50 protein-coding genes and 1 tRNA gene (2 of these 51 running past the window's edge) are annotated in these 57,671 nt (G+C 66.0%); 8 read left to right on the forward strand and 43 right to left on the reverse strand.

Annotation, left to right across the window (positions count from 1 at the left end; all coding sequences use genetic code 11):
* Positions 1–258: the end of a LysE family translocator gene (locus AC6LJW_RS08765; RefSeq protein ID WP_082578768.1), read on the forward strand. Its footprint begins 387 nt before the window's first position; the window shows 258 of its 645 coding nt (coding positions 388–645); its start codon lies off the left edge, out of view; it ends in the stop codon at positions 256–258.
* A 61-nt stretch (positions 259–319) separates the two neighbouring features.
* Positions 320–1,225, forward strand: coding sequence for an EamA family transporter (locus tag AC6LJW_RS08770; RefSeq protein ID WP_056559845.1), 906 nt, complete (start codon positions 320–322; stop codon positions 1,223–1,225).
* Positions 1,226–1,339: 114 nt separating this feature from the next.
* On the opposite strand, the gene AC6LJW_RS08775 is transcribed toward AC6LJW_RS08770, so the two are convergent.
* The 13 genes from AC6LJW_RS08775 to AC6LJW_RS08835 all read right to left on the reverse strand — a co-directional run bounded on the left by AC6LJW_RS08775 (position 1,340) and on the right by AC6LJW_RS08835 (position 16,669).
* Positions 1,340–1,915, reverse strand: a complete 576-nt coding sequence (locus AC6LJW_RS08775; protein ID WP_427986082.1) for a hypothetical protein — start codon at positions 1,913–1,915, stop codon at positions 1,340–1,342.
* A gap of 125 nt (positions 1,916–2,040) precedes the next feature.
* Positions 2,041–3,012 (reverse strand): Bug family tripartite tricarboxylate transporter substrate binding protein, encoded by a 972-nt coding sequence (locus AC6LJW_RS08780; RefSeq protein ID WP_056559849.1) that lies wholly within the window; start codon positions 3,010–3,012, stop codon positions 2,041–2,043.
* A gap of 44 nt (positions 3,013–3,056) precedes the next feature.
* Positions 3,057–3,842, reverse strand: a complete 786-nt coding sequence (gene otnI / locus AC6LJW_RS08785; RefSeq protein ID WP_056559851.1) for a 2-oxo-tetronate isomerase — start codon at positions 3,840–3,842, stop codon at positions 3,057–3,059.
* A gap of 81 nt (positions 3,843–3,923) precedes the next feature.
* A complete protein-coding gene (locus tag AC6LJW_RS08790; RefSeq protein WP_156395167.1) occupies positions 3,924–5,936 on the reverse strand; it encodes a TonB-dependent receptor domain-containing protein in 2,013 nt (670 codons plus the stop codon).
* Positions 5,937–6,155: 219 nt separating this feature from the next.
* Positions 6,156–7,205 carry an ABC transporter substrate-binding protein gene (locus tag AC6LJW_RS08795; RefSeq protein ID WP_498086991.1) on the reverse strand — a complete coding sequence of 350 codons (1,050 nt, stop codon included), beginning with the start codon at positions 7,203–7,205 and terminating at the stop codon, positions 6,156–6,158.
* A gap of 90 nt (positions 7,206–7,295) precedes the next feature.
* Positions 7,296–8,279, reverse strand: coding sequence for a CobW family GTP-binding protein (locus AC6LJW_RS08800; protein ID WP_498086992.1), 984 nt, complete (start codon positions 8,277–8,279; stop codon positions 7,296–7,298).
* Positions 8,279–9,937, reverse strand: a complete 1,659-nt coding sequence (locus AC6LJW_RS08805; RefSeq protein WP_498086993.1) for an amidohydrolase family protein — start codon at positions 9,935–9,937, stop codon at positions 8,279–8,281. The genes AC6LJW_RS08800 and AC6LJW_RS08805 overlap by 1 nt, the downstream gene beginning before the upstream one ends.
* A gap of 5 nt (positions 9,938–9,942) precedes the next feature.
* Positions 9,943–11,190, reverse strand: coding sequence for a metal-dependent hydrolase family protein (locus AC6LJW_RS08810; protein ID WP_056559860.1), 1,248 nt, complete (start codon positions 11,188–11,190; stop codon positions 9,943–9,945).
* 27 nt (positions 11,191–11,217) lie between these two features.
* Entirely contained in the window at positions 11,218–12,099 is an 882-nt protein-coding gene (locus tag AC6LJW_RS08815) for an ABC transporter permease (RefSeq protein ID WP_056559862.1), read from the reverse strand.
* An 8-nt stretch (positions 12,100–12,107) separates the two neighbouring features.
* The gene (locus tag AC6LJW_RS08820) at positions 12,108–13,154 is read right to left on the reverse strand and encodes an ABC transporter ATP-binding protein (protein WP_056559864.1); all 1,047 of its coding nucleotides are present in this window, start codon (positions 13,152–13,154) and stop codon (positions 12,108–12,110) included.
* A gap of 3 nt (positions 13,155–13,157) precedes the next feature.
* Positions 13,158–13,967: an ABC transporter permease gene (locus AC6LJW_RS08825; RefSeq protein ID WP_156395064.1), complete on the reverse strand. Its 810-nt coding sequence runs from the start codon at positions 13,965–13,967 to the stop codon at positions 13,158–13,160.
* Between the two features lie 277 nt (positions 13,968–14,244).
* Positions 14,245–15,339, reverse strand: coding sequence for a M14 family metallopeptidase (locus AC6LJW_RS08830; RefSeq protein ID WP_498086994.1), 1,095 nt, complete (start codon positions 15,337–15,339; stop codon positions 14,245–14,247).
* A gap of 1 nt (position 15,340) precedes the next feature.
* Entirely contained in the window at positions 15,341–16,669 is a 1,329-nt protein-coding gene (locus AC6LJW_RS08835) for an MFS transporter (RefSeq protein ID WP_056559870.1), read from the reverse strand.
* A gap of 165 nt (positions 16,670–16,834) precedes the next feature.
* Here AC6LJW_RS08835 and AC6LJW_RS08840 point away from each other — a divergent pair, with 165 nt between their 5' ends.
* Complete coding sequence (locus tag AC6LJW_RS08840; protein WP_498086995.1) at positions 16,835–17,743, forward strand: LysR substrate-binding domain-containing protein; 909 nt, start codon at positions 16,835–16,837, stop codon at positions 17,741–17,743.
* Between the two features lie 92 nt (positions 17,744–17,835).
* Positions 17,836–18,549: a FadR/GntR family transcriptional regulator gene (locus tag AC6LJW_RS08845; RefSeq protein WP_498086996.1), complete on the forward strand. Its 714-nt coding sequence runs from the start codon at positions 17,836–17,838 to the stop codon at positions 18,547–18,549.
* Between the two features lie 45 nt (positions 18,550–18,594).
* Here AC6LJW_RS08845 and otnK read toward each other — a convergent pair whose 3' ends face one another.
* The 13 genes from otnK to AC6LJW_RS08910 form a co-directional block, all read right to left on the reverse strand.
* Positions 18,595–19,848, reverse strand: coding sequence for a 3-oxo-tetronate kinase (otnK, locus tag AC6LJW_RS08850; RefSeq protein WP_498086997.1), 1,254 nt, complete (start codon positions 19,846–19,848; stop codon positions 18,595–18,597).
* On the reverse strand, positions 19,845–20,753 hold the full coding sequence (ltnD, locus tag AC6LJW_RS08855; protein ID WP_056559877.1) for an L-threonate dehydrogenase: 909 nt from the start codon (positions 20,751–20,753) through the stop codon (positions 19,845–19,847). The genes otnK and ltnD overlap by 4 nt, the downstream gene beginning before the upstream one ends.
* 46 nt (positions 20,754–20,799) lie before the next feature.
* The gene (denD, locus tag AC6LJW_RS08860) at positions 20,800–21,774 is read right to left on the reverse strand and encodes a D-erythronate dehydrogenase (RefSeq protein WP_056559880.1); all 975 of its coding nucleotides are present in this window, start codon (positions 21,772–21,774) and stop codon (positions 20,800–20,802) included.
* Between the two features lie 9 nt (positions 21,775–21,783).
* Positions 21,784–22,569: a 2-oxo-tetronate isomerase gene (otnI, locus tag AC6LJW_RS08865; protein ID WP_498086998.1), complete on the reverse strand. Its 786-nt coding sequence runs from the start codon at positions 22,567–22,569 to the stop codon at positions 21,784–21,786.
* A gap of 39 nt (positions 22,570–22,608) precedes the next feature.
* On the reverse strand, positions 22,609–23,940 hold the full coding sequence (locus AC6LJW_RS08870; protein ID WP_234015762.1) for an MFS transporter: 1,332 nt from the start codon (positions 23,938–23,940) through the stop codon (positions 22,609–22,611).
* Positions 23,941–24,014: 74 nt separating this feature from the next.
* Positions 24,015–24,653 (reverse strand): 3-oxo-tetronate 4-phosphate decarboxylase, encoded by a 639-nt coding sequence (otnC, locus tag AC6LJW_RS08875; protein ID WP_498086999.1) that lies wholly within the window; start codon positions 24,651–24,653, stop codon positions 24,015–24,017.
* Positions 24,654–24,800: 147 nt separating this feature from the next.
* Positions 24,801–25,955 (reverse strand): hypothetical protein, encoded by a 1,155-nt coding sequence (locus AC6LJW_RS08880; protein ID WP_498087000.1) that lies wholly within the window; start codon positions 25,953–25,955, stop codon positions 24,801–24,803.
* Positions 25,952–27,091 (reverse strand): hypothetical protein, encoded by a 1,140-nt coding sequence (locus AC6LJW_RS08885; RefSeq protein WP_427986057.1) that lies wholly within the window; start codon positions 27,089–27,091, stop codon positions 25,952–25,954. Before AC6LJW_RS08885 ends, AC6LJW_RS08880 begins: the two co-directional genes overlap by 4 nt.
* 12 nt (positions 27,092–27,103) lie before the next feature.
* Positions 27,104–27,442 carry a DMT family transporter gene (locus AC6LJW_RS08890; RefSeq protein ID WP_056559891.1) on the reverse strand — a complete coding sequence of 113 codons (339 nt, stop codon included), beginning with the start codon at positions 27,440–27,442 and terminating at the stop codon, positions 27,104–27,106.
* A 2-nt stretch (positions 27,443–27,444) separates the two neighbouring features.
* Positions 27,445–28,326, reverse strand: a complete 882-nt coding sequence (locus AC6LJW_RS08895; protein WP_498087001.1) for a decaprenyl-phosphate phosphoribosyltransferase — start codon at positions 28,324–28,326, stop codon at positions 27,445–27,447.
* Positions 28,323–28,946: an HAD-IB family hydrolase gene (locus AC6LJW_RS08900; protein ID WP_056559895.1), complete on the reverse strand. Its 624-nt coding sequence runs from the start codon at positions 28,944–28,946 to the stop codon at positions 28,323–28,325. Before AC6LJW_RS08900 ends, AC6LJW_RS08895 begins: the two co-directional genes overlap by 4 nt.
* A gap of 300 nt (positions 28,947–29,246) precedes the next feature.
* The gene (locus AC6LJW_RS08905; RefSeq protein ID WP_056559897.1) at positions 29,247–29,672 is read right to left on the reverse strand and encodes a carboxymuconolactone decarboxylase family protein; all 426 of its coding nucleotides are present in this window, start codon (positions 29,670–29,672) and stop codon (positions 29,247–29,249) included.
* Between the two features lie 147 nt (positions 29,673–29,819).
* A complete protein-coding gene (locus tag AC6LJW_RS08910; RefSeq protein WP_056559899.1) occupies positions 29,820–30,266 on the reverse strand; it encodes a hypothetical protein in 447 nt (148 codons plus the stop codon).
* Positions 30,267–30,393: 127 nt separating this feature from the next.
* On the opposite strand from AC6LJW_RS08910, the gene AC6LJW_RS08915 reads away from it, so the two are divergent.
* The gene (locus AC6LJW_RS08915) at positions 30,394–30,789 is read left to right on the forward strand and encodes a SecDF P1 head subdomain-containing protein (protein WP_056559901.1); all 396 of its coding nucleotides are present in this window, start codon (positions 30,394–30,396) and stop codon (positions 30,787–30,789) included.
* A gap of 177 nt (positions 30,790–30,966) precedes the next feature.
* Positions 30,967–33,060: a PhoX family protein gene (locus tag AC6LJW_RS08920; protein WP_056559903.1), complete on the forward strand. Its 2,094-nt coding sequence runs from the start codon at positions 30,967–30,969 to the stop codon at positions 33,058–33,060.
* Between the two features lie 94 nt (positions 33,061–33,154).
* Here the strand turns inward: AC6LJW_RS08920 and AC6LJW_RS08925 are convergent, their stop codons facing one another.
* Genes AC6LJW_RS08925 through AC6LJW_RS08945 form a run of 5 tightly spaced genes read right to left on the reverse strand, consistent with a single transcriptional unit; the run spans position 33,155 to position 38,111 of the window.
* Complete coding sequence (locus tag AC6LJW_RS08925) at positions 33,155–33,937, reverse strand: enoyl-CoA hydratase/isomerase family protein (protein WP_498087002.1); 783 nt, start codon at positions 33,935–33,937, stop codon at positions 33,155–33,157.
* Between the two features lie 17 nt (positions 33,938–33,954).
* Positions 33,955–35,187 carry a CaiB/BaiF CoA transferase family protein gene (locus AC6LJW_RS08930; RefSeq protein ID WP_056559908.1) on the reverse strand — a complete coding sequence of 411 codons (1,233 nt, stop codon included), beginning with the start codon at positions 35,185–35,187 and terminating at the stop codon, positions 33,955–33,957.
* A gap of 21 nt (positions 35,188–35,208) precedes the next feature.
* Positions 35,209–36,162 (reverse strand): Bug family tripartite tricarboxylate transporter substrate binding protein, encoded by a 954-nt coding sequence (locus AC6LJW_RS08935; protein WP_105241026.1) that lies wholly within the window; start codon positions 36,160–36,162, stop codon positions 35,209–35,211.
* 41 nt (positions 36,163–36,203) lie between these two features.
* Positions 36,204–37,154 (reverse strand): LysR family transcriptional regulator, encoded by a 951-nt coding sequence (locus AC6LJW_RS08940; protein WP_498087003.1) that lies wholly within the window; start codon positions 37,152–37,154, stop codon positions 36,204–36,206.
* Between the two features lie 3 nt (positions 37,155–37,157).
* On the reverse strand, positions 37,158–38,111 hold the full coding sequence (locus AC6LJW_RS08945) for a Bug family tripartite tricarboxylate transporter substrate binding protein (protein WP_498087004.1): 954 nt from the start codon (positions 38,109–38,111) through the stop codon (positions 37,158–37,160).
* Between the two features lie 181 nt (positions 38,112–38,292).
* Here AC6LJW_RS08945 and AC6LJW_RS08950 point away from each other — a divergent pair, with 181 nt between their 5' ends.
* Positions 38,293–40,617 carry an acyl-CoA dehydrogenase family protein gene (locus AC6LJW_RS08950; protein WP_498087005.1) on the forward strand — a complete coding sequence of 775 codons (2,325 nt, stop codon included), beginning with the start codon at positions 38,293–38,295 and terminating at the stop codon, positions 40,615–40,617.
* Between the two features lie 9 nt (positions 40,618–40,626).
* Positions 40,627–41,631, forward strand: a complete 1,005-nt coding sequence (locus AC6LJW_RS08955) for an NADPH:quinone reductase (protein ID WP_498087006.1) — start codon at positions 40,627–40,629, stop codon at positions 41,629–41,631.
* Positions 41,632–41,649: 18 nt separating this feature from the next.
* Here AC6LJW_RS08955 and AC6LJW_RS08960 read toward each other — a convergent pair whose 3' ends face one another.
* From AC6LJW_RS08960 to ispB, 12 genes are all read right to left on the reverse strand, one after another.
* Positions 41,650–42,618 carry a glycosyltransferase family 9 protein gene (locus tag AC6LJW_RS08960; RefSeq protein WP_498087007.1) on the reverse strand — a complete coding sequence of 323 codons (969 nt, stop codon included), beginning with the start codon at positions 42,616–42,618 and terminating at the stop codon, positions 41,650–41,652.
* A gap of 97 nt (positions 42,619–42,715) precedes the next feature.
* Entirely contained in the window at positions 42,716–43,924 is a 1,209-nt protein-coding gene (locus AC6LJW_RS08965; protein WP_498087008.1) for a pectate lyase family protein, read from the reverse strand.
* Positions 43,925–43,944: 20 nt separating this feature from the next.
* Positions 43,945–45,858 carry a tetratricopeptide repeat protein gene (locus AC6LJW_RS08970; RefSeq protein ID WP_498087009.1) on the reverse strand — a complete coding sequence of 638 codons (1,914 nt, stop codon included), beginning with the start codon at positions 45,856–45,858 and terminating at the stop codon, positions 43,945–43,947.
* The gene (locus AC6LJW_RS08975; protein WP_162253562.1) at positions 45,851–46,882 is read right to left on the reverse strand and encodes a KpsE/RkpR family capsule polysaccharide export protein; all 1,032 of its coding nucleotides are present in this window, start codon (positions 46,880–46,882) and stop codon (positions 45,851–45,853) included. The genes AC6LJW_RS08970 and AC6LJW_RS08975 overlap by 8 nt, the downstream gene beginning before the upstream one ends.
* 121 nt (positions 46,883–47,003) lie before the next feature.
* Positions 47,004–47,720, reverse strand: a complete 717-nt coding sequence (locus AC6LJW_RS08980) for a hypothetical protein (protein WP_056559922.1) — start codon at positions 47,718–47,720, stop codon at positions 47,004–47,006.
* A 9-nt stretch (positions 47,721–47,729) separates the two neighbouring features.
* Positions 47,730–49,067, reverse strand: coding sequence for an ABC transporter permease (locus AC6LJW_RS08985; RefSeq protein WP_427986041.1), 1,338 nt, complete (start codon positions 49,065–49,067; stop codon positions 47,730–47,732).
* Positions 49,068–49,074: 7 nt separating this feature from the next.
* On the reverse strand, positions 49,075–50,232 hold the full coding sequence (locus tag AC6LJW_RS08990) for a polysaccharide biosynthesis/export family protein (RefSeq protein WP_056566372.1): 1,158 nt from the start codon (positions 50,230–50,232) through the stop codon (positions 49,075–49,077).
* A 43-nt stretch (positions 50,233–50,275) separates the two neighbouring features.
* The gene (locus AC6LJW_RS08995; RefSeq protein ID WP_498087010.1) at positions 50,276–52,333 is read right to left on the reverse strand and encodes a glycosyltransferase; all 2,058 of its coding nucleotides are present in this window, start codon (positions 52,331–52,333) and stop codon (positions 50,276–50,278) included.
* The gene (locus AC6LJW_RS09000; protein ID WP_498087011.1) at positions 52,330–54,807 is read right to left on the reverse strand and encodes a hypothetical protein; all 2,478 of its coding nucleotides are present in this window, start codon (positions 54,805–54,807) and stop codon (positions 52,330–52,332) included. Before AC6LJW_RS09000 ends, AC6LJW_RS08995 begins: the two co-directional genes overlap by 4 nt.
* A gap of 38 nt (positions 54,808–54,845) precedes the next feature.
* Positions 54,846–56,105 carry a nucleotide sugar dehydrogenase gene (locus tag AC6LJW_RS09005; RefSeq protein WP_082578769.1) on the reverse strand — a complete coding sequence of 420 codons (1,260 nt, stop codon included), beginning with the start codon at positions 56,103–56,105 and terminating at the stop codon, positions 54,846–54,848.
* 735 nt (positions 56,106–56,840) lie between these two features.
* A tRNA-Pro gene (locus tag AC6LJW_RS09010) sits at positions 56,841–56,917 on the reverse strand.
* A 166-nt stretch (positions 56,918–57,083) separates the two neighbouring features.
* On the reverse strand, positions 57,084–57,671 hold the 3' portion of the coding sequence (gene ispB, locus AC6LJW_RS09015; RefSeq protein ID WP_056559932.1) for an octaprenyl diphosphate synthase. It continues 378 nt past the right edge of the window; the window shows 588 of its 966 coding nt (coding positions 379–966); its start codon lies off the right edge, out of view — the gene reads right to left on this strand; its stop codon occupies positions 57,084–57,086.

Raw genomic sequence — 57,671 nt, forward strand, 5'->3', positions numbered from 1 at the left:
TTCATGATCGCCTTCCTGCCGCAGTTCACTTCGCCGGACAATGGCCCGGTCTGGATCCAGATGCTGGTGCTGGGCGTGACGATGAAGGCGCTCAGCCTGCCCTACGGCAGTTGCTTTGCGTACGGCGCGTCACGCATCCGCGGCTGGGTCGCGCGCAATCCGTGGTTCCTGCGCGCGCAGCAAGGCATTCTGGGCGCGATCATGCTGGGGCTGGCGATCTACGTGCTGGTATCCACGGCGATGAATCCGCAACCCTGACCGTCCGCCCCCGCGCCGAATCACCCCAGCACAAGCGTTATTTCACAAGCCCCGTCCTTCCATGACTGCCGCCACCTTGAACAACGGACACAACAGCGCCGCGTCCACCCTGCTTCCCACCTTGTCGCTGATCGGCGCCATGGCCTCGCTGTGCGTGGGCACGTCGTTCGCGAAATCGCTGTTTCCGGAAGTGGGCGCGCAGGGCACCACCGCGTATCGCATCGTCATCGGCGCCATCATCCTGCTGGCCTTCTGGCGGCCGTGGCGCTTTCCGCTGACGCGCCGCAACGCCGCGAAGATCGCCCTGTACGGCGTGACGCTGGCGTGCATGAACCTGCTGTTCTACATGGCGCTCAAGACCCTGCCGCTGGGTATTGCCATCGCCATCGAATTCACGGGACCGCTGACGCTGGCTGTCGTGCTGTCCCGGCGGGCCATCGACTTTGTGTGGATCGCCTGCGCGCTGGCCGGCCTGATTCTGCTCATCCCCACCGGCCAGTCCGTCCACGACCTCGATCCGCAGGGCATCGCGTACGCGCTGGGCGCTGCCGTGTGCTGGGCGCTGTACATCATCTTCGGCAAGATGGCCGGCAACGTGCACGGCGGCCAGGCCACGTCGCTGGGCCTGCTGGCGGCCGCGATGGTCGCCCTGCCCGTCGGCGCAGCCCACGCGGGCATGGCGCTGTTGGATCCCAAGCTGATCCTGGCCGGCGTGGCCGTCGGCATCCTGTCCAGCGCACTGCCGTATTCGCTGGAAATGGTGGCGCTGCGGCGGCTGCCCCAAAAGACCTTCGGGGTGCTGCTCAGCATGGAGCCCGCGATGGGCGCGCTGGCCGGGGTCGTGGTCTTGAACGAACACCTGTCGCAGACGCAATGGCTGGCGATTCTCGGCATCATCGTTGCGTCCGCCGGCTGCGCCGCGACGGCGCAGCGCAGCCGCAAGGCGCCGGTCCCCGCGCCAGATTGATCAGACGGACGGTGTCTCACCAGGTGTCTGACACCCTGGGAAGAGGCTCGTCAGTTCGCAGCAGCATCTCAAAGGGTGTCAGACACCTTCGCAGCAAATCGCGCCAGCTCGCCATTAACCAAAGCCCGCCTCGCGCTGCGGCAGCGATAGCGGGTCGAAGTCTTCCCAATGGTTGTTGCGCCAGCGGCCGTTGGCATGTTCCACGTCGGCGCCGCCGGCATCGCGCAGGATGCGGCATGCCAGCAACTCGCGCTGCGGCCGGACCCGCACGGCGACCATGACGCCGGCCTGGCGGATCTCGGCATGGGAATCGGGATTGAAGTGGCCGTGCTGCGTGGTGCCGTGACCCGTCACCCAGAGCGCGCCAAACAGCGACCCGAGATACGCACCGACACCCGCCGCGGCCAGGATTGCGGCCGTGGAGTCGCTGAGTTCCGCCGCGACGAATCCGCCGAACACCGCAAATACGGCCCCCACGCCGCCGGCGCCCAGATAGGCGCCCATGTCGGCGCGCCCCGCGTCCGGATCGGAACGCCGGTCGCCGCCATACGGAAAGCGGCCGTGCTCGCCGGCGGGATTGACGTAGAAGGTATGGATATCCCAGTCGGGAAAGCCGCTGGTGGCAAGGCGGCTGGCGGCGGCCTTGGCGGCTTCGAAGCCCTCGAAGCGGGCAGCTACGATCAAAGACATGGCAGTCTCCTCGCCCGCGGTCCGGGCCGGATGCGCATTGTTTTATCGTACGCCCGCGCAGCCGCCGTGCACGCCCGCGTTACACCTTGCCGCCGCTGTTACCCGGCCGCTGTTACCCCGGCGCCCTATTCCGCGGAAAGCCCCTTGCCCTGGATGACAGCGCCCCAACGCTGGTGCTCCTGCCGCGCATAGGCACGAAAGGCGTCGGGCGTGCTGCCGGCCGGCTCCATGCCCTGCAGCGTCAGTTGCTTGACGACGTCCGGCGATTCCAGCGCTTGCCGGATCGCCTGGCTGAGCTGTTCAACGATGGGTGCGGGCGTCCCGGCCGGCGCGACCACGCCCTGCCAGGCCGCCGCCTCGAAGATCGGACCGCCCGCCTCGGCAAAGGTCGGCACGCCCGGCAATTGCGCGGACCTGTTGGCGGACGGCACGGCAATCGCGCGCAGCCTGCCCGCCTGGATCAGCGGGCGGGCGGCGGCAAGGTCCGCCATCATCAGCGGCACCACGCCAGCGGCCACATCCTGGAGCGCGGGCGGCGACCCTTTGTACGGCACCGCCGTCGCACGGCCACCAACGGTTTCCATGAACAGTTCCATCGCCAGATGATGCGGACTGCCCACGCCAAGCGATGCATAGCTGCCGCGCGGCTCGCGTTTCAGGTACGTCTTGACGTCGTCCAGCGTGTGCAGACCCGAGTCCGGCGCGGCCACCAGCACGATGGGAAGCGCCACCAGCGTGGACACCGGCGTCAGGTTTTTCTGCGGATCGTAAGGCAGATCGTTGTACAGCCACGGGTTGAGCGCCAGCGTGCTCATACCCGCGGTCAGCACCGTGTAACCGTCCGGCTGGGCGCGCGCGGCCTCTTGCGCGGCGACGATGGTGGCGGCGCCCGGACGGTTCTCGACCACCACCGGCTGCCCCAGCGTCTCGCCGACATGGCGGGCCACGATGCGGGTCGCCAGATCGCTCCCGCCCCCCGCGCTGAACGGCACCAGCCACCGGATGGGCCGATCGGGATAGTCGGCCGCCCACGACGCGGCTGGCATGGCCGCGGCCAGCGCCGCCGAAAACAGCATGCGCAGCATGCCCTGGAACATGACGCTCACTCCTTTTGAACTTCAAATACGCCGATTGTTGCCGATCAGGCGCGCGCCGCGCTCAGCCAGCGCAAGCCGGCTGACGTGGAACCTGCGGGACGGTACTCGCAACCGATCCAGCCGGTGTACTGCAATTCGCGCAGCACGCCGAAGATCCAGCCATAGTCGAGTTCGCCCCGGTCCGGCTCCTGGCGCAGCGGCACACCGGCGATCTGCAGGTGGCCCACGCGCCCGGTGGGCAGGTACTCGCGCAGTTTGGCGGTGACGTCGCCCTCGACAATCTGGCAGTGGTACAGGTCCATCTGCACCTTCAGGTTGGGCGCGTTGACCGCCTGCACGACGGCATGTGCGTCCTCTTGGCGGTTCAGAAAATAGCCAGGGATGTCGCGCGTGTTGATCGGCTCGATCAGCAGCGTGACGCCGGCAGAGCGCGCCTCACGGGCGGCCCAGTCGAGATTGGCGTGATAGTAGTCCAGCATCGCCTCGCGCGATGCATCGGGCGGCGCAACGCCCGCCATCACATGCACATTGGAACAAGATAAAGCGGTGGCATACGAGAGCGCCTGCTCGATGCCGGCCTGGAACTCGGCCTGCCGGCCCGGCAGCGCCGCCAGCCCGCGATCGCCCTGCGCGGTGATGCCGGGCGGCGCGTTGAACAGCACCTGCGCCACCCCGGCGGCATCCATGCGCTCGCGCACGAACGCCGCGGGCGCTTCATACGGAAACATGCACTCCACGCCCGCGTAGCCGTCGGCCGCGGCCGCCGCATAACGGTCCAGGAACGCATGTTCCGTGTACATCATCGACAGATTGGCGGCGAACTTCAGCATGGCGGGCTCCTGGCGCGAGGTGCCGCCGCGGACGGCGGCACCTGCCGAAAATAGCACAGGCCAGCGCCGCCCCCAACCCGGTCAGTACGTCATGCGCACGCCCAGCAGCACGCTGCGGCCGGGCAGCGGCGCAACCGTCGAGATGAACGAGGCGTGGTTGTAAGCCAGCTTGTTCAGCAGGTTGGTGCCGCGCAGGAAGACCTCGTAGCCGGTGGCGCCGTACTGGCCGCGATACGCGACCACCGCGTTGACCATGTTGTAGCCCGGCGTGGTGTCTTCATAGGCCGCGATGTCCTTCTGCGCGAACACGCGTGCGTATTCGACGCCGCCCGACCACTGCTGCCACTTGAAGTTGCCCCGCACGCCCGCGCGCCCGGCCGGAATGCGCGGCAGATTGCCGTCGCCACCCGTCAGCTTGCCGCGCACGTAGTCGCCGAACACCGCCGCCGAGAAGATCGGCGTGAACTGGTGCCGCAGCTCGCCTTCCACACCCGTGAACTCCGCGTCCTGCTGCGTGTATTCGATCAGGCGGAAGTCCTCGTAGCGGTCCAGCGTGTTGGCGTAGATGTAGTTCTTCACGCGGTTGTGGAACACGCTGGCCGAGAACGTCGTGTCGCCCGAATGCTTGCGCAAGGTCAGGTCGATGTTGTGCGACGTTTCACGCGTCAGGTCCGGGTTGCCCAGTTCATACGTATTGGTGGCGATGTGGATACCATCCGCATAAAGCTCCTGCGCGTTGGGCAGGCGCTGCGAGCGCGACAGCGACAGCGCCACGGAATACTGCGGCGCAAAGTCCCAGATCGCGGCGGCCGACAGCGACGTGCCCGACAGGCTGCTGCGCGACGCGCCACCCGACGGCGACACGCGCTGCCAATCCTGGCGCGCGCCCAGTTCGAAGCGCCAATCGTTCAACTGGTATTCCTCCAGCAGGAACACCCCGGTCGAGCGGGTCTTGCTGGGCGGCAGGAACGCTTCTTCGCCTTCGGCGCTGAAATCGCTGTACGCGTTCTGCAGGCCGATCACGCCGCGCCAGCCGGCGATGGGCTTGTGCTGCAGCTCCACCCGCATGTCGTAGCCCTTGTTCTTGAAGCGCGTGCCGACCTCGCCGCCCTCGATCTCGTCGTGCTGGTAATCCGTCAGGCCGCCGCGGAAGCGGATCTTCTCGAAGCCGGCAAACGGATCCTGATACTCGGCGCGCAGATCCATCCGGTTGCTGCGCAACTTCACGTAGGGAACGCCGCCATGCTCGTGATCGTGGTCGTGGCCTTCCTCGCCTTCGTCCCCATGATCATGGTCATGGCCGCCGCAGTGCAGATGCGTGCCGTGCGGGTGGCAGCCTTCGTATTCGTGGTTGTGGCCGGGCAGACCGTATTCGCTTTGCAGATGCGTGAACGCCACGCCCACATAGCCGCGCGGCGTGATCCACGACATGCCCACCGAGCCCTGCGTCGACTCGCTGTACGAGCCTTCCAGCTTGCCGCCGGGCCAATCGGGAACGTCGTAGTCGCTGGTGCGCCGCTTCATGCCTTCGACCCGCACCGCGAACTGGCCTTCGCCCGCCGTGATGCCCACCGCGCCGGCGCGCTCCTTGGTGCCGGTGGCGCCGCGCAGTTCCGCTTCGGCCGCGATGCCCTTTTCCGGCACTTCGGTCGGGATCTTTTTGTCCACCACGTTCACCACGCCGCCGATCGCGCCGCCGCCGTACAGCAGCGTGGCCGGGCCGCGCAGCACTTCGATGCGGTCGGCCAGCAGGGGCTCGACGGTGACAGCATGGTCGGGGGAGATGGCCGAGGCGTCCATCACTTCGGACCCATCGGACAGCACCTTCACGCGCGGCGCGGTCTGTCCGCGGATTACCGGCCGGCTGGCACCGCCGCCGAACGTGTCGCTATTGACGCCCGGCAGGTTCTTCAGCGTTTCGCCCAGCGTGCCGTTGCGCTGCTCGATCAACGCATCGCCTTCCAGCACCGAGGCCGGCAGCGTGGTGCTGTTCAGGTCCAGACCCAGCGGATTCGCGGAGACCGTGATCGGCGCCACGGTCTGCGTGCGTGCCTCGCCTTCGGTCTGCGCCTGGGCGACGGGCGCCATCAGCATCAACGAGCACACTAGCGGCGCTTTCCCCATCCCCAGCTTCTTACTGTTCATCTTTACTCTCTCGGATGTTATATCATTACAAACCAGCAGCCGGATGATATAACATTTCATCGCCCATGCACCGTCATCCAGAAACGACAAAGCGCGGTTCCCCTGCAGGAATCGCGCTTCGGTGACGCGGTCAGTGGTGCAATGCGGGGCACGGCGCCCCGCCCGCGATCATCCCGCCTTGAACTCCTTGTTCCAGAACTCCAGCATGTCCGCCTTCTTTTCGGTCAGCGCCTTCAGGTCATATGCGTGCAGCAGCTTGACCTCGGCGTCCGAGAAGCCCACGCGCTTCAACGCCTCCGGCAGCGACGCGTTGGTCACGGTAGGCGCATAGCCCATCTTTTCGGCAAAGCCGATCTGGCCCTGGGGATCGAGCATGGCGTTCAGGTAGGCCCACGCCGCATCCTTGTTGCGGCTGTTCTTGGCAACGGCGGCTTCAAACGACACCGGCACCGACCCTTCCTTCGGGATAACGAAGCCCAGCGGCAGCCCGCTGTCCTTCCATTGCAGCGCGCGCGCCTTCCACATGACGGCGATCGCGATCTCGCCGGACTTGAAGGCGGCCGCGACGGCTTCATTGGACGGGTAGATGCGGGGCGCGTTGGGCTTGAGCTTGGCCAGGAACCGCTTGCCGCCATCAAAATCCTTGGTGGTGCCGTCCGCGCCCAGGCCCACGAAGACCGAGTTGTAGAGGTAGAGAATGTCGGAAAAGCCGACCTGGCCCTTCCACTTGGGATCCAGCAACACCTGCAGCGAATCGGGCGGCGTCGGGAATTTCTCGGTGTTGTAGACCAGCGTCATCGCGCTGAAGATGTGCGGAATCGAGTACGGCGTCTTCAGCGTGTCGATGGCATTGGCCAGGTTGGGCAGCTTCTTGACGTCCACGGGCTCCAGCGTGCCGGAGCGCTCGGCGTCATACATGTCGACTTCACCCAGCAGCGCCACATCCATGCTGCCGCGGCGCGAGTTCTTTTCGGCGCGCAGTTTGGTGACCCGGCCCACGGCATTGCCCGTGTCGTAGACCACCTTCACGTCCTGCTTGGCGACGATGGGGTTGATGATCTGCTGCAGCAGATTTTGGTAATCGCCGCCCCAGGTGCCGACCACGATTTCCTTTTCGGCGGCGTGGGCCATGCCGGGCAGCCAGCCCAGGGCGGGCGCAAGCGCCAGGCCGGAGGCGGTCTTGATGAAGCCACGGCGATTCAGGTTTTTCTCTTGCATGACAACCTCGTATCGAAGGGAACTGACGACTAGCTACGATGCACCGCGCGGCAGGCCAGTCTGGCCGCGCGACCTTGGGTTCAAAGGAATTCAGACCAGCATGTCGACCAGCGCATGCGGCGCGGAGGCGCGGATTTCTTCGGCCTCGATGTCGCGCGCAATCACGATGATCGCGTCGCGCGCGTCGGGCTGCCGCGTCAGCCGCTGCGGCAGGCTGAAGGTCGAGCCGACCGACTGGATCAAGATGGGCTCCTCGCAATCGCTGACGCGCACCACGGCCTTCACGCGCAGCAGGCGGTCGCCGCACAGGCCGGCCAGGTTGTCCAGCCATTCGGAAAAATCGGTCCAGCTGATGCCGGCCTGCGCGCGCGCCGCCATCACGCGGATGCGCGGATGCGCCGCCCCCTGCCCGCCTGCCGTCAACATCCGCGCCGCCAGCCCCGCCAGATCGGACGTGCCTTGCGATGGCGCGAAGGCGGCCTGCACGGCGCGGCTGCGATCCGGCTCCGCGACAACGGCGGCCAGCGGATTCAGCGCCTCGGCGCGCGCCGCGCGAGCGCCCAGCGCACCGGGAACGGCCGGCAGCAGATCGGTCTTGGTCAACACGATGCGATGCGCCGCGCCGAACTGCGCCATGGCCTCGTCCATCTCGGCCAGCGCATCGGGATCGCGCGCGCAATCGTCGGTGCAGACCACCGTCAGCCGCAGGCCTCGGCTGGCCAGCTCGGGGTCCGCCAGCGACGCGATGATCGGGCCCGGCCGCGACAGCCCGCTGCATTCCAGGATGACGCGTTGCAAGGGGCCCTCGCCCTCGGGCCGGGGCGCTTCCAGCAACGCGCTCAGCGTGTAGACCAGGTCGCTGCGCAGCGAGCAGCACACGCAGCCATTGGCCATCAAGGTCATCGGCACGTTGTCGCTGTCGTTGGCCACGATGGCCCCATCAACGCCGACCTCGCCGGCCTCATTGACAATCACGCCCGTGTCCCGCGATGCCGGATCGCGCAGGTAGTCCACCAGCAGCGTGGTCTTGCCGCTGCCCAGAAACCCGCACAACAGGAACAGGTCGATGGCCATCAGCTTGCATCCTCGCCCGTGTCGCACGGCGATCCCGACGGTGCGCCGCCGGTCGGCGGACGCTCGCCGTCCGGGACGTCGGCCCAGCTGTCGCGGACCATCGCGCGCACGTCGGCCAGCAGCTCGGCGGTGTCGTACACCACGCCCGACTTGATGGTGGTCTGCAGGCAGCGCTGCCACTCGACCTTCGCGGTGTCGTCGTTCAGGCGCATGGCGCCCGTGCCGAACAGCAGCTTGAAGTCGGTCAGCGGATTCTGGTCGTGGATCAGCAGGTCGGCGCGCTTTTGCACGTCGATGGAGCCGGTATCGTCATCGATGCCCAGCAGCGCCGCGCTGTGCGACGTGGCCGCGCGCAGGACCTCGATGGGATGAAAGCCCGCTTCCTGCAGCAGTTCCAATTCGCGGACGAAGCCAAAACCGTAGATCTGATAGATAAAGCCCGAATCGCTACCCGCGCAGACGCGTCCGCCCAGGTTCTTGTATTCGTTGATGAACTGCATCCACAGCCGGTAGTTCTGCTTCCACTCGATCTCGTTGGTGGTGCTCCAGCGATACCAGTAGGCGCCGTGGCCGCCGCGCTGCGGCTGAAAGTAGCGCCACACGGCCTTCCAGGTGTATTCGTCGTGCCAGTCCGCGCGGCGCGCGCGCATCAGGTCGCGGTTGGCGTCGTAGATGTTGAAGGTCGGCACGAAGGTGTGGCCCAGTTCCAGGAACTCGTCCATGACCTGACGCCACTTGGCCGAACCCGGCTGCGCGGCCTGCATGAAGGTCTGGCCCGCCACCGCAAAGCGGTAATACTCGTCGCTGTAGTTGTAGTCCGTGGGAAAGGATTGCACGACGCGGTCTTCAAACAGGGCTTCTGGCAGGCCGTAATAGTGCTCGGAGCTGGTCAGGCCCCAGCGCGCGGACTTCATCGCGTTCACGCGCGTCACCGCCATCTGGGCGTGATGGCAGCCCGAGCGCAGGCCCACCTTGGCCGCCTCGTCCAGCGCCGCTTCCATGATGGCGGGCGGCGCGCCAAAGAACTTGATGCCGTCCGCGCCGCGCGCGGCCAGCTTGCGCACCCACTCGCGGCCCTGTTCGGGCGTGTGGATGGTCTTGACGCGATCGTTCACCGCCGGGAACACGGAATGCACGATCATGCGCGGCGCGGCGATCCGGTTGGAGGCGGACAGCTCGCGCTGTTCCATCGTCCAGCCCAGGCCGCCCATCGCGCCCATCTCGCGCACGGTGGTGACGCCATGCGCCAGCCATAGCTTGTAGATGTAGTCGGCGGGCGGCACGATGCCGCTCATGGCGTGATACGGCGTGCCAATGTGCGCGTGCGCGTCCACGAAGCCCGGCGTGACGAACTTGCCGTGGCAGTCGATCTCGTGGTCGCCCGGGCCGGGCCGGCGCTTCGGGTCGATGGCCTTGTGCGGCGTGCCCACATTGACCAGCGCCGTGATGCGATCGTTCTCGATCACGATGTCGACCGGCCCCCAGGGCGGCGCGCCGGTGCCGTCGATGATCGTGGCCCCGCGCAGGATCAGCCGCGGAAACGGCCCGAGCCCCCGGTCACGCGGCGCGGGCGCCGAGGGCGGATGCCAGCCCTTGGCCGCGTTGACGTCGCGCGATTCTTCGCCAACTTCCGATTGCGAAAACGTGGGATCGCTCATGGCCCCTAGACTCCCAGCTCGTTGTGTTCGATGACGCCGCCCTTCATGATCAGGCCGATGTGCTCGCCCTGACCCAGCAGGCACGACAGGTCGCGGTACGGATTGCCGTCCACCAGCAGCACGTCCGCCAGCGCGCCTTCCTGGATGCGGCCCAGTTGGCCCACCTGGTTCAGCACTTCGGCCGCCGTCGTGGTGGCGCACTGGATGACTTCCTGGGCGGACAGCACCTCGCGGCGGATGCGGAACTCGTCGCTTTGCAGGCGCTGGGACGGCCCCAGCAGGTCGGAACCGTAGCCGATCTTCACGCCAGCCTTCTTGTAGATTTCCAGCGAATGCAGGCCGGCGGTGCGCACCGTCGCGATCTTGGCGACGGAGTCCGCGGGCAGGCCGTAATCGGCGCCTTCGTTTGCCAGGGCCTCGTAGGTCACCAGCGTCGGCACCACGAACGCGCCCTTCTCGGCCATGAAGCGCGCCACGCGCTCGTCGACCAGGTTGCCGTGCTCGATGGTGCGCACGCCGTTGCGGATGGCGCGCTCGATCGCGTCGGCGGTATAGGAATGCGCCATGACGTAGGTCTGGCGGCTTGCCGCCTCGTCGACGATGACGCGAATCTCTTCTTCCGAATAGCCGAAGGACGCGATGGGATCCGTAGGCGACGCCACGCCGCCCGAGGCCATCATCTTGATCTGGTCCGCGCCCATCTGCAGTTCCTGGCGCACGGCCTTGCGCACGTCGTCGATGCCATCCGCCACACGGCCGATGTCGCCGGCGCGGAAGCAGCAGCCGCAGAAGCTCATGGGACGCAGGTGGTCCGAGCGCGGACGCGGATCGCCGTGGCCGCCCGTCTGGCTGATGGCGCGGCCCGAGATGAAGAGGCGCGGCCCCTTGACCGTGCCTTCGTTGACCGCGCACTTCAGGCCCCAGCCCGCGCCGCCCGCATCGCGCACCGTGGTGAAGCCCCGGCGCAGCATGGCGGCCATGATGGGCACCGCGCGCATCATCACCAGCGCGTCGGGCAGGACGCCCTGCGTGCTCAGGTTCAACTGCGTGGCCAGCACGTGCACGTGCAGGTCGATCAGACCCGGCATCAGCGTGCGGCCCGCGGCGTCGATCACGCGCGCCGAGGACGCGCTGATCGGCTTGTCCGACACTTCCTTGATGACGCCCTCCTCCACCAGCACATGGTGTCCCTCCAGCAGCTCGGACTGCAGGGGATCGAGCAGGTTCGCGTTTTTGAACAGCACAGCGGACATGAGAATTTCCTTGGAAGGATGTCTAGATCAGGAGGCCATGGTCTTGATGTAGCGCCGATGGATCAGCCAGTTGGAGAGCAGCGCGATGATGAGCGTGCCGCAGACCAGAATGACGGCCAGCGCAGCGCCGAACGGCCAGTTCGAGGCCTTGGTGATCTGGTCGTACAGCGCGGGCGCCATCATGGTCAGGCCGGAACCGCCCAGCAGCACCGGCGTGGCGTACGCATTCATGCACAGAATGAACACCAGCATCGTGCCCGCCGCCACGCCGGGCGCGGCGATCGGCAGCACGATGCGGCGGAAGGTGGTGAAGAAGCTGGCGCCCACGTTGCGCGCGGCTTCTTCCACCGACAGGTCCATGCCTTCCAGCACGCTTTGCAGCGTCAGGATCAGGTACGGCATGACCACCGCAGTGGTGCCGATCACCACCGCCGTCGGCGTGTACATCAGCGTCAGCGGCTTGTCGATGATGCCCAGTCCCTGCAACACGGCGTTGACCACGCCCGCGTTGCCCAGCGCCACCATCCAGCCGGCCGCGCGCACCACGTTGCCCACCATCAGCGGAAACACGAGCAGGATCACGAACAGGCTCTTGTACCGGCTCTGCGTGCGCGCCAGGAAGTACGCAACCGGAAAGCCCAGCACCAGCGCCAGCACCGTGCACAGCGCCGCAATACCCAGCGTGGTGAAGAAGATGTCGCGGTAATAGGGGTCGCCAAAGAACTTGGCGTAGTTCTCGAACGTGAAGGCGGTCTGCATCATCTCGACCGGGTCGAAATGATTGAAGCTGTAGCGCGCCAGCTGAAGGATGGGGATCATGATGATCACCAGCACCACCAGCGAGGCCGGAAAGGCCAGTCCCGGGCCCAGCCAGCGGCTGGGGCGTCCGTCCTGCGTTGCGGTCGTCATCGCGCCTCCTATTGCGTGAAGGCGACGCAGTCGTCGGGTTCGAAACACGCATACACGCGCTCGCCGGCGGCGGGCGGCGCGGCGCGCGTGCCGGCATTGACGATCTGGCTGATCATGCGGTCGCCGCCATCGAGCTGCACCCGCACCTCCAGCACCGATCCCAGGTACAACGACGACTCGATCACGCCGGGCAGCGCATTGCCGCCCGAGGGCTGCGCCTGCAGACGCACGCGCTCCGGCCGCACGCCCACGTGGGTGGCATTGCCGCCGCCCGGCGCCGCGATGCGCTGGCCGGCCTTGGTTTCAAACTGATCGTCGGCCTGGCCGCGACCCGTGAAGACATTCATCTTGCCCAGGAAGTCCGCGACGAACAGATTGGCGGGCCGTTCGTACAGCGTGTCGGGCGCGCCGACCTGCTGCACGATGCCGTCGTGCATGATGGCCATGCGGTCCGCGATCGCCAGCGCCTCTTCCTGATCGTGCGTCACGAACACGGTGGTCAAGCCCAGGCGACGCTGAAGCGCACGGATCTCCTCGCGCACTTCCAGGCGCAACTTGGCATCCAGGTTGGACAACGGTTCATCCAGCAGGAACACCTTGGGTTCGATCGCCAGCGCGCGCGCAATCGCCACGCGCTGCTGCTGGCCGCCGGACAACTGGCGCGGATAGCGGTCGCGCAATTCCGTCATGCGCACCATGTCCAGCACGCGCCGGATCTTCGCATCGCGGTCGGCCTTGGGCACCTTGTGCATTTCCAGGCCGAACGCCACGTTCTCGGCCACCGTCATGTGCGGAAACAGCGCGTAGCGCTGGAACACCATGCCGGTGTCGCGCTTGTGCACCGGCAGCCGCGTCACGTCGGTTTCGCCAATGCGGATGCGTCCCGACGTCGGCGTGATGAAGCCGGCAATCATGCGCAGCGTGGTCGTCTTGCCGCAGCCGCTGGGTCCCAGAAAGGTGACCAGTTCGCCTTCGGCAATCTCCAGGGAAAAATCCGACACCGCGACCGCCGCGCCGAACTGCTTGCGGATGTTTTCGATTGAGACCTTCGCCATTTCTTACACCACCTGACTGAGTTTCACATAGCGGTCGGTCACAAGCATGATGATGCCCAACAGCAGGATTTGCACCGAGGCGACCGACGCGATGGTCGGGTCCAGGTTGAATTCGAGGTACTGCATGATCGCGATCGGCAGCGTGGTGCGCCCCGGCCCGACCAGAGACAGGGACAGCTCCAGGTTCTCGAACGACACGACAAAACTGAACAGCGCCGCGGCGACGATGGACGGGCGCAGCATCGGCAGCGTCACGCGCATGAAGGCCTTGGGCGCGCTTGCTCCCAGGTTGCGCGCGGCTTCCTCGATGGAGCCGTCCAGCCCGGCCATGCCCGCCGTCACAAGCCGCACGGTCCATGGAATGGTGAGACACACGTGCGCAATGACGAGGCCCCCGAACGTGCCGACGAGGTCCTGATCCAGCACGTTTTCAGCGCGCAGGTAAAAGAGATAGACGGCCACGCCCGCGACGATCCCCGGGATCAGCAGCGGCGACAGCAGCAGCGTATTGACGCCCTTGCTGCCGGTAAAGCGGTAGCGCGCAATCGCAACCGCCGCCAGCACGCCCATCGTCACGCCGATGAACGCGGCCACCAGCGACACCTGCAGGCTGAAGATGAAGCCGTTGGCGAACGCGGGGTTCTCCCAGGCCTTGACGTACCAGGAGAGCGTGTAGCCCGAGGGCGGGAAATAGAGGATGGCGTCCTTGAAGAAGCTCAGCCAGACCACCAGCACGATGGGGCTGAGCATGAACGCATACATGAGAACCACGAAAACGCGGTGCAGCCACGTGGCCCACGGGATCACGCGCAATGGCTTTTCCCGCGAGGCTGCGACGGCTGAGTCCAAAGGAGGCGCATTATGCAAATCCGGTTCCTTTCAGCAACTGCCGGCTTGGTTTGAAACTCCTCCGAAGACTCTGCGGTCTCTACGGTTAACCAAAGCATATCGGCCGGTTGCTGCCCGGCTCAACTAGGGATAACCCACGGCGCGCCAAAACTCGCGGGTTATCCCTGCGGTAGCCCTATCAGCGGTGCAACCCACCGTGGCGCAACGCTGCAGCAGGTGCAACCCATCGCGCCGCGCGCAGCTACCCGGCGGCCTGCAGGCCGCACACCGCTTGCAGCACCGCGACCCGGCTCTGCCCCAGCACCATGCCTTGCCAATCTTCCTGCCCGCAATAGAACGCGTCGCGCGTGGCCTGCAGGATGTCCTGTTGCAAGGCATCGCGGGCGTCGGGATGCGCACGCAGCCAATTGCGTCCCCGCAGCGCGTGCACCACCTCCTCCCACGGCTTGGTCCCGAACTCCAGCGCCATCAGCGTGGGTTCAGACTTGGGGCAGGCGTCGTAGATAAGGCCGGCGAGATGGCCGGTGATGTCCACCGAGGCCGAGCTGCCCTGATACGGCACGGCGATATCGCTGCCCCACCACCGCCGCGCGCGCGCCACTTCCGCGTCGTCGCGCCGGCCGGCGTAGATCTTTTCGCCGTGACCGCGCGGCCCGAGGCCCGTGTGCACGTCGATCCAGCCGATGTGCGCGTGGCGGCTGGCGTGGGTGCGCAGGATGTCGCGCAATGTCAGCAGCGACGGCGAATGGCGCGCGCCCCCATAAAACAGGCCATCCGGATGCGTGTACTGTCCGCGCGATACCGCCTGCGTCGTGGCCGCCAGGCCGTGCGTTTCAATGTGGCGGGCGATGGCCTGACGGTTCTGCTCGGTGGGCGGCCAGTCCCGCGGCAACAGCAACTCGTGGATCTCGCCATAGCCGGGATTGGCCGGTAGCGCGCGGCCGTCGAAGGGCTGGGCATTGCGGTTCAGGTCGACGTTGCCCTCGTCGGTGCGTGCGATCCACGAAAAGCCGTAGGGGTTCACGGCGTGCACCAGCAGCAGCGCCACGCCCGCCTGCCGCGCGCGGTCCAGCATGGGCGCGTCATCCAGCAGCGCAAGCTGGCAACCCGAACCGCAGAAGCCTTCAACGCCATGCGTGGCCGACGTCACGATCAAGAGCCGCTGCGCACCGGCATCGCCGATCAGCGCCACATCGGTGGCCAGCGGCTCGCCCTGGCTGCCCACGGCCTCGATGCCGTACGACTCAACCTGCGTGGCCAGCGGCGCGGCGGCCGCCAGGAAGCGTTCGCGCGCCTGGACGTAGCTGCTGGAAAAGTAGCGTTCAACGGACTGCATGTCAGGGCTCCTGGCTGTCGATGTCATGGCCGGTGCGGTCCTGAATCCAGAACAGCACCACGGTGGAAAGCGTCACGGTGACCATCAGATACCACGCGGGCGCCATCGGGTTGCCTGTCACGTGCAGCAGCCAGGTCACGAAGAATTGCGCGAAGCCGCCGAAGACCGAGATGCCCAGCCCGTACACCACGGACATGCCCGTGGTGCGCACGGCCTTCGGAAACAACTCAGGCAGCATCGTGATGACGGGCGCGGTCTGCAACGCCAGCAGCACGGCCAGCAAGGCGATGACCGTCATCAGCCGTCCGGTGCTGGGCGCCGACACCAGCCACTGGAAGCACGGCAGCAGCACGCAGACCGTCACGGCGCGCGACCAGAAGATCACGCGCTTGCGCCCCACCCGGTCCGCCAGCATGCCGACGAACGGCGCCAGCGCGAACCCGATCGCACCCAGCACCACGCTGGCAAACAGCGTGGACGTGGCCGGCAGGCCGAGTTCCTTGGTGGCGTAAGCCGGCATGTAAAAGCCGATGATCTGCGCGCACACCATGCCGCCGATCACGAGCAGGATGCCCTTGACGATCGTGAGCTTGTACTCGGCAAAGACGCGGCGCAGCGGCTGGTGGCCGGCGGCGGCCCTTCTGGCGCCGGCGACAGGGGCGGGTTCCAGCGTTTCCTCCAGATTGCGGCGGATGTAGGCGCCCACCGGCACCGTCAGAATGCCGATGACGAACGGCACCCGCCAACCCCAGGCCTGCATTTCTTCGCGGGTCAACGCCGCGGTCAGGATCGCCACGGTCAACGCGCCCAGCATCACGCCGAGCGATTGGCTGCCGAACTGCCAGCTCGAATAGAAGCCGCGCTTGCCGGGCGGCGCGTGTTCCACCAGCAGCGTCGTCGAGGCGCCAACCTCGCCGCCCGCCGCAAAGCCCTGGATCAGCCGCGCCAGCACCATCAGCACGGGTCCAACCACGCCCATCTGCGCATGGGTCGGCGCTACGGCGATGAGCGCACAGCCCAGACCCATCAGCCACAGCGTCAGCGTCATTGCCGCACGGCGGCCGTGCCGGTCCGCATACGAGCCGATCAGCATGCCGCCCACCGGCCGCATCAGAAAGCCCACGCCGAAGGTGGCGGTGGTCAGCAACAGCTGGCCGTAGCCGGAAGCCGCGGGAAAAAACAGCGGCCCGATGACCAGCATCAGGAAGGTGAAGACGGTGAAGTCGAAGAATTCCAGCGCGTTGCCGATGGTGGTGCCGGCAATGACGCGGCGCCGCATCGACGGCGTGTACAACCCTGGGCCGCCGGCTGCGGCGATGGCAATAGACATTTTTTCCCCTTGATGTCCGGTGCGGGGCCGCCGGTCCGTGCGTCCGGATCGCTGTGCCCCATCGCCGTGAATATACGGATGGCGCACGATAAGCAAAAGACAGTATTTTTGTCGCGATGAGCACTTTTTCTTATAGCCCTTCCCGCCCACCGGAACGCCTTGCCCATGAACCTGCGCCAACTTCGCGCCTTTGTACTGATTGCCGAGCATCGCAGCATCCGTGCCGCGGCGCGGGCGCTCTTTGTCACCCAGCCCGCCGCCACCCGCAGTCTGCGCGAGCTGGAGCAGAGCGTGGGCGCGGAGCTGGTGCGCCGCAGCGTCAAGGGGGTGGAACTTACCCCGTATGGCGAAGCGCTGTACAAGCGCGCCGTGCTGATCCTGCAGGAAGCGCGCCGCGCGCAGGAAGAGATCGGCCAGATGCGCGACGGCGAAGGCGGCACGCTGAACCTGGCCATCAGTTCCGCGGCGCTGACCGTGCTGCCCGCGGCGCTGGCCGCGTTTCGCGCACGCATGCCGCGCGTCTCGGTGGCCTTCAATGAAGTCGCGCCGCCTTACAGCCACGAGCAACTGGAATCCGGCCGCTACGACTTCCTGGTGCAGACCGAGTACGACGGCGACATCGACGACGGTTTTGCGCGAACCACGCTGTTCACGCTGCCGCTGGCGGTGGGCGCGCGCGCAGGCCACCCGCTGAGCGGTGCGCGCACGCTGGCCGAGCTGCACGATGCGCTATGGCTGCTGCCGGGCAATATCCAGGCGCCCGCGAACCTGCTGCGGCTGGCGTTCGACGCGCACGGGTTGCCGGCCCCGCGTGACGTGATTCCCTGCCAGTCCATCGCGGTGGCGTTGGCGATCATTGCGGAGAGCGACGCGCTGGGCATCTTCGTGCGCAACTTGTTCGACCATCAATTGCTGCCGCGCGCGCTGCGCATGGTGCGTCTGGACCATCCGCTGCCCGCGGCCCGCGTGTCGGTCCTGACGCGTGCCGACTCGCCGCCGACGCCGGCCGCGCAGTGCTTCATGGATTGCCTCCTGACCGCGCAGGCAGCGTCTTCCCATGCCGGCGGCACCTAGGCGAACCCGCTGAAAGACCGGGTTACTATTGCCGATGGCCCCCGCCGATGACGTCGAGACGGGCCTTTTTGCTTCTCCCCCAATCCCCGTCCATGGCGTTTCCCCGACTTCCCGCTGTTCCCACCTTGACCGACACGGTCGCCAAGCGTCTACTCGCCGAAATCGACGAAGGACGCGTGCTGCCCGGTGAAAAGCTGCCCACGGAAATCGCCCTGGCCGAACAGTTCGGCGTCAGCCGCACGGTGATCCGCGAAGCCGTCTCGCGGCTACGCCAGGACGGCGTGGTCGAAGCCCGGCAAGGCAGCGGCGTCTTCGTCACGGGGCACACCGGCAACCGGGCGCTGCGGATCGACGCAGCCGAACTCTCCTCGCTGGAAGCCGTGTTGCACATCGTGGATCTGCGCCGGGCCCTGGAAACCGAAGTGGCGGCGCAAGCCGCTGCCTGCCGCAAGAAGCAGGACATGGTCGAGATCGACGCGGCGCTAGCTGCGATCTCTCAGGCCGTGGACAACGGCGGAGATGGCGTGAAGGAAGATGTGGCCTTTCACCGCAGCATCGCGCGCGCCACCGGCAACCCGTACTTTCTGACCACACTTGCGTTCGTCAGCCAGTTCCTGGAAGCCGCCACGCGCGTCACACGCGGCAACGAGGCGCGCCACGCGAACCTGATGCGCGACGTCATGCAGGAACACATCGCCATCGTCGAAGCCATTCGGCGCAAGGACGTGGACGGCGCCCGAGAGGCCGCCCGCGTTCACATGGTCAATGCCGCCAAGCGGTTGAGCCAGGCGCACCGCTTAGCCTGACTGAACCGCTATACCGGACTGAAGCGCCGCGGCCTGCACACGCCGTTAGCGAAATGCCTTCGTGAAAAAATCCCGGCTGCCGAAGTTGCCGGATTTCAGCGCGATGCTGATGCCGGCCTGCGCCACGGGCGCGTAACCGGCGCACCACGGCACGCCCGGATCAATCTGGTCGCCGATCGTGATCTGCTCCAGGCCCAGCGCCTGCACCACCGCGCCCGATGTCTCGCCGCCAGCCACGATCAATTGCCGCACACCGCGTTCCACCAGCCCGGCAGCAATGCGCGCGATTGCCGCTTCGATCATGGCGCCCGCCTGGCTCGCGCCCAGCGCGCCCTGCGTTTGCCGCACGGCGTCAGGCTGGGCCGTTGAATAAATGAGCACCGGGCCGTCCTGCATGCGCGGCTCGGCCCAGGCCAGCGCCTGGCCGGCCACGTCCTCGCCGGCGGCCAGCTTCATGGGATCGAGCGCCAGCGCGGGCCGGCCGCTTTCAATGAAGGCCGCCACCTGCGCGTTCGTCGCGGCGGAGCAACTGCCCGCCAGGACCGCCTGCAGGCCTTGCGCGCGGTCCACGCCGGCGGAGCCAGCGGACGCGAGCCCCCAGTTTCCCGGCAGGCCGATGGCCACGCCGGAGCCTGCCGTCACCAACGGCATGCCTTGCAGCGCCGGGCCCAGCGCCAGCAGGTCGTCATTGGACACGGCGTCGACGATGGCGATCTCGATACCCTGCGACATCAATTCCTGGATGCGGTCGCGAATGGCGGCGGTGCCGAGAGCGACCACGCTGTAATCAATCAGACCCACCCGGCGCGACGTTTGCGCCGCCAGCACCCGCACAAGGTTGGGATCGGTCATCGGCGTCAGCGGATGGTGCTGCATGCCGGATTCGTTCAGCAACACGTCGCCCGCGAACAGATAGCCCTTGAAGACGGTGCGCTTGTTGTCGGGAAACGCCGGTGTGGCAATGGTGAAAGCAGTGCCCAGGCTCGTCATCAGCGCATCGGTGACCGGCCCGATATTGCCCTGCGGCGTGCTGTCGAAGGTGGAGCAGTACTTGAAGTAGATCTGTTCCGCTCCCTGCCCGCGCAGCCACTGCAGCGCTGCCAGCGACTGCGCCACGGCCTCGCCGGCGGGCAGCGTGCGGGTCTTCAAGGCGACCACCACGGCATCCGCATCGTCGCGCAATGGCGCGCCCGGCGTTCCGATGGTCTGCACTGTGCGCATGCCCGCGCGGACCAGATTGTTCGCCAGATCGGTGGCGCCCGTGAAATCGTCGGCGATACAGCCCAGCTTGATCGTCATTTGGCCTCCGGCAGGGAAATGCCCGGGAAAATCTTGATCACCGCGCTGTCGTCTTCCCGGCCATGGCCGGCCGACGACGCCTGCATGAACATCTGGTGCGCGGTGGATGCGAGTGGCAGCGGGAACCGGGTGTGTCTTGCGGTATCCAGCACCAACCCCAGGTCTTTCACGAAGATGTCCACCGCGGACAACGGCGTGTAGTCGCCCGCCAGCACGTGCGGCATGCGGTTCTCGAACATCCAGCTGTTGCCCGCGCTATGCGTGATGACCTCATACAAGGCATCGGCATCCACGCCTTCGCGCAGGCCCAGCGCCATGGCCTCGGCGGCGGCCGCGATGTGCACGCCGGCCAGCAGTTGGTTGATGATCTTGACCTTGCTGCCCGCGCCCGCGCAGTCGCCCAGGCGATAGACCTTGCCCGCCATCGATTCCAGCACCGTCCCGCAGGCCTCGTACGCGGCCGCGCTGCCGGCGGTCATCATGGTCATCTGGCCGGCGGCCGCCTTGGCCGCGCCGCCGGAGATGGGCGCATCCAGATACAGGATGCCCTGCTCGGCCAGGCGCCCCTCCAACGCCACGGACCAGTTGGGATCCACGGTGGAGCACATGACGAATACCGATCCCGGCCGCAACGCGGCGGCAATGCCGCCGTCGCCAAACAGTACCGACTCGGTCTGCTGTGCGTTGACGACCACGCTGACTACGATCTCGCAGGCCTGCGCCATGTCCGCCAGGCTGGCGCAGGCCACGCCGCCCTGCGCCGCGAAGGCGGTAGCGGCGTCGTGGCGAATGTCGTAAACGTGGACCGCGTGCCCGGCGCGGCGCAGGCTTTGGGCAATGCCCGCGCCCATCGCGCCCAGGCCAATGACGCCAACGGGGCGCGGTGTTTCTGTGGGTTTGCTCATGTCTTTGTCGTCCGGCAGCGAAATGAAATGGTGTGGAGACCGCGCATCAACGCTTCAGGTCGTCGGCCATGTAGGCGCGAACGATGTCCGCAAAGCTGCCATCGCCGGTCAAGCCCAGACGGGCGGCGCGCGACGTGTCCCAACGCCCCGGCCAGCTGCCGACGATGCGCTCGACGCGCGCGTCCGCCTGCCAGCTGATGCGGTCGGCAACCTCGTCGCCCGCGACCTCGCGCAGGGCCTGCGCCATCTCGGCGACCGTGACCGACACGCCAGGCAGGTTGATGGGCGCCCGGTCCGCCACCGCGTCGGCATCCAGCTCGCAGCCCGCGATCAAGGCCTGGATCGCGCCGCGCGGCGACAACAGCCACAGCCGCGTGTCCGCGCCAACCGGGCACACGGCCGGTTCGCCATTCAGAGGCTCGCGAATGATGCCGCTGGCGAACGACGACGCCGCCGCATTCGGGCGGCCGGGACGCACGCTGATGGTCGGCAGGCGCAACACACGGCCGTCGACGAAGCCGCGCCGCGTGTAGTCGGCCAGCAGCAGTTCGGCGATGGCCTTCTGCGTGCCGTAGGACGATTGCGGATTGAGCGCGGTATCGTCGCGCACGGTGTCGGGCAGGTTGCCGCCGTACACCGCCACGGAACTGGTGAAAATGACGCGCGGCTTGTGGCCCAACGCGCGGCACGTCTCCAGTAACGCGCGCGAGGCGTCCAGATTGATGCGCATGCCCAGGTCGAAGTCTGCCTCCGCCTGTCCGCTGACGATGGCCGCCAGATGGAAAATGGCCCGCGTCTCGATATCGATGGCTTGCCGCAACACCGCCGGATCGGCAATGTCGCCCTCCAGCGAGCGCACGCGCGGGTCCTGCAGGGCGTCCGCCTTCACGACGTCCAGCAGATCGATTTGCGTGATGGCCTGAGGCTTGCCGCCTTCCAGCGACAGCGTGCCGCGTTCGAGCAGTTTGCGCGCCAGCCGCTGGCCCAGGAATCCGGCGCCGCCGGTGATCAGTATCTTCATGATGGATGCTCAACGATGGGTGAGATAGGGTTTGGCCCAGCCCAGGCCTTCGGACGTTCCGGCGCGCGGGCGGTATTCGCAGCCGATCCAGCCTTGATAGCCCAGCGCGTCGATACGCTGAAACAGGTAGGGATAGTTCAGCTCGCCCAGATCGGGCTCGTGCCGGTCCGGCACGCCCGCCACCTGGATGTGGCCGATGCCGGCCATGTCGCGCTCGAGCTTCACGGCGATGTCGCCTTCGACGATCTGGCAGTGGTAGATGTCGAACTGCACCTTCAGGTTGTCCGCGCCCACCTCGTTGCGTATGGCCTGCGCATCGTCCTGCCGGTTCAGGAAGAAGCCCGGGATGTCGCGCGTGTTGATGGGTTCGATCACTACGGTCATGCCAGCCGTGGCGGCCATGCGCGCGGCAAGCGCCAGGTTCTTGACGTACACCTCCCGGTGCGCGGCGCGATCCTGGCTGGGTTGGATGAGCCCCGCCATCACGTGCAGATGGCGGTTGCCCAGCACTGCTGCGTATTCCAGCGCCTGGTCCAGTCCACGCTGGAACTCATCTTCGCGTCCAGGCAGCGATGCGATGCCGCGCTCACCCGCTGCCCAGTCGCCCGGCGGCGCATTGAACAGCGCCTGCGTCAGTCCGTGGGCGTCCAGGCGCGACTTGATCTCGGCCGCCGGGACGTCGTACGGAAACAGGAATTCCACCCCTCGGAACCCGTCGTGCGCCGCGGCGGCGAAGCGTTCCAGGAAGGCGTGTTCCGTGTACATCATGCTTAGGTTTGCAGCCAGGCGCGGCATGTCGGTTCCTTTGGTGCTCGGTTAAGTTCGGTCGGCGTGCTAGCGGTTCACCAGCTTGGCCGGCGTGAACCAGACCGCGATGGCGCCAATGACCAGCACGCCCGCCAGCACGTACATGCCGGACGCGGTGGAACTGGTCAGGTCCTTCAGGTAGCCGATCATGTACGGGCTGGCGAAACCTGCCAGGTTGCCCACGGAGTTGACGATCGCAATGCCGGCGGCGGCGGCCGTGCCGGACAGGAACGCGGTCGGCAGCGACCAGAACAGCGGCGCGCAGGTCAGCACGCCTGCGGCCGCCATGGACAGGAACACCAGCGACACCACGGTGTTGTCGGCAAACGAAGCCGCCGCGGTGAAGCCCACGGCGCCTGCCAGCGCCGGCACGATCAGGTGCCAGCGGCGCTCACGCCGCCGGTCCGCGGAGTGGCCCAGCAGGTTCATCACGACGATGGCGCACAGGAAGGGAATGGCGCTGAGCAGGCCGATGTTGAACGCCCCCGTCACGCCGGTGGACTTGATCAGCGTGGGCATCCAGAACGTCAGCCCATACTGGCCGGCGACGAAGGCAAAGTAGATCAGGCACATCCACCACACGCGCTTGTCGGCGAACACCGCGCGCAACGAGTGCTTCTGCGTGCCGGTCTGCTTCTGGTCCTGCTCGATCTCGCGCGTCAGCAGCTTCTTTTCGTCGTCGCTCAGCCATTTGGCGCTGGCGATGCCATTGTCCAGATACATGACGGTGACCACGCCGATCACCAGCGCGGGCACGGCCTCGATCAGGAACATCCATTGCCAGCCCTGCAGGCCGTGCGTGCCGTGAAAGGCCTCCATGATCCAGCCGGACAGCGGATTGCCGAAGATACCCGCGACCGGAATGGCCGACATGAACAGCGCGATGATCTTCGCGCGGCGGTGGGCCGGATACCAGTAGGTCAGATACAGGATCACGCCAGGGTAAAAGCCGGCTTCGGCCAGCCCCAGCAGAAAGCGCAGGATGTAGAAGCCCGTCGGGGTTTCGACGAACATGAACATGCCCGACAGGATGCCCCAGGTGATCATGATGCGCGCGATCCAGATGCGCGCCCCCAGCCGGTGCATCAGCAAGTTGCTGGGTACTTCGAACAGGAAATAGCCAATAAAGAAAACGCCGGCGCCCAGGCCAAAAACGGTTTCGCTAAAGCCCAGGTCCTGCGACATCTGCAGCTTGGCGAAGCCGACGTTGACGCGGTCCAGGTAGGCAATGACATAACAAAGCATCAGGAACGGCACCAGCCGCCAGAACACCTTGGCATACGCGCGAGCGGTTTCGCGGGACTCGGGCGGCGAAGAAGCCGCGGGCACGGCGTTGGACGCCAATTCCATCGGGGGCATTGCAAGTCTCCATCAAGATTGCGCCGCCTGGATCCGCGATGCCGCGGCCGGCAGGCTTTGTGCGAAAAAGCGGATCAGTAGCGCGCGCCGAACGTGGCGCGCAGGGCCTCGATGGCCTCGTCCGGCAGCGGCTCGGGGCGCGGCTGGGTCATCAGCCAGAGACGGGCGGTTTCTTCCAGTTCCTCAAGCGCATAGGACGCGTGGGACACAGACCGTTCCCAGAGCACCGGGCCCAGCCGCTCGAACAAGGCGCCGCGCACGTGAGCCGCCACGGCGGCGACCTCGGCGGCAGCTTGCGGGTCGCCCGGACGGCGATAGCCGATCAACGGGATGCGTCCCACCTTCATGACCTGGTAGGGCGTGATCGGCGGCAATACCTCGTCCGGCCGCCACACGCCCGCGAGCGTCAGCGCAACCAGATGGGTGGAATGCGTGTGCACGATGCCGCGGGATTCCGGGCTGGCGCGGTAGATGCCCTGATGCAGCAGCAAGGTCTTGGACGGCTTGCCGCCGGCGACCCAGTTGCCGCCCTGATCGACCTTGGAAAGCGAGGCGGGATCCAGCCGGCCGAGGCACGCGTCGGTGGGCGTGATGAGCCACCCGTCATCCAGCCGGGCGCTGATGTTGCCGGCCGCGCCGACGGTATAGCCACGCGCGTAAAGGCTGGCGCCGATGGTGCAGATTTCTTCGCGGACGCGGGCTTCTTCAGTCATGAAAAGTCCCCGGGCGGCAGGGACGGGCAACGAACAGCGGGCGCGGCGAAGCATGCATGACGACGATGTCTCTTGAATAGAAGTTATCGGGTCATCATACAAATTTCGGCGGCGAGCGGGTACGGGGTAAACCCGCGTACCCGCCGTTTACGCTTGCGCGCGATCAACGCACGCCGCGGTTGGCGGCGCGGCGACGTTCATCCAGGCGGTCAAGGCCATCGCCATCAGCACCAGCAGCGATGGATACAGCATGCTCAAGTTACGCGCCTCGCCCTCGGCGGCGAACAGCAGGAAGAGCGGCACATTGACCGCCAGCGCCATCAGCACGTGCAGCCGGAACGGCGCGGGCAGCAGGCGCCAGCCGGTGACGGCCACGCCCGCGATCATCAGCACCATCACGGCGCTCAGCCCCTTGGGCAGCGCGACGCCGTAGGTGCTTTCGGTGCGGAACCAGTTTCCCGGGTCCAGAAAGTAGAAGAAGTTCGCGCCCGGCTGGAAGCTCACCGCGCCGCCGGGGTTGCCCGCGTAGCGCAGGCGCAGCGCCAGATACACGCAGCCGCAAACGAACACCAGCCCCGCCACCACGCCTGCTGCCTTGAGGCGCGGCAGGCTGAGGCGAAGGAAGGGATACAGCGTCACGACATAGAAGAAGAACGCCTCCTTGTTCCAGGTTGCCATCGCCGCGACGACGGCAAGCAGGCCCAGCCGTCCCGCGGCGCGCACCGGGCGTCCGACGGGAATGCGCCAAGCCAGCAGGATCGCGCACGCCATGAACAGCACTTCGAAGAAGTCGTAGAAGAAACCGCCCTCGGTCAGAAAGAACGGCAGCAGCAACGCAATGACCAGCGGCGCCGCGGTGGCGGCGGCTGCGCTGGCGCCCGCCGCGAGGCACACCGACCGCATCGCGAACAGCGAGCCGAGCAGCGCCAGGAAGGTCAGGTAATAGACGATGTGATAGCGCAGCGTCACGGGCGCCTGCATCGCTTCCGAGGCGGGAAAGCGCATGGCCAGCCCCGACCGGCTGTTCACGCGGCGCGGGTCCGTCAGCCGCTCGGACAGGCGCTCGACCGTCGCGGCCGGCATCAGGTCTTGAATACCGTTGGCGATGGCGGGCGCGAACTGGCGGTACACGTAGGGGCGGTGGGCTGTGCCCTCGACCATGGACGCGAGCGAATGCGGACCATGCCCGTCGTTCAGGCGCCACTTGGTGTAGAAACCATTGAAGGCCGCTGCGGCGACCATGACATAGAGCATCGCCAGGAGGAATCGGCGGTAGCCCACGCTATTGAAGAAACGGATCATCGGACTTCCAGGGTGACGGCCGGTTGGGGTGCGGTGTGCGGCCCCAGCCACTTTGCCAGCGCAAGCGCCAGGAGACACATCAGCGTTGGATACAGCATGCTGAGATTGCGCATTTCGCCGGGCGAACAGAACAGCAGGAAGAGAGGCACGTTGATGGCCAGCGCCAGCTTTGCGTGGTTGCGCAGCGCCTGCGGCAGCCGCGGCCAGCCATTGACGGCGATGCCGGCGAAGGCCAGGACGCTGATGAGGCTGAAGCCGCGCGGCAGCAGGACGCCATAGGTGTTTTCGGTGCGCAGCCAGTTGCCGGGATCAACGTAGTAGCGCAGGTTGTCCCACAACTGGTAGTCCACCGTCGAACCGGGATTGCCCGCATAACGCATGCGCAACGCCAGATAGACGCAGCCGCTCACCAGCAGCAGCCCGGCCACCATGCCCGCCGCCGGCAGGCGCGGCAGGTTTCGCCGCAAGAGCGGGTACAGGGCGGGCGTGAAAAAGAAGAAGGCTTCCTTGTTCCAGGTCGCCAGCCCGGCCAGCACCGCCAGCGCGCACAACCGCACCGGCGTCTGGCGCGAGGCGCCCAGCGCCAGCAGCACCGCGCTCATGATGAACAGCAGCTCGACGAAATCGTAGAAGTAGCCGCCCTCGGTCAGGAAAAACGGCACCATCATCGCCAGCACCGCGGGCGCGGCCGTCGCGGCCACCCCGCTCGCCCCCGCCTGCAACGCCACGCGGCGCATGACGAAAAGCGAAGCCAGCAGCGCCGCGAAGGTCAGGTAGTAGACCAGGTGATAGCGCAGGGTGACTGCCGGCAACAGGGCCTCGGACGCCGGATAGCGCATCGCCAGCCCCGACCGGCTGTTCACCCGCCGCGGTTCGGCCAGACGCTCCGACAGGCGCGCCACGGTCGCGGGCGGCAGCAACGACTGGATGCCGTTGGCCAACGCGGGCACGAACTGGCGATACACGTAGGGACGGTAGGCCGTGCCTTCGACCATCTGCGACAGCCCCAGCGCCGCATGCCCATCGTTGAGCCGCCACTTGGTGTAGAACCCGTTCATCACGGCGGCCGCCACGACGATGTAGGCGCAGCACAGCAGGAACCCGCGATACCACGCGCGTTGGAACAATCGATGCATGGCTGTCCGCGCCTACTTTGAAATGAGGAAGACGCCGATGGCGATGAAGGCCGCGCCCGCCATCCGCATGGCCGTGATCGTCTCCGTGCCGGACAGCAGGCCGTAGGCAAACACGCCCGCAATCGCGCAGGCCACCATCAACGGGTAGGCAAGCGTCAGATCCAGCTGGCGCAGCGCCAGCGCGTAAAAGCCAAAGCCCAATCCGTACGCGCCGATGGCGCCCACATAAGGCAGCGCCTGCGAGAGCAGAGACGGAGCCCCCGCCTGTGCGGAAGCGGACCCCGCGGCCTTGAGCGCCACACTGGCCGCCACGCTGCAGGCCCCGCTGAGTATCAGCCAAAGATATGCCATGTCTACGTCCTTACCAGCAAAACCACCACCGCCACCCAGGCCAGCACCGCAAGGCGGATCTGGTTGTCGGCGAGCAGATCGCGGCCCGGCTCTTCGCCCGATCCGCCCTTGTACAGCAGGTAGATATACCGGAAGACGCCGAACGTGACGATGGGCAGCGTGACAATCAGATGCTGCGTGCCGTGCAGCGCGGCGGTGTCTGCGTCCACCGTATAGAGGCCATACGCCAGCAGCGTCGTGCTGGCGGTGATGGCCACCAGGATGTCTAGCAATTGCGGCGAATAGTGGCGCAGCACGGTGCGCGTGCTGCCTTGCGACGCCGGGGCATCCAGGGGCGCCGACGCGATCTCGGCGCGCCGTTTGGCAAAGCCCAGGAACAGGGTCAGCATGAAGCTGCACAGCAGCATCCAGCGCGACGGGATGATGCCCACCGCAAAGGTACCGCAAGCCAGGCGGATCATGAAGCCCGCCGCAATACAGAAAACATCGACCAGCACCTTGTGCTTCAGGCTAAGGGTGTAGGCAATGTTCAGGGTCAGGTAGCCGGCCACGGCCAGCGCCACCGGCCACAGTCCGCACACCAGCGGCAGGCCCAGCGCCAAGCCGAACAGCACGACGATCAGCGCGCGCGCGGCGGGCAAGCCGATGCGCCCGCTGGCAATGGCGCGCAGCCGCTTCTTGGGATGGGCCGCATCGGCGGCGCGGTCGTGATAGTCGTTCAGGACATAGACGGCGCTGGACGCCAGGCAGAACGCCACGAAGCCCACACCCACGGCAAACACCAGCGCCGGATCCGTCCATCCGTGGCTGAAGATCAGCCCGATCAGCACGAAGCCGTTCTTCAACCATTGCTGCGGACGCAGCAGCGAGATAAGCGCGCTCATGGTTTGACCGCCTGCCCGCGATACCAGGCATGCTGGGCCGCGTCGATGAGCCACTGGTCGCCGCGGCTGTCGCCGTAGGCGTGCAGTTCATATTGGTCCGGACCGCCGTAGCGCTCGGTCAGGCGCCGCAGCTTCTCAGGGCCCCAGCAGTTGGGACCGTCGAAGTCGCCGGTCAGGCGGCCCTGCGCGTCGACCGCCATGCGCGTGCAGATGAGGTCGTCGAACCCGAGGTATCGGGCCGCGTCTTCAAGGTAGATGTCGGGCGAGGCGCTGACCAGCACGCAGCGGTCGCCGCGCTGCTGGTGCCACCGCAGCCGCTCGATGAGCGCCGGCCGCAGCGGAATGGTGTGCACCCAGGCGCGGGCGATGCGGGCCAGCTCAGTGCGCGAGCGTCCCCGCAGCGCGGCGCGGCAGAGCGATTGCTTGGCGTCTTCGTTGCTGCGCAGGCGAAGCGCGAACGCGGTCAGCGCGGGCGCGGTCCGCACGAATGCCGTCAGCAGGCGAACCCATGAAAGATGAGCCAGGAAGGGAACGAAAGTGTCGCGCTGAGTGAGCGTGCCGTCGAAGTCGAAGGCCGCAATGACGCGCGTGGAAACGGGAGACTGCGTTTGTGTAGCCATACTGCTTTCGCGACGGAACCCGGCCGGGCCTTGCCGTCACAAACTATGCCGGAAAATACGTCAGCGCCCAAGGCGCGTACGCGTGATGTCAGACGCAGTCTTGTCGTGACGCAAGCCTGCGGTGAAACGTGAGCTTTCTATTTCAAAATTTGTGTATTTGTAACACATTGGATTACAAGTCATCATAGCCCGCCTTCGGTGCCGGCAAGCCGGGAAGAACCGCGTGAAACCCGCCGTTCTTCCCGCCGCTTTTCCGTTTTCCCAGGTTTCAGGGTCACGCCCGCCAGGGGTTCGGTCGCGTTACGCCTGCTGCGCCTTGAACGCGCCTTCCTCTTCCAGCACCTGGTTGGCCACCTTGAACGCATCCAGGCCTGCGGGAATGCCGCAGTAGACCGTCGCCTGCAGCAGGATCTCCTTGATCTCCTCGACCGTTACGCCGTTGTTCAGCGCTCCCTTGACGTGCAGCTTGATCTCGGCGGGCCGGTTCAGCGCCGTCAGCATGGCCAGGTTGAGCATGCTGCGCGTCTTCTTCTCAAGGCCGGGGCGGCTCCAGGTGTAGCCCCAGCACCACTCGGTGGTGATGTGCTGGAACGCCATCATGAAATCGTTGGCGCGCGCGATCGAGCCATCGACGTAGTCGGCGCCGAGCACATCGCGGCGCAATTCCAGGCCTTGTTCGAACAGCGCCTGGGTTTCGGTTTGGGCTTTGGACTGAGCGTCGGCCATGGGTTGTTCCTCCGGGATGGTGGCGGCGGGACTCGAAGGCCCGCCTGCGGGTTGTCGTCCGGCCGATTGTGGGCGTGCGGCATCCCGCCCGTCAAATATGGCGCTTGCGCGACGCGGTGGAGGGGCGATTAGCCCGGCGCACAGGGCCTACAGCGAATACCGGTAGTCGCAGTTCAGCGTGGCCTGCAGCGGCGCGGGATAGCCGCTGGCCGCCTTGCCGCCCGGGCGCGGACCCAGCAGCCGCGCCTGGAAGGTGCCGGCCACATCGCCATTGGCCGTCTTCTTCACGGCCACCGTGGACGGCAGCGCATACAACGTCAACGCCTGCCCGTCGGCCGGCGCGACCAGCGTGAAAACCGACTGCGGGAAATTGGCGACCACATACCCGGGCGCATCATCCGACGTGAACGACAGCGTGGCCGTCGTATAGGTCAGCGTCAGCGACAGTTCGTCGGAAGACGGCGAGGGAATGTCACCCTTCAACGCCACCTTGCCGCTGTCGGACACGCAGGACAGCGACGCGGGCGCGGAGCCGGCCTGCGCGTTGCCGGCCAGCAGGGCGATAGACAAGAGACAGGTGGCGCGTGCAATCATGGTTGTTCCTCACCAGCGCCGGTGTGGCGCATGCCGGCAAAATTTCGTCAGGAATATATCAGACGGTCATCCTCGTCCGACGCGATCCGTATAGGATGGAACATCGCCCATCAGAAGGAGCGTTCACATGCCATCAATGCGACATCCTATCCTGGCCAGCGCACTGGCCGCGACGCTTGCCGTCGCCCTGCCCTTCGCCGCCCACGCCGAATCGGTCACCCTGCAGGTCGAGCAGGTCACGCCCGGCGCCGATCCGCACACCAACGCCCGCGTCGTCGACATCAAGCTCAAGCCCGACAGCGTCAAGACGCTGGCGAACTTCACGCGCGAGCGCGTGGGCCAGCGCGTGCAGTTCCGCGCGAACGGCATCCTGCTGTCCTCGGCCACGTTAATGAGTCCGCTTGATGGCGACAGCCTGCGCATCACCGCCGGCGAGCACGGCTTTGCCGGCAAGTCCGCCGAAGAAATCGCGCAAGGCATCATGAAGGACGGCGCGCTGACCATGGACGACGAAAACCGGTAAGCGCGCCGCCACCCCTTGCATCAAAAGGCTGACGCCCGCGCATGCGGCGTCAGCCTTCTGTTTTTGACAAGATGGCGCAAGCGCCGCGGGTTTCAGTCATCTGTCATTAACCTTTCATTTCGGACTTCTAGTATTGCTCGTCCCCATCGGGCATCAGACCCAAAGCCAGGAGTTCAAATGAGCAAGTCCATCTCCGACAAGACCGTCCGCAATCCCAGCCAGAGCACCCCGTTCAGCGAGATCCTTGAAAAGAACATGTCCCGCCGCATGGTGATGCGCGGCGGTATCGCGGCCGCGTTCGCGACGATGACCAGCCTGGGCCTTGCCGGCTGTAATGGCAGCGACGACGATGACGACGATGCCGGCAATGGCCAGAACCCCGCGCCGGAAGTGCCCGGCACCGAGCCGCCTCCCGCGCCGGCGCCGATCAAGCTGGGCTTCGAGTCGCTGCCCACCTCCATGACCGACGCCTGTGTCGTGCCGGCCGGCTACATCGCCCATGTGTTCGCACCCTGGGGCACGCCGTTCAACGACAACGCGAATCCGTGGGACCGCAACGGCAACAACAGCTCGACGGACTTGCTGAACTCCACCGGCATGCACCACGACGGCATGCACTTCTTCCCGATCAACGGCAGCTCCACGGAAGGCCTGCTGGCGGTCAACCACGAGTACATCGACCAGAAGGCGCTGCACCCGCTGGGCGCGACCACCGTGGCCGGCAAGCGCCCCATCGAGGAAATCCGCAAGGAGATCAACGCGCACGGCGTGGCGATCCTGCATGTGCGCCTTGAGAACGGCCGCTGGAACATCGTTCACAACTCGCGCTACAACCGCCGCTTCACGTCGGCCACGCCGATGAAGCTGTCCGGCCCGGTCGGCGGCACGGATTGGGTCAAAACCCCGTACTCGCCCAACGGCACGATGGTGCGCGGCACCAACAACAACTGCGGCAACGGCTACACCCCGTGGGGCACGTACATCACGGCCGAAGAAAACTGGGCCGCCTGCTTCGTCAACACCGGCACGCGCCCCGCGCACCAGCAGCGCGTCGGCGTGCCCGACGACAAGGGCCGCTACGAATGGGAAACCGGCGCCAACGATCCGCTGGAAGTCCAGGGCGAATTTGCGCGCTTCAACATCACCGAAACCGGCGCCGACTTCACGCAGGATTACCGCAACGAAGTCAACGGTTTCGGCTACCTGGTCGAAATCGATCCCTTCAACGAAAACAGCATCGCCACCAAGCGCACCGCGATGGGCCGCTTCGCGCACGAAGGCTGCGCCTACGCACTGCCCGAGGCCGGCAAGCCGCTCGCTTTCTATAGCGGCGACGACTCGCGCTTTGAGTACATCTATCGCTTCGTGTCGGAAGCCGTGTGGGATCCGAAGGACGCCGAGCGCACCGACCGTCTCGCGGTGGGCGCAAAGTACCTGGACAAGGGCACGCTGTACGTTGCGCGCTTTGACGCCGATGGCACGGGCCAATGGATCCCGCTCGTCGGCACGACCGTGGGCGCCGGCGGCCGCACGCTGGCCGATGAGTTCGGCGGCATCGAGGACATCATCATCAACACCCGCGGCGCCGCGGACTTCGTCGGCGCGACGCCGATGGACCGCCCGGAATGGACGGCCACGCACCCGACCAACGGTGACATCTACCTGACGCTGACGAACAACTCCAGCCGCAACGCCGGCAGGGGCACCAACCCGCCCAACCCGCGCCTGAACAACGTCAACGGCCACATCGTGCGCTGGCACGACGAGCCGGGCTCGACCAAGTTCAAGTGGGACATCTTCGTGTTTGGCTCCGACGCCGGCGCCGATGCCGACACCAACCGCTCCGGCCTGACTACGCTGAACCAGCTGGCCAGCCCGGACGGCATCGGCATCGATCCGCGCGGCATCCTGTGGATCCAGACCGACAACGGCATCGACGGCGGCCGCAACAACAACGTGGCCAAGGCGACCAACGACCAGATGCTGGCCGTGATCCCGGGCGCGCTGGCCGACAGCACCGGCACGGGGCCGGCGATCAACGCGTCCAACCAGGCCGACCTGCGCCGCTTCTTTGTCGGCCCGAACGAAGCCGAGGTCACCGGCTTTGCCTTCACGCCTGACTACACCAGCATCTTCCTGAACATCCAGCACCCTGTGAACTGGCCGGCCTACGATACGGAAGATGCGACCACCGCCACCACGGGCGTCGTCCGCCCGCGCTCGTCCACGGTGGTGATCCGCCGCGCTGACGGCGGTCCGATCGGCGTGTGATGACTCGCAGGGTGACGCGCTCACCCTGCACGCAGCAAAAACAAGGCCACCCTCGGGTGGCCTTGCCATGTCCGGAGAATCCGGGCGCTTGCCGTCACGTTCCCGTGAACACCGGCGCGCGCTTTTCCAGGAACGCCCGGCGCGCTTCCTGCGCGTCGTTCGTCTTGGCCACCTGCGCGGTCATGTCCTGCTCGTAGCGGTAGCCGTCGCGCAGGCTCATGTCTTCGATGGCGTTGGCGGTCTGGATCATCAGGCGCACCGACGCCGGGCTCTTCCCGGCGATCTGGTCAGCGATGACGCGCGCTTCTTCCATCAGCTTGTCCCCCGGCACGCAGGCTTCGACGATGCCAAGGCGGTACAGCTCCGCTGCCGTCACGCGCATGCCGGTGAGCATCATGCGGCGCAGGCGCGAATGGCCGAACAGGCGCTGCGCGTGCTTGACGCCGCCCAGCAGGCCGACATCGACTTCCGGCAAGGCGAGGCACGCGCTTTCGGCCGCGATCAGGATGTCGCAGGAGGCCGCAATGCCCAGCCCGGCGCCCAGCGCGGGTCCGTTCAGCGCCGCGATGACGGGTTTGGGGCATTCGCGAATGGCGTGAAAGAGCTCGCGCGTGCGACGCGAATGCTGGGGCAGGCCGCCCGGCTGATCCAGCATCTGCCCGCGGTTCTTCAGATCGGCGCCGGCGCAGAAGACGCGTCCCTCGCCCGTCAGGACCACGCAACGCACCTGCGGATCCTCGCCAAAGCGGTCCATCGCCAACGTCAGGTCCTGCAGCAGTTGGGTATTGACCGCGTTGACGGGCGGATGCGCCAGCCACACGGTGGCGACGTGGTTCTGCAGTTCGACGCGCAGCGTCTCAAAACGGTAGTCGGACATGATGTTCCTGTGGGGGGTCAGAGGGTTTGGTCGGCGCGCAGCTCGGCGATCTCGGCCGCGGACAGGCCCAGTTCGCCCAGCACCTCGTCCGTGTGCTGGCCCAGCGTGGGCGGGCCATCCTCCAGGCGCAGCAAGGAATTGCGAAAGCGAAACGGGCTGCGGATCTGCGGCATGTCCATCCCATCCGGATGCGGCGCGGAAAACTGCATCTCGCGGTGCACGACCTGCGGTTCGCGCAGGGCCTCGCCGATGTTGTTGATGGGCGCGCAGGGCACGCCCTCACGGTCCAGCGCCGCCAGCAGGGCCGCCTTGTCGTGCTTGATGACCTGCTCGTCCAGCCACGGGTCCAGGATGGCCAGGTTGACGACCCGCCCCGCGTTGGTCTGAAAGCGCTCGTCCTGCGCCATCTCGGGGTGGCCCAGCACGCGGCACAACTTGGCGAATTGCGCGTCCGAGCCCACCGCCATGATGATGTGCCCGTCGCGGCACGGATACACGCGCTGCGGCTGGATGTTGGGATGACGGTTGCCGCGGCGCGGCGGCACGACGTCGGTCAGCAGATAGTTCATGGCCTGGTTGGCCAGCAGCGTCACGCCGACGTCCAGCATGGCCATGTCGATGTGGTCGCCCTGCCCCGTCACTTCACGCCGCGCCAGCGCGGCCAGGATGGCGTTGCTGGCATACAGCCCGGTGATGAGATCCACCATGGGCACGCCGATCTTCATCGGACCGCCGCCGGGGCGGTCGTCCGATTCGCCGGTGATGCTCATGAGGCCGCTCATGGCCTGGATCATGAAGTCGTAGGCCGGCTGTTGCGCGCGCGGACCCGTCTGCCCAAAACCCGTGATCGAGCAATAGACCAGCCGCGGATTCTCCTTGCTCAGTTGCTCGTAACCCAGGCCCAGCCGATCCAGCGTGCCGACCTTGAAATTTTCCAGCACCACGTCCGCCTCGCGCGCCATCTTCCGGATCAGCGCCTGGCCGCGCGGAGACTTCAGGTTCACCGTGACGCTGCGCTTGCCGCGGTTGCAGATCAGGTAATAGCCGGATTCGTTGGTCCGGGTCCCGTCTTCCTGCGTCAGGAACGGCGGACCCCAGGCGCGGGTGTCGTCGCCCGCCCCGGGCTGCTCGATCTTGATGACCGATGCGCCCAGGTCCGCCAGCGTCTGGCTGGCCCACGGGCCGGCCAGGACGCGGCTCAGGTCCAGCACGCGGATATGGGAAAGAGGATGAGACTGCTGTGATGACATGATGCTTATGACTCCAACCGGCTATTTCTCGGCAATGCCCGCTTTGTTGATGACGTCGCGCCAACGGGCCTGTTCCTTCTTGAGCAGATCCGCCATTTCCTGCGGCGAGTTGGAAATGGCCAGGATGCCCTGCTCAAGCATCTTTTCCTTGACGCTCGGTTCGGCGATCGTGGCCTGCAGCGCCTCGGCCAACTGCTGCACGATGGCCTCCGGCGTGGCCTTGGGCACCGAGATGTAATTCACGGGCGACGCGTCATAGCCGGGCAGCGTCTTCGAGATCGGCGGCACGCCGGGCAGGATCGGCACTTCGAACGGCGTCGTGACACCCAGCGGAATCAGGCGCTTGTCCTTGATGAAGGCGGTATAGATGCCCACGGTGTCGATCGCGATATCGCCGTTGCCGCCGACCAGATCCTTCACCGCTTCGCCCGTGCCCTTGTACGGCACGTGCTGCAGGCGCACGCCGGCCAGAATCTGCAGCAGCTCGCCATTCAGATGGCTGCTGGCGCCGATACCGGCACTGACGTAATTCAGTTCGCCCGGCCGCTTCTTGGCGAGCGCGATCAGTTCCTCAAGCGAATTCACGCCCAACTGCTTGTTGACGACCAGCACGCTGGGCGCCAGCGACACCTGCGACACCGGACGCAGATCGTCGGGGTCGTACGGCATGTTCTTCATCAGGAACGGCAGCGTCATCTGCTGGCCCGGCGTGGTGTAGAGCAAGGTGTATCCGTCCGGATCGGCACGCGCCACGGCGGCTGCGCCGATGACGCCGCCCGCGCCCGCCTTGTTTTCCACAATGACCGACTGCTTGAGTTTTTTCGAGAGCGTCTCGGCCACGACCCGTGCGGTCAGGTCGGCGCCACCGCCGGGGGCAAACGGCACCACCAGCTTGATGGGCTTGTCGGGATAGGCTGCCAGCGCGGAACTGGCCACCAGCGCAAGTGCGCAGGCGCGTGTGATGAAGCGGATCAAGGTTTGTCTCCTGTTGGCCGGCCGGGGCGGCTGGCTCGTTGTTATCGGCTCGCGCCCGGAGGCCGGGCGTCAAGCTGGGTCAATGATTCACTGACGATCTCGCGCAGCAGGCCGGTGACCACCTTCACGGCCTGCGTCGGCCGGTCGGTGATCATGAGCGACACGATGCGCAAAACGGAAGGCTGGACGATTTCGGACGCTTGCAACTCGCCTCGTTCGACCTCCGCGGCCACGAAATGCCACGGCAGCAGGGTGTAGCCGGCGCGCCGGACCACCATCTGCTTCTGGATGAAGCCCGAGTCAGCCTCCACCGACACGCTGATGTTCACGTTGTGCCGCCGGCCCATTTCGTCCAGCATCATCCGCACCGAAGACGGCTTGCGCGACAGCACCAGCGGCAGGCCATCGAGCTTGGCGAACGGCACCTCGCGATCCGCGGTGATGCGGTCGCCCGGCGGGCCGATCAGATAGGACGGCAGGCGCAGCAGCACGTCCTCGTCGCTGCCCAGCGCGTCGTGGCTGCGGTACGGCAGGCCGATGTCGATCTCGTGATGCGCAAGCCAGCTCTCGATCTGTCCCGCCGCGCTTTCCACGATCTGCACCTGAATCGCCGGATACTCGCGCTGCAGCCGCAACAAGAGCGGAATGATCAGCGCGTTGCTGAGCGAAGGCAGCGTGCCGATGCGCACCGTGCCCGTCACCTGGCCGTGCGCGGCCGCGACCACGTCGTTCAGTCCGGCGGCGCTTTCCAGCACCTGCTCGATCGCGGGCTGGACCTGCCGGCCCAGTTCGGTCAGGCCCATGCCGCGGCCATTGCGCGTGAACAGATAGCCGCCGCATTGCTTTTCAAGCAGGGACAGGTAGCGGCTGACGGCGGGCTGGCTTACGCCCAGGTCAATGGCAACCTTGGTGATGCTGCCGCTGCGCGCCACCAACGAGAAGATGCGCAGCGCGCGCAGGTCCCACCCTGCGGAATCAGACGGTTTCGCCATGGATCACTGGCCCGAGAGTTTTTCGGCCGCGATGATCTCGCTCCAGCGCGTCACCTCGCTGTCGAAGAACTGCTGGAAAGCCGCCTGATCGCGAAACAGGGCGACGGCGCCCATTTCACGCGCGCGCTGCTGCACGATGGGCTCGCCCACCACCTTGCGCAGCCGCACCTGAAGATCCTTGATCTGGCCCTGCGGCGTGCGGGCCGGCACGAAGATGCCCCACCAGCTGGACGCATGCACGCCGGGCACGCCCAATTCATCCAGCGTGGGCAGGTCCGGCGCCTGTTCCAGACGCTCGGGCGCCGCCACCGCAAGCGCGCGGATGCGGCCAGACTTCACGTGCGGCATCGCCTGCAAGGTGTCGAAGTACGCGTCCACCTGCCCGCCGAGCAGGTCATTGATGGCCGCGGATGTACCCCGATAGCTGACGTGCGTCACGGGCAGGTTGATCTGCCGCGCAAACAGCGCCGCTGCCAGGTTGGGGCTGGATCCGACTCCGGAATTGGCAAACGACAGGCCGCCGGGCGCCTTGCGCGCATGGTCCAGCAGCTGCGGCACGTCCTGCGCCAGATCGGCGCGTACATACAGGACAAGCGGGCTGGTTGCCACCTGGGCCACCGGCACGATGTCACGCGGGTCGTACGGCATGCTTTTGATCATCGCGGGATTGGTCGCCGTGCCGACGCTGCCCAGCAGCACGGTGCGTCCGTCCGCCGTGCTCTTGGCGACATAGGCGGTGCCGATGGCCGCGCCGCCGCCCGGCCGGTTATCCACCAGGACGGGGCTGGCCTGGTCCGCCTGCAGGCGTTCGGCCAGCACCCGTCCGTACAGGTCCGTCACGCCGCCGACCGCATACGGCACGACGATGCGCTCAACGGGCGCTCCAGCCGCCCACGCCGGCGCCGTCACGCCCGCGGCGGTTATGCATGCCGCAATGCACGCCATCAGTACACGCATTTTCCTGTCTCCTCGCCGTTGTGGCTGTCTTGATTTAGGGCCAATTCTAGGAAGGATCCCGCCGTTGCACCCCTGCAGTTTTGTAATAGCAGCTCTCAACAACCCGTTATGAATGCGCCACGGCGCCGCCCCTAGAATTTGCTGCTCCCATTTCAAGCTGTGCCGTCACAGAAGGACCACGATGAACGCACTGGATTCTTTTTCGATTTTTGGCCCTCTGCCGCGGCATGCCGAGTTCATGGAAGCCGCGGCCGGCACGCTGGCGCAGGTTTCACCGCTGGCAAGGCTGCGCGAGCTGCGCGGCGCAGCGCCGGGCTGGGACGGCGCAACCTGGAAGGCGCTCGCCGAGGCCGGCTGGACCTCGGTCACGGTGCCGGAACATCTGGGCGGATTGGGCCTGGACGCCGAGGTCCTGGGCGCGATTGCCACCGCCGTCGGCGAGTCGCCCCTGCCCGAGCCCTATCTGGGCGCCGGCGCCCTGGCCGCGCTGGTGCTGCCCGCGTTTGCGGACAATGCCCTCGCGCGTGAACTGCTGAACGACGTCGTCAGCGGATCGGCGGTGTTGGGTCTGGCGTGGCAGGAAAACCCCGGCGAACTCATCCCGACCTCGGTGTCGACCTCCGCCAGCATCGAAGGCGACCGCCTTCGTCTGGTGGGGAGCAAACGCTGGGTGTCACCCGTAGGCGCGACGGGCTGGCTGGTTCACGCCCGGCGCGGTGAACTGCCCACGCTCGTCTGGCTGCGACCGGACGATGCAGGCGTGAAGATCGAGACCGAGCTGCGCGCCGACGGTAGCCTGCTGTGCACGCTGCAGCTGGACGTGTTCCTGCCCGCCGGCCGCATCGTCGCGCAAGGAGAGGCCGTTGACCGCATCTGCCAGCAGGCGCTGGAGACGACCCGCCTGCTGCAGAGCAGCGAGCTCTACGGCATTGCCCGCCGCGTGTTCTGCATGACGCTGGACTACCTGAAGACGCGCGTGCAGTTCGGCAAGCCGATCGGCGCCAATCAGGCGCTGCAGCATCGCATGGTGGACGCCTATGTCGGCGTGATGGCGTGCGGCGCCCTGCTGGCCGATAGCTATCGCGAGGTGGCCGACGATCCCACCACCCTAGCGCGCGTGGCCGCGCTGGCCAAATCGCGCATCGCGGAACGCGTCATCGCGCTGTGCCGCGAAGCCGTGCAACTGCACGGCGCCATCGGGTACACCGACGAATACGACATCGGCATCTATCTCAAACGCGCCCTGCATCTGGCAAGCTGGCTCGGCAGCCCGCGCACGCTGCAGGCGCGCTACCTTGCCCTGCGGCCGTCGCGTGGCCACCAAGTTCAGACCGAAGGTCTTGCCGCGTCGGGCGACGATTACGCCGCCATGTCGGACGACGGCTTCCGGCTGATGGTGCGCGCGTTCCTGCGTTCCAACTACCCGCAGCACCTGCGCCACGTGCCCCGGCGCCTGCGCCTGCACGAGGTGCGCGACTGGTATCAGACGCTCTCACGCAGCGGCTGGCTGGCGCCCGCCTGGCCGCGCGAACACGGCGGCATGGCGCTGCCGCCCGCCAAGCTGCTGATCTTCTTCGAGGAAATGGAAGGCTGGGGCGCGGCGCGCCTGCCCGACCAGGGCATCATCAACCTGGGTCCCGTGCTGATCCAGCACGGGCCGGCTGAACAGAAGGCGCGCTACCTGCCCCGCATCCTGTCCGGCGAAGACATCTGGTGCCAGGGCTACTCCGAGCCCAACGCCGGCTCGGACCTGGCATCCCTGCGCACCGAGGCCGTGCGCGACGGCGATCACTTCATCGTCAACGGCCAGAAGATCTGGACCACGCTTGCGCACGACGCGACCCATATCTTCGCGCTGGTGCGCACCGACAAGACCGTCAAGCCGCAGGCCGGGATCAGCTTCCTGCTCATCGACCTGAAGTCGCCCGGCGTCACCATCCGGCCGATCACCAACATCATCGACGAACAGGAGTTCTGCGAAGTCTTCTTCGAAGAGGTGAAGGTGCCGGTCACGAATCTGGTGGGTGAGCTGAACATGGGCTGGACCATCGCTAAGGACCTGCTCGGCTACGAACGCATCTTTGCCGGCAGCCCGCAGCAGTCGCGCCAGGCCCTGCACCACCTGGAGCAGTTGGCCGACAGCCAGTCGCTGTTCGAGTTGCCCGAATTCAGCCAGTCGTACGCGCTGTTGCTGGGCGACGTGCGCGAACTGGAGGCGCTGTATGGCCTTTTCGCCGACATCGTGCGGCGCGGCGGCCTGCTGCCGCCGTCCGTCTCGGGCCTGAAGGTGCTGGCCACCGAAACCTACGTGCGCATCGCCCGCGAGATCGTGCGCTGGGCCGACGAATCGGGCGGCACCTGGACCGGCGTTACGATGAACGACGGCACGTCGCTCCTTCCGCCCGCGCCGTTCCTGCAGTCGCTGGTCACCACGATCTACGGCGGTTCCAACGAGATCCAGCGCAACATCGTGGCCAAGGCCGTGCTGGGCATGCCGAACCGATAAGGAGTCCTCTTGAAAGCCGCCTTCTTTGACACCCCCGGCGCCGCCCGGGACGTGCTGCGCGTCGGGGACATGCCGGTCGAGCCGCCCGGCCCCGGCATGGTCCAGGTCCGCATCGCGGTTTCGGGCGTGAATCCTTCCGACGTCAAAACGCGCGGGGGCTTGGGCGCGCGCGCCAATCCGTGGCCGCGCACGATTCCGCATCAGGACGGCGCGGGGGTCATCGAACAGGTTGGCGCGGGCGTGGACGCGGGCCGGGTTGGCCAACGCGTGTGGCTGTACGAATGCCAGCTTGGACGTCCGCATGGCACTGCCGCGCAATGGGTAACCGTACCCGAAGGCCTGGCGGTGCCCCTGCCCGATGGCGTTTCAATGGAAACTGGCGCGTCGCTGGGCGTGCCGGCGCTGACGGCGTGGTACTGCACGGCGCAGGTCGAGGCAAAACCCGGGCGTTGCGTGCTGGTGCATGGCGCGGTGGGCGCGGTGGGCTTCTATGCCGCGCAGATGGCGCGTCTGCGTGGCGCCGAGGTGCTGGCCAGCGTATCGAATGAAGGCCAGGCCCGCATTGCGCAGGCCGCCGGCATCGAAACCGTGCCCCGCGGCGCCGACCTGCCGGCCGCCGCGCGGCAATGGCTGACGCAGCGGCAACGCGAAGGTTTCGACGCGTTCATCGACCTGGATTTCGCCGGCAACCTGCCCGTCAATCTGCTGTTGGCTGAAAACGGCGCGCAGATCGCGGCCTACGCGTCGGACACCGACCTGCACCCAACTCTGCCCGTGCGCGACCTGATGCGACGCAACGTGCGCTTGGCCTTTCTGCTGGTGTACACCATGCCGCCGATCTTGAAGCGGCAGGCCATCGCGCAGCTCACGCAATGGCTAAAGGATGGCAGCCTGCATCATGCCCAGGTGCATCCCTACGCGCTGCACGATATCGCGCTGGCGCACGAAGCCGTCGAGACGCGCAGACACGTGGGCAAGGTAGCGGTGATTCCTGATGGGGCTCCCCTGGACTGATTCCGAAGGCGCGACGCGCTAACTGGTGGAAATTCCGCCCCGCAAACGCGGCGCGGGCCCGTTCAGCACCGTCATGCACGCCTCCAGCACGCGCCCCGGGTGAATCGAATTGATCTCTGACTCCCCCGCCTCGGGCACGACGTCGCGTGTGTAGTCCCGCGCCCAGAACCACTCGGGATTCGACTCGTTGAACACGCCCACGTAGGGCACGCAAAGCCCTTGGGCAATGTGGGATGGGCCGCAGTCGTTGGAGACGATCAGGCGGGCGTGCTGCATCAGCGCGACCAGCTCGGCCACGGAACGGGAGCATTCAAGGCGGAAGTCCGGCCGATTCATGTGTTTCAGGCGCTGGCGTTCGGCCGCTTCATCAGGACCGAGGACAAACGTGAAGCTGGCGTTCCCGCCCAGCCGCGCCTGGAGCAGGTCAGCCAGGACGATGTAATGGTCCACCGACCACCGCTTGAACTGCCCTGAGCCGCCACCCGGAATCAATACGATGTCGGCCGGCTCCACCGTGCCCGCGCAAGGCCGTCCGATCTCGACGAAGCATTGGCGCGCGATGGCTTCGGGGTCGTGTTCCTGCACCGTGGACAGCAGCCGCAAGTTCGCCAGGCCGATGTATTCGCGGGTGTCCTTGATGTGGGAATGCGTCCAGACGCAGTCGCCGAGACGGCGGTTTCTGAAACCCAGGCGCAGCGCAGGCCGGCGCAGCAGGTTGATGAGCGCAAAGCGCTCGCTGGAATGATGCAGCGTCAACGACGCGCTGGCGCGCGGAGGCAGCGCCTTGACCTGATCGCCGAACGCTTCCGCGCGGACAAACTGGTCCACCCAAGGCAGCTGCGTATAGAAGTCCTCCACCTCAAACCGGGAGACGACGCGGACGCGCTTGTCCGGCCACAGTTTCTTGACTTGATACAGCGCCGGGAACGCCACGATCTGGTCGCCATAGCGCGACTTGCTGCGAACGAATACAACGATATCGGACATGGCTCCTCACCTCATGAAATCACGCACGAAATCCTGATTTCTTGCAGAAATGCGCACAATCGGAAAACTCTGAAATCGATGCGCAGGGGGGCTGACCTCAGCCCGGGCAGCCCGCGCCGGTGCGCGTCGCCGGCAGGGGCGTATCGCCCGACGTATTTCCCGCAAACTTGCGAATCTTTTCGGCCAGCTCTGGCGTGGCCTTCTCGTAGCCGTAGCAGTAAGGCGGCGTCGGCGCCGACTCGGGGCGGTAGTCCTTCAGCACCGGCTTCGCATCGCCCAGGTACAGGTTGTCTTTCAACCGCAGGAAGGCCTTGTAGTCGCGGGTGTAGCCGTGATCCGCCTTGCGCTTTTCATAAGCGCCGCGATCGGAATCGCCGTTGTCCAGCGCGCTGCGTGCGGGCGCGATCGGGATGTAGCGGCAATAGTTGACGTTGATGCCTTCCACCGTGGGGAAGAACTCGGGCTCGACGCACTTGCGCTGCGCGTCGTTGTTGAAGATGTTGCCTTCGACCAGCGCCTTGGCTTCCAGGCTGAAACTCATGCCGTAGAAGTCCCAGTTCTCGAGCAGGTTGTTGAACAGGTGGAAGGTGCCGAACTGCGCGCGCGGATTGCGCTGCACGGTATTGAAGAAATAGTTGTGATGCAGCGTCACGCGCGCAATCGAATCGCGCTCGTAGTTCTGGAACAGATTCTTGGACGTGATGTTGTTCAGCAGCATGACCTTGTTCGAGTTGTGGAACTTCGTCCACGAGATCGTCACGTCGGTCGAGCCGTTCTTCACATTCAGCAGGCGGTCCGACATCCGCGACAGGTCCATGTGGTCGACCCACACGTCGCGGCTGTCGTTGGCCACATTCACGGCCTGCGTAAGCCGCGTGAGCCGCCCGTCGATCGTCAGATGCGTCAGGATGACGTTCTTCGCGCCATACACGCCCAGGCCGTCGTCGATCAGGGCGACCCGCTTGCCGCGGCCGTCGATGGTCGTGTTGGACGGGACGCGCAACTGGGTTTTCAGGACGATCGTCATGTCGGACGCGAAGCGTATCCATGCCGGTCCCTTGCGGGCCTGCGCCAGCGCGGCGCGCAGCGTGCCGGGCCCGGCGTCCTGGTCCGAGGTCACCTCGATGAACTTGCCGCCCAGGCCGCCCGTGGCCTGGGCCCCGTATCCTTCGCGTTGCGCGAGCAAACTGGAGACGAACGGGCAGTGTTCATCGGGCGCCTCGCATTGCCCGCTTGCTGTCGCCGTGCCGCCATACAAACCGGCCAACGTCAGCAGCCACACCATCACTGTCTTTCGTAGTCGCATCGCAACCGCTCCCTAAATCTTCATGCAGACGGATCCGCCGCCGTCACGTGGCGCCAGATGCCGCCACTCAACCGCAGGTTCTCCGGCGGGCCGGCCACGTGCTCGCGCAGCCGTTCGAAGTACGCCTTCTGCCAGCGCTGCGCGTAAGCGTCCGCGTCCTCGCCCGGATTGGCGGCCGGCAGCATTTCCAGCGTGTAGGCCACCTGCCCGTTTTCCCAGCGCGGCGCGTAGAACACCGACGGCACGCCCATGCGATGCGCCAGATGCGCCGCGAAACCGGAATAGGTGACGTCCTGGCCTTCGAACGTCGTGCGCGGCGCGGCGGGATTTGCCGCGCCGTCGATGGCCAGGCACAGCACGAATCCCGAATTGATCGCGCGCATGCAGGCCTTGGCGACCTGCGCCTCGGTCTGGTCGGCCGTCGAAATCAGCGCCTCGGCGTAACTGCTGCGGGCGATGCTGGGCGCCGACGCCAACCAGCGCGACGGGATGCCAACCAGTTCCAGCGCCATCAGTCCCGCATACATCGGCCCGACGTGCGCGGTGGCGACCACGACACCGCGGCCGGCGGCCAGCAGCGGCGCAAAGAAGCGCTCGCCGGTATCCAGTTCGCCCAGCATCGCCATCGCTTCTTCGACGCGCTCCTCACGGCACTCGAGCCAGTCGAACAGCAGATGGTCGATCAGGTGGCCCCAGCGCGCGCGGCGTTCCCACGTCGCACGGTCGATGTCCTTGTCGCCGCGCATCGACCAGGCCCAGTCCAACCGCGCCTGCGGAATCGGCGCGGTGTCGAGCTGTTCTTCCATGCGCGCCAGCGCTTCCTGGAAGGTCTCCGGCAGCCGTGCGCCGCGCTTGGCGACGTATTGCTCGAACAGGGCCTCGGCCTCATCCTTGCGGCCCGCTTGCGACAGCGCACCAATGGCCGACCGCTGCCACAGCAGGTTGTCGGGCGACTTTTTCAGCAGGAACATCATCTGCTCGGCCGCCGCGTCGTACTGCAAGGTGTAGCGCAGCGCGCGGGCATACAGGCCCCGCGTCTGTTCAAGATCGGGCGCCAGTTCGATGGCGCGCGCCAACGGCGCCACGGAATCCTTGTAGCGCCCGGCGCGCAGCAGGGTTTCGCCGTGCAGCGTCAGCAGCCGCACATCGTCGGGTGCGGCCTGCAGGCCGGCTTCGAAGTGCGCCAGCGCATGGGTCTTGCGATCGGCTTCGGTGCCGCGCCGCAGATGCGCCAGGCCCAGCGACGATCGCAGCGCCGCGCAATCCTGGCCAGCGCCCAGCGCGCCATCACCCAGACGGATTGCCGCCGCGGTGCGGCCGTCTGCCAGCAACGCGCGCACGGCCATCGTCGCCACCCGTTCATTGGGCAGCTTGTCCGGATCCAGCGAGGCCGCGATGCCCGACGCGTCGGCAACATCTCCATTGCGCACGAATGCCATCATCCACGCGTAAGCGTCTTCGGGCGCGCTCTGCGCCAGCGGCAGGGTCGTGCGGGCGACTTCCGCCGCCTCGGGCACGCGCCCCGCCTGCACACGCATCTGGATGCGCGCGGCATGCAGCGACGCATTGCCTGGCTCGATGCCGGCGGCGGCATCAGCTTCGGCGATCGCCCTGTCCCACTGTTCCAGACGGCCGAGCAGACTGGCGAGCAGGCGCCTGTCGTCCACCCGTGCGGGGTACACCGAGACAAGCGTCTCCAGCGCCGCGATGGCGCTGGCCAGCTTGCCCTCTTTCACGTCGGGCGAGACCAGCAGCCGCCGGACGTCGCGCCAGCCGTCCTTGGCCTGGCGCAGCGCCGGTTCCAGCGCGGCCATGTCGCGCGCCGGGTCTGCCGACGCGCGGATCTGTCCGATGACATCACGCAGGCGCGCCGTAGCGTCCTGCGGTTCGGCGCCGGCTACAGGCACGCGGTTCTCGATAGCCGTATCAACCATGACGCAGCCCCCTCAACAAAGCCATCGCGACGCGTGCGATGAACATGAGCACAAATCCCAGTGCCAGCGCCTGCAACAGCAAGATGCCGGTGCGCGGGCTGCTGGGCCGGTCCGTCGGCACCGGCTGCGCGATGATCGACAGATACCGCTGCAGGCGCAGCGCGTCCGTCATCGCCTGCTGGTACGACTGCTGCGCCAACGTCAGGTTGGAATCCGCAAACACCTGGGCATTGCGCAGCGCCTCGTATTCCTTCAGTTGCTTGGCTTCCGTGTTGCCGTCGCCGCTCAGGCGCTGACGCACGGACGCCAACCGCTTTTTCAGAGCCGCCACCTGCATCTGCGCGGGCTTGAGCATGAAATGGTCCTTGTTCTCCAGCGCCCGGATCTTGTCCAGATTGATCTGCGCGGTGCTCAGCTCGCCTTCAAGCTGGCTGGACAGGTTCAGCAGCATCGACACGGTCGCGCTGGGATCGATGTTGCCGTGCTTGGTGCGCCACGTCGTCAGCGCGTCGCGCGCCGCCAGCGCCTTCTCCTCGGCAAACTTGACCGACTCCTCGCTCACCTTCAGCTTGTCGGCCACGCCCTTCTCGTTCATCGAACTGACGAATTCCTCGGCCAGGCCGATCAGCTCCTTGGACAGCGTGGCCGCGTCCGCCGACGAAAACGCGCTGACCCGCAGCACGTCGATCTGTTCCAGCGCATTGAACGAGACGTGCACCGACGCCTGATAGGCGCGATACAGATCGTCTTCGCTGGAGTCCTCGGCCAGGCGGTTGAACGGGTCCAACCCTTCGTTCATCAGGTAGCGGCGCAGGCCGACCTTGCGGTCAAGTTGCTGCATGCTGTCGCGCGACTTCAGAAAATCGGCGACCGCCCACCCGTCGACGAACCCGCCCAGCATGCCGCCGGAGTTGCCCGTGGTGAGCAGGCTGGCCGCCGCGCCGGCGCCGCCCCCCTGGTTGGACGCCGACTGGACGAAGAACCGCGATTCGGCTTCATAGCGCGGCGTGGCGACGATCGACAGGTAGACCACCGCCAGTGCCACCGGCACCAGCACGATCAACGCGTTGATCCAGCGGTGGCGGCGGCGTTCGCGCAGCGCCGACTGCCGCTCGCGGCGGCGGCGTTCGATCTCGGAGCCACCGTCAGAACCCGAGCTGGCCTTCGTCGAAGCCGCCTCCGAGGACGTCGTCGCCTGTGCCGGAGTCGCTCCGTGATCGTCGCGGGGGATACCTGCGGAGGCACTGGTCGAGGTCGTCGTCGATGCTGAGCGCGCTTCGTTCATAGATCAAGCCTTTGAAGCAATAGTCCGCCAACTGATTCTGGCGATAACTGGAAAAAATGAGTGTCCGGCCAACCAGCCGCTCTTCGAAGAGCGCCAGCCAGAGCCGGGTGAAACGGCAGGGCTCGAAGGGGATGCTCCCTTCGATCACGTAGACATCGAACGCGGGCGCCAGCGCCAGCGCGAACGAAAACTCCTGCCGCACATAGAGCGGCCAATGCTCCATGGGCTTGGCCAGCATCTTGGGATCGCTGATCAGGTCCGCGACCAGTTCGTATGTGGCATCGGGGTCGATCTCGTACATTTCGCTGACGAAGTCGATCATGGAGAGGCCGCTGGCCTTGCCGCGGATGAAACCCTGCCGGCCGATCGCCCAGGAGACATTGCCGTCGTGCTTGACGAAGCCCTGCCGCGGCGGACGCAGACAGCACAGCACGTCCACCAGCTGGCGATGCATCTCCGGCGCGGGCGACAGCAAGGCGTAGCGCCCGGCCGGAATGTCGAGCGTGGCGTTGGCCAGCAGCGGCTGCCTGCTGCCGAAGGAATAGGGTTCGTCGGTTACGCCATTGAGATGGATCATTTTTCTCCCTCACATTGGCTGAACATTGGGACGGGCCAGACGCTCTGCCACCAGCGCGATCACCATCATGAACACCAGCGAGGTCAGGAAGTAACCCAGGCTGGCATCGTGCGATTCGTACGCATGGAAATACGCCGAACGCAACAACTGCATGCCGTGCGCCAGTGGCGACCACAGCATCCACGGCCGTAATTGCTCGGGAAACTGCTCCGATACGAAGAACACCGCCGCGAAGATCTGCAGGAAGCGCTCGATGATCGGCGCCAGCCGCAGAAAGAAATGCCAGTAGGTCGCAATCGACCCGAACAGCACGCCCATCGCCGCGCCCGCCACGCCCATCAGCACCACAAAAAGAATGAAGCCCGCCCAACTCTTGGGCAGCGTGATGAGTCCGATCGCGTGGCCCGCCGTGATCAGCACCGCAAACACCACCACGTACACCGAGACGTAAATCATGGCCTGCACCAGCGCGCACATCAGCGGCGTGACGCCCTGGAAATTCAGCAAGCCGCGCGCCGAGACATATGCCGTACTGCTGCGGAACGCGATCTGGCGGAACATGATCCAGGTCGTGGCGCCCAACAGTGAGAACGTCTGCACGTCCATCCCCAGGATGTAGTGCGTGCCCATCAGGATGTACAGCGACGAAATCAGCGTCAGCAGCACCACCGGACCGACCAGCGCCCACACCAGCGCGATGCGGCTTTCGCCGTGCATCACGCGCAGCTGATAGATGAACATCGCCATCAGCGTGCGGCCGATCGGCCGATGGCCGGCCGTGTCCTGAGTATGTCCCTCATGCAGGGAACGCAGCCGGTCGCGCAGGATGGCGAGGTCGCCCGCTTCGGTCTGCGCAACCTCGATCTCCAGCGCGATGTCGTTGCGCGACGCATGGCGACGCGCTTCGCGCGCCTCGTCCTGCTTGCGCCGCTCCACGCGGCGCGCATGCGCGGCGGCCAGCCGCTCGTCCTCGGCCACCAGCTTGGCAGGCATGTAGCCCGGCGCAAACACCTCCACGCCCGCGCGGATGTCCTGCTCCAGCAGGCGCACGATGATGCGCAGGCGCCGCCGGGAGAAATCCGCCAGGGTCTCATCGACCTCGCTGCGCGCGATCTCGGCATCCAGCTCCGCCTGCACGGCCTCGTACACCGCGCGCCGGGCCGCCACGGAGTCGTGCGGCTCGCCCTGCAGGCGGGCCAGCAGCGGCTTGAACAGCACGCCCGGCGGGGCCTTGGCCTCGAACAGCGCGGCCGGGTCCAGCCGCCAGTTGGCGACTCCGGACCCTACCGCGTAGCTGTTTTCCTTGCGGCGCGAGCGCCAGCCCTTTATCCGATCCTCGTTACTCATGGACGCGTTATTGGGCCACGCCGGTCGAACCGCCGCCCGAATCGCTGTCGATGGCTCGCGTGGCGCTGAAGCCGGCGCTCATCGTGACGCGGAAGGCCGACAGCACCTTCTGCACCTGCGTGAATGGCGCGTCCGAGATATAGATGGCCTGTCCTTCATGCACCGTGAACTCGCGCGCCAGCGCCACCTGCTCCGGCCGCGTGAGGTCGAACTGGTACACGACGGGCAGCAAGTCCGGCTTGCCTTCGGCCCCGGCCCTTGCAGGCGTGAACAGGAACACCGACCGCGGATCGGCCAGCTTGTCGTCCAGACCGCGCGAATCCGCCAGCGCGTCCAGCACGCTGTAGTTGCGCTTGCTGATTTCCACCCGGCCCTGCTGGCCGGCCGCGCCCAGCACGGTCAGGAATTCCTTGGCGTCGTAGGCGGTGATCACATCGCCCGAGCGCAGCAGGATGTCGTTGTTCTGGTTGCGGTAGATATCCGCCAGCCGCACCGAGGCCACCTGGTTTTCGCGGCGCAGGCTGATGATGAGCTGCTCGGGATTCGTCTGCACCGGCGCGGCCTGCGCCAGCGCGCTGCTCAGGCGCTGGGCGGTCTGCGTGATGGGATACATGCCGGGTTTGGTCAGGTTGCCCTGCACCGTCACCATCTGCCCGCGCGCGTCGGCCGCGCGCGTGACGCTGACGTCGGCGCCCACCACCAGCTTGCTCAGGCGCGCCACGATGGCGTCATGCAACTGCCCCAGCGTCCGGCCCTCGGCCTGGAACTTGCCGATGATGGGGAACGTGACATTGCCGGAACGGTCGATCTCCTGGTTGCCCAGGTCGCTGACGCCCGACGGGTCCGGGGCGAACACGCCCAGCCCGCCGCGCTCCCAGACGCGCACGTTGATGCCGTCGCCCGGCACCAGCTTGTCGAATCCCGCCTGCGTCAGATCGCGATAGCGCACGGGAAAGTCCGCCACGTCGGGCACCCGGCTCTTTTGCGCGAGTTCGCGCGACACGGGCATCACGATGACATCCTTGTCATCGTGAGCCCCGGTCATTTCGCTGAGCATCGGGCCGGACCGTGGGAGCTGGCAACCCGTGAGTGTCAGCGCTGCCAAGAGCAGCATGGCAAGCGTCGCGTGGCGTCGCGCGCCCAGGGCCGGGACGTTCATTTGCATAGGATCCTTCAGCTTCAGCACTTTAAAAAAGAGCAACTGCCCGTCACGCCTGCATCAGGCGCTTGGGCGCAACATCGATGCGCTCGTCGTTCTCGGACTCGGTCATGGCGGGCATGCAGATGCTCATGAACTTCGTGAGCATCGCGTCCAGCGAAAACAGCTTCTGCGCCCGCTGGCGGCTATTTGTCCGCATGTCCGCATTGCTGCGCACCTGGTCCACCATGTTCAGGACCTTCTCGCATGCCTCGTGCATGTCTGGATGATCCACGCAGTTGAGCAGGTGGCCCGTCTCGTCCTCGACAAAGCACTCTTCCGCGCCGCCAGCCGGCGTGGAAATCACCGGCACGCCGAGCAACTGCGCCTCGATCAGCACATTCGGCAGGCCTTCGTAGCGTGACAGCAGCACGCTGGCGTCCATCTTCGAATACCAGAAGCCCACGTGATTCGACAGCCCCACCAGCAACAGGCGTTCCAGCACGTCGTGCTCTAGCGCCAGCGCCTCGATGTTCTCGCGCAGGCGTCCGTCGCCCACGAGGAAAAAGCGCGCCTGCGGCCGCTCTTTCAGGTAAAGCGCCGCCAACTTGATGAAGAGCTGCGGACGCTTGTCCGGCTCCAGGCGGAACACGCCGCCGATCGTTTCCGTGGCGTCCTTGGTGCGCTCGTGGAAGGCTTCCCACTTTGCCTTGTCGGCGTCCGATGCATCGGTCGCCAGATCCGGCACGCCGTTGTACAGGATGTGGAATCGCGCAAGCGGCAGGTCCAGCCACTCGGCATACGCTTCCGCGGCCTTGCGGCTGTTGCTGACGAACACCACGCCCGGCACCAGGGCCAGCGCTTGAAACAGCTCGGGATACTCTTCGCGGAAGCGGTCCTTGCGGATGTTCGGCGGCAGGCCGCGGAACACCAGGTGGATCGTCGGCGTGCCGGCCAACAGCGCTGCGAGGGCGCCAAAGAGGCACGTGCCGTCCTGCCACAGGCTCACCACGTCGAACCGGTTGGCGCGCAGCACCGGCGCCAGACGCGTCACGCCGTAGTGCACGGGCGGGGGCAGTTGTTCCAGCAGGCGGCCCAGATTGCCTTCGGGCACCGACTGGTGCGCCACCGAGATCGCCGGCAGGCGGTTGATCTCCGTGACCGGAATCTGCGCCTTGATGAGCACCGGCAGGAAGAAATCGTCCTGCTTCTTGGGCGACCCGGACGGTTCGGTGTGCTGCTTGACCAGCACCTCGACCTTCTTGGGCCGCATCAGGATGTCCGGCGGCTGCTGGTCTGGCGACGCGGCCAGACGGGTCAGCTCGCCCGCCAGGCGGGTCAGCTGGCGCTCGGCGCCGCCCGGTCCCAGGCTGCCAGTGACCAGCGCCACCGACACCGGCTTTTCCGGGGTGTTTTCAGCGATCTTGCGGTTGCGGAAATGCAGGATCGCGTGCTTCATCGACACGATGCGCACGTCCTTGCCCGCCAGCGATTCTTCGGATTCGAAGCGCTGGTAGAACGCGAAGTCGCTGGCCAGCCCCTCGGCCAGTTCGGCCGCCTTGCTGCCGGGCGTCAGATGCTTGGCCACGGGCGCGATCGCGTCCCATGCGTCGGCCAGCAAGCCGCGCTTGCGCAGGCGCTTGGCAAACTCCACGCGCATGTTGCGATCCGTGTGCTGCGAGATCAGACGCCGGAACAGCGCGTCGGACTGCTCGTGCGCGCGGATGTCGCTCAGCAGCTTTGCCCGCGAGAACAGGCGGTCCGGATTGGTCGTCTCGGCCGGCAGGTGACGGTCGACCAGCGCCATGGCTTCGTCCAGGTGCCGTTCCTTCACCAGCCGCGTCGCGCAATAGCGCACGATCTGCAGGTCATCCGGGCATTCCTCGAGCAGGGTCGCCCACTGCTCGGCCATGCCCTCGTTCAGGCCCGCCGACTCCTGCAGGCGAAGCAGGAGGAAGCGAATCTTCGAGTCCTCCATGTAATCGCGGCCAAGCGCCTTGGCGCGTGCCAGGTTTTCCTGAGCGACTTGAACCCGCCCCGATGCCGCAACGATTTCCTCCAACTGCGCTTGAACTTGCTGAAGATCGGACTTGGCGTCCACTCGCTCGGTTATCAGAGGTGGATTCATGCTGCCTTTCTCCGGTTGATCTTCTCGATCCAAACAAGGCAGCGCTCGATGTAGTGGTCATACTGCGCCGGGTTCTCGGAACGTTCCTGCAACTGCTTCCAGTACGGCAGGGCCTGTTCGAAGCGGTGCAGACGCATGGCGCCGACCGCGGCCAGGCGCAGGCCGATGGGATCGTCAGGCACCAGCGACACGATGCGTTCGCCCAGCGCCAGGCGCTCGGTGGTGCTGGACGGTTCCAGGGCGCGCGCTTCGGCGTACAGGTAGGCCAGGATGCGGCGTTTCTCGTGGTCCACTTCCGGCATGCCGGGCCACGACTGCGCGACGCGATCCAGCAGCTTCCACGCGGCCTGATGGTCGCCGTTCGACAGGATCTCGCGGGCGCCGCGGATGGCGCGCGGGCCGAGCCGGCCGAGCTGACGTTCGGCTTCGTCCTTGGCGCTTTGATCGGCGCCCGAGTGGCCAAGCACGTCCTTGTACGCGTCGATCGCTTCACCGAACCAGCCGCCATTGAAGGCCACGCGGGCAAAGTGCAGCTTGGCGCTGAACGGGGCGGCATCGCCGGCGGCGGCCACTTCCAGGTGGCGCATCGCCGTCTTCTTGTCGCCCAGCGCATCCGCCGCACGGCCACGCATGGCGTGCAGTTCGGGGAAGTCCACGTTGGTGTCGATGGCCAGATTGGTCAGGTCGATCACTTCCTTATGGTTGCCGGCCACCAGCGCGGCCCGCACGCCCAGGCGCATGGCGCGTTCGAAGGCGCGCTGCGCACGGGCGCCAGCCAGCGCGTCGGGGTTCAGCAGACGATGCGCGCAGATGCGTTCGGCGGCGTCGCGCAGGCGTCCTTCCTCCAGCGCGCGGTTGCCTTCCTCGGCCCACGTCGCGGACTGCGATTGCAGCCATGCGCTGATCTCTTCGTGCTCGCTCTTGGCCAGGCCGCACGAGGCCGCCAGCGTCGCCGCAGCCATGATGCAACCGCGCCACGAGGCTTCCTTGACCAGTTCCAGCGCGTCGCCCTCTTCCAGCTTGGGCTGTTCGCCGGCCAGATCGCGCAGCGCTTCGCGGTCGCCTGCCAGCAGGCGGTCGCGCCACAGCACCGCGAAACCGCGGCCGTAGCTCGGGATCGCCGCGCGCACTTCATGCACCCAGCGAATCGCCGATTCCATGTCGCCGCCCGTCTGCAGCAGCGACAGCACCGTGTCGGCCGCTTCCAGCGCCATCGCGTCGGTCGGCTCCGAGATACGGAACAGCTGCTTCCAGTTGCCCAGGCTTTCGTCCACATAGCCCAGGTGGCCCGCCGACACCGCCGCGATGCGGACGATTTCCGGCGTCTCGATTTCGTCGCCCAGGAGGCCGGCGGCCAGCGAGTACGCCACGTCGTAGCGGCCCAGCTTGAACTGGTTGCGCATCAGGATCTGCTCGGCCTTGCTGCCCGAGGACAGCGCATCGGCGCTGCCCAGGAGGGCCAGCGAGCCTTCGTAGTCGCCCAGTTCTTCCTGGATGCGCGCGAAGAGCACCACGTGATCCGGCAGGCTGGGGTAGCGGCGCAGCACATCGCGCACGCGGCGCGAAGCTTCGCGCAGCTCGCCCGAATCCCACAGCTTCTCGATGCGTTCGACGCTTTCTTCCGCGCCCAGCTTGGGCACCGAGACTTGCGGGGTCGAGGAGCTCATGCGCGGACGGATGAAGTTCTTGAACCAGTCGGTGTACAGGCGCTCGGCGAAGGCCGGCGTGTAGTGGGTCAGGTCCAGCCCGCCGTCTTCCATGGCTTCGGCCTGGCCCAGCTTGTTCATCAGCGGCGTCGGGTCGTAGCACGGCACACCGATGCGCTGCGCGGCGGCGGCAATGGCGGCGATCAGCTGCTGACGCTGTTCGATGGGCACGTTATCCGGCGTGTGGGCGTTGACGTGGGTGACGAACACGACCTTGTCGCGGCCCAGCAGCTCGACGAGCTGGCGCATCTCCTGCTCGATCTCCTCGTCCGTCTGGTCGCGCTTGACGACGCGGGCGAGCAGGTCGCGGTCTTCAGTGTTCAGGCTCTTGAAGACCGGGTCCTGGTCGAGCTGCGCGCGGCGCTCGGCCAGGCGGTCAACGGCGGCCATCGACCAGAACGCGCGGGTACGGGCGCGGTCGGCAAAGAACTCGCTGAAGTAGCGGACCAGGTAATTCGATTGGATGGGATGGCCGTCGATCGTCAGCAGCTTGCGCGAGGACAGCTCGACCATGTACAGGTCGGCCGGCTTGTGCGTGCCGCGGCGAGCCTGCTCGCCATTGGACGGACGGAAGATCAGGCGCTGCACGTCAGCCGGGATGTCGCTTTGGCTGAACATGAAACGCGCCTGCTGGAGCGCTTCGGCGGCCGTGTGCACGAATCCGTAATTGCGGCCGAGCTGAAGCTTGATCGGGTAGCGGCCCACGGCATCGCGCAGCGGCGTATGGATGCGGCAGGTTCCGATCGGAGCGATGGTAAATGCGGTCATTCAGGGTCTCTCCTGTATTGATGGATTACGAGCCTGAACTAGAGAGTCCAGTACAAAAGGTCGGCCGGGAGCCGTTTGGCATCCAGGACGGACTTCAAGTCGCAGACCATGCCGCCGTTCTTGACGAGCTGAGGCAGGTCTTCCCAAAGGGTTTCCATGGTTTCGCGGTGCGGCACCGCCAGGATCAGGACGTCCATGTCGCGGAAGTCTCCGCGGTCGGCGAGCTTGATCCCGTACTCGTGCTCCATCTGCTCCGGATCGACCATCGGATCGCACGCGACCGGGGTGATGCCGTACTGGCCCAGCGCGTGGTACAGATCGACGATCTTCGAGTTGCGGATGTCGGGCACGTTTTCCTTGAACGTCATGCCCAGGATGCCGACGCGGGTAGACGCATTCAGGCGGCCGCTGCGCGCAAGCTGCTGCACCAGACGCGAGGCGACGTGCGCGGCCATGCCGTCGTTGATGCGGCGGCCCGACAGGATGACTTCGGGGTGATAGCCCAGTTCCTGGGCTTTGGACGTGAGGTAGTACGGATCGACACCGATGCAGTGGCCGCCCACCAGTCCGGGCGTGAACTTCAGGAAGTTCCACTTGGTGCCGGCGGCCGCCAGGACCTCCGAGGTGCGGATGCCGACCAGATCGCAGATCTTGGACATCTCGTTCATGAGCGCGATGTTGATGTCGCGCTGCGTGTTCTCGAGTACCTTGGCCGCTTCGGCCACCTTGATCGAGGAGGCGCGGTGCACGCCTGCGTCGATGATCTGCTCGTACACGCCGGCAATCACTTCCAGCGATTGCTCGTCCTGGCCGGACACGATCTTGACGATCTTCTCCAGCGGATGCTCCCGGTCGCCCGGGTTGATGCGCTCGGGGCTGTAGCCCAGCTTGAAGTCGACGCCGGCGCGCAGGCCGGATGCCTTCTCAAGCTCGGGGCCGCAGATTTCCTCGGTGGCGCCGGGGTGAACGGTCGATTCGAAGACCACGATGCAGCCCGGGCGCAGCACGGGGCCGATGGCCTGGCACGCCCGCACCAGCAAAGAGAAGTCGGGGTTGTTTTTCTCGTCGACCGGCGTCGGGACGGCCACCACGAAAAAGTCGCAGCCTTCCAGTTCCGACAACTGGTCGGTGAACTGCATGGGGGAGGCAATCAATACGTCGCGTTCGATCTCGCCGGTCCAGTCATCACCCTCTTTCAGCCGTGCGATTCTTCGCTTGTCCACGTCAAAACCGATGACATCAAAGCGCCTGGAAAATGCCACTGCCACGGGCAGGCCGACATATCCAAGGCCACACACTGCGATTCTCTTTACCACGGGGGACCTCACTGTTTTCGTCGTGTCGCAGACACTAGAAATCGACGCCCCGAAGCGAGTACGTCGACATGAAATCGAAATACCCTTGCCGTATAGGGGCGGACGTATAGCTAAAAATGAATTTGGCTCGGTATCCGGTTAACTATCCGGGTAGCGAGCCTGGGCATCGTAGAGGGGTCGCGCAGCAAACTTTTTGCTAAATATTTTTATTGCTGCGGAAATAAATCAGGACAACCCGTAATAAACCCGGGAAATCCCTAGAAAAATTACATTCATTACACAAACCGCAACATGCGACAGATGTGCAATGTAATCAAATATGAAAAGACGTTTTTCTTGGTCTGATTTAACCAAATTGAAAAGTCATTATCCAGATCGGTAGCTTATTTAGTTATTGCGTAAGGCAATATAAAAAACTGCACCATCCTGGATCACCGCTGCCCATTATCCGCACGAAACAGCCCGGATTTTCATTGCCCGGTAATAAATGACCGGGTCGCGGACAATCTAGCGGGCGATGTGGGAGGTCACGCTATATGAGGTGTCAGACACCGGCCGCTGAGACGCAATGCCTCAAGGGTGTCAGACACCGGCCGCTGAGTAATAGTTTTTGCATTCAGCCGCGCAAATGCAAAAAAGCCGGCAGCGCTTGCGCGATACCGGCTTTCAGCCAAAAGGTGTCGGGAAACACCTTCTTAAATTCTCGACCACATGAAGTGGTCGGGGCGAGAGGATTCGAACCTCCGACTCCTGCGTCCCGAACGCAGTACTCTACCAGGCTGAGCTACGCCCCGATCTTGACTACTCATTTAGCGGTGCTCAGACCCACTAAACGTTCACTGCACTTTCTTTACTGCACTTTCTTTACTGCACTTGCTTCACTGCTTTTTCACCTAGGCCATCTGACTGCTCAGATCGTTTCGGTGAACCTCGCCTGTGAATTTTTACCGCCGTTTTTTGCTAGCGATCTCTATTCACCGCGAAAGCGCAGAATTCTAACAGAGAATTTTGAAAAGGGGAAATGGGGTAGATCGAAAGGGCTTCGCGGGCCAGTTCGGCCTCGGCCACGGCGGCCAGGCGGGCGTGCTCCAGCGCGTCCGTGGCCTGGATGGCGGCGGCCACGGCGGCAAAGTCGGCGTCGCCCGTCTTGATGGCGTCGCGGATCAGTTGCTGCTGTTCGGGCGTGCCCACTTCCATGACACGGATCAGCGGCAGCGTGGGCTTGCCTTCGCGCAGATCGTCGCCGACGTTCTTGCCCAGCGCGGCGGCGTCGCCGCTGTAGTCCAGGACATCGTCGACCAGCTGGAACGCGGTGCCCACGTGGCGGCCATAGGCGGCCGCGGCGGCCTCCTGCTCGGGCGTGGCGCCCGCCAGCACGGCGCCCACCTGGGCGGCGGCTTCAAACAGCTTGGCGGTCTTGTAGCGCACCACTTGCAAGTAGCGCTCTTGCGAGACGTCCGGGTCATGCACGTTCAGGAGCTGCAGCACCTCGCCCTCGGCGATCACGGTGGTCGCTTCGGACAGGATGCTCATGATGCGCATCGAGTC

The organism is Achromobacter sp. 1012554356 (assembly GCF_059760815.1).

Coding starts and splice junctions, on each gene's coding strand:
- AC6LJW_RS08980 (WP_056559922.1), bottom strand. CDS start 47,720: ATGATCCATCTCAATGGCGTAACCGACGAACCCTATTCCTTCGGCAGC.
- AC6LJW_RS08845 (WP_498086996.1), top strand. CDS start 17,836: ATGGCGTTTCCCCGACTTCCCGCTGTTCCCACCTTGACCGACACGGTC.
- AC6LJW_RS08970 (WP_498087009.1), bottom strand. CDS start 45,858: ATGGTTGATACGGCTATCGAGAACCGCGTGCCTGTAGCCGGCGCCGAA.
- AC6LJW_RS08815 (WP_056559862.1), bottom strand. CDS start 12,099: ATGACGACCGCAACGCAGGACGGACGCCCCAGCCGCTGGCTGGGCCCG.
- AC6LJW_RS08925 (WP_498087002.1), bottom strand. CDS start 33,937: ATGTCCGACTACCGTTTTGAGACGCTGCGCGTCGAACTGCAGAACCAC.
- AC6LJW_RS08810 (WP_056559860.1), bottom strand. CDS start 11,190: ATGTCCGCTGTGCTGTTCAAAAACGCGAACCTGCTCGATCCCCTGCAG.
- AC6LJW_RS08930 (WP_056559908.1), bottom strand. CDS start 35,187: ATGTCATCACAGCAGTCTCATCCTCTTTCCCATATCCGCGTGCTGGAC.
- AC6LJW_RS08840 (WP_498086995.1), top strand. CDS start 16,835: ATGAACCTGCGCCAACTTCGCGCCTTTGTACTGATTGCCGAGCATCGC.
- AC6LJW_RS09000 (WP_498087011.1), bottom strand. CDS start 54,807: ATGACCGCATTTACCATCGCTCCGATCGGAACCTGCCGCATCCATACG.
- AC6LJW_RS08805 (WP_498086993.1), bottom strand. CDS start 9,937: ATGAGCGATCCCACGTTTTCGCAATCGGAAGTTGGCGAAGAATCGCGC.
- AC6LJW_RS08830 (WP_498086994.1), bottom strand. CDS start 15,339: ATGCAGTCCGTTGAACGCTACTTTTCCAGCAGCTACGTCCAGGCGCGC.
- AC6LJW_RS08800 (WP_498086992.1), bottom strand. CDS start 8,279: ATGGCCATCGACCTGTTCCTGTTGTGCGGGTTTCTGGGCAGCGGCAAG.
- AC6LJW_RS08880 (WP_498087000.1), bottom strand. CDS start 25,955: ATGATCCGTTTCTTCAATAGCGTGGGCTACCGCCGATTCCTCCTGGCG.
- AC6LJW_RS08945 (WP_498087004.1), bottom strand. CDS start 38,111: ATGCGTGTACTGATGGCGTGCATTGCGGCATGCATAACCGCCGCGGGC.
- otnK (WP_498086997.1), bottom strand. CDS start 19,848: ATGACGATCAAGCTGGGCTGTATCGCCGACGATTTCACGGGCGCCACC.
- AC6LJW_RS08920 (WP_056559903.1), top strand. CDS start 30,967: ATGAGCAAGTCCATCTCCGACAAGACCGTCCGCAATCCCAGCCAGAGC.
- AC6LJW_RS08900 (WP_056559895.1), bottom strand. CDS start 28,946: ATGGCTACACAAACGCAGTCTCCCGTTTCCACGCGCGTCATTGCGGCC.
- AC6LJW_RS08965 (WP_498087008.1), bottom strand. CDS start 43,924: ATGCGACTACGAAAGACAGTGATGGTGTGGCTGCTGACGTTGGCCGGT.
- AC6LJW_RS08960 (WP_498087007.1), bottom strand. CDS start 42,618: ATGTCCGATATCGTTGTATTCGTTCGCAGCAAGTCGCGCTATGGCGAC.
- AC6LJW_RS08895 (WP_498087001.1), bottom strand. CDS start 28,326: ATGAGCGCGCTTATCTCGCTGCTGCGTCCGCAGCAATGGTTGAAGAAC.
- AC6LJW_RS08780 (WP_056559849.1), bottom strand. CDS start 3,012: ATGTTCCAGGGCATGCTGCGCATGCTGTTTTCGGCGGCGCTGGCCGCG.
- AC6LJW_RS08985 (WP_427986041.1), bottom strand. CDS start 49,067: ATGAGTAACGAGGATCGGATAAAGGGCTGGCGCTCGCGCCGCAAGGAA.
- otnC (WP_498086999.1), bottom strand. CDS start 24,653: ATGACTGAAGAAGCCCGCGTCCGCGAAGAAATCTGCACCATCGGCGCC.
- AC6LJW_RS08790 (WP_156395167.1), bottom strand. CDS start 5,936: ATGCTGATGGCGCCCGTCGCCCAGGCGCAGACCGAAGGCGAGGCACGC.
- ltnD (WP_056559877.1), bottom strand. CDS start 20,753: ATGAGCAAACCCACAGAAACACCGCGCCCCGTTGGCGTCATTGGCCTG.
- AC6LJW_RS08995 (WP_498087010.1), bottom strand. CDS start 52,333: ATGAATCCACCTCTGATAACCGAGCGAGTGGACGCCAAGTCCGATCTT.
- AC6LJW_RS08940 (WP_498087003.1), bottom strand. CDS start 37,154: ATGGCGAAACCGTCTGATTCCGCAGGGTGGGACCTGCGCGCGCTGCGC.
- AC6LJW_RS08835 (WP_056559870.1), bottom strand. CDS start 16,669: ATGTCTATTGCCATCGCCGCAGCCGGCGGCCCAGGGTTGTACACGCCG.
- AC6LJW_RS08885 (WP_427986057.1), bottom strand. CDS start 27,091: ATGCATCGATTGTTCCAACGCGCGTGGTATCGCGGGTTCCTGCTGTGC.
- AC6LJW_RS08795 (WP_498086991.1), bottom strand. CDS start 7,205: ATGCAAGAGAAAAACCTGAATCGCCGTGGCTTCATCAAGACCGCCTCC.
- AC6LJW_RS08905 (WP_056559897.1), bottom strand. CDS start 29,672: ATGGCCGACGCTCAGTCCAAAGCCCAAACCGAAACCCAGGCGCTGTTC.
- AC6LJW_RS08870 (WP_234015762.1), bottom strand. CDS start 23,940: ATGCCCCCGATGGAATTGGCGTCCAACGCCGTGCCCGCGGCTTCTTCG.
- AC6LJW_RS08915 (WP_056559901.1), top strand. CDS start 30,394: ATGCCATCAATGCGACATCCTATCCTGGCCAGCGCACTGGCCGCGACG.
- AC6LJW_RS08910 (WP_056559899.1), bottom strand. CDS start 30,266: ATGATTGCACGCGCCACCTGTCTCTTGTCTATCGCCCTGCTGGCCGGC.
- AC6LJW_RS08890 (WP_056559891.1), bottom strand. CDS start 27,442: ATGGCATATCTTTGGCTGATACTCAGCGGGGCCTGCAGCGTGGCGGCC.
- otnI (WP_498086998.1), bottom strand. CDS start 22,569: ATGCCGCGCCTGGCTGCAAACCTAAGCATGATGTACACGGAACACGCC.
- AC6LJW_RS08770 (WP_056559845.1), top strand. CDS start 320: ATGACTGCCGCCACCTTGAACAACGGACACAACAGCGCCGCGTCCACC.
- denD (WP_056559880.1), bottom strand. CDS start 21,774: ATGAAGATACTGATCACCGGCGGCGCCGGATTCCTGGGCCAGCGGCTG.
- AC6LJW_RS08775 (WP_427986082.1), bottom strand. CDS start 1,915: ATGTCTTTGATCGTAGCTGCCCGCTTCGAGGGCTTCGAAGCCGCCAAG.
- otnI (WP_056559851.1), bottom strand. CDS start 3,842: ATGCTGAAGTTCGCCGCCAATCTGTCGATGATGTACACGGAACATGCG.
- AC6LJW_RS08820 (WP_056559864.1), bottom strand. CDS start 13,154: ATGGCGAAGGTCTCAATCGAAAACATCCGCAAGCAGTTCGGCGCGGCG.
- AC6LJW_RS08950 (WP_498087005.1), top strand. CDS start 38,293: ATGAACGCACTGGATTCTTTTTCGATTTTTGGCCCTCTGCCGCGGCAT.
- AC6LJW_RS08990 (WP_056566372.1), bottom strand. CDS start 50,232: ATGCAAATGAACGTCCCGGCCCTGGGCGCGCGACGCCACGCGACGCTT.